This is a genomic window from Nostoc sp. LEGE 06077 (assembly GCF_015207705.1).
GTDB lineage: Bacteria > Cyanobacteriota > Cyanobacteriia > Cyanobacteriales > Nostocaceae > Nostoc_B.
Window position 1 is genome coordinate 1 of record NZ_JADEWI010000039.1, and the last position, 57,671, is coordinate 57,671.

At 40.8% G+C, this 57,671-nt stretch carries 53 protein-coding genes (1 of these 53 running past the window's edge); 21 read left to right on the top strand and 32 right to left on the bottom strand.

What is annotated here, in order from left to right; genetic code table 11:
- Positions 1 to 656: 656 nt before the first annotated feature.
- Together IQ244_RS21445 and IQ244_RS21450 are read left to right on the top strand one after the other, a co-directional pair.
- Positions 657 to 1,106 (top strand): gamma-glutamylcyclotransferase family protein, encoded by a 450-nt coding sequence (locus tag IQ244_RS21445; protein ID WP_015112474.1) that lies wholly within the window; start codon positions 657 to 659, stop codon positions 1,104 to 1,106.
- On the top strand, positions 1,103 to 1,645 hold the full coding sequence (locus tag IQ244_RS21450; protein ID WP_015112475.1) for a hypothetical protein: 543 nt from the start codon (positions 1,103 to 1,105) through the stop codon (positions 1,643 to 1,645). Before IQ244_RS21445 ends, IQ244_RS21450 begins: the two co-directional genes overlap by 4 nt.
- Positions 1,646 to 1,846: 201 nt before the next feature.
- Here the strand turns inward: IQ244_RS21450 and IQ244_RS21455 are convergent, their stop codons facing one another.
- Positions 1,847 to 2,140, bottom strand: a complete 294-nt coding sequence (locus tag IQ244_RS21455) for a YggT family protein (protein ID WP_193897841.1) — start codon at positions 2,138 to 2,140, stop codon at positions 1,847 to 1,849.
- 384 nt (positions 2,141 to 2,524) lie between these two features.
- On the opposite strand from IQ244_RS21455, the gene psbX reads away from it, so the two are divergent.
- From psbX to IQ244_RS21475, 4 genes are all read left to right on the top strand, one after another.
- Positions 2,525 to 2,644, top strand: a complete 120-nt coding sequence (psbX, locus tag IQ244_RS21460) for a photosystem II reaction center X protein (protein ID WP_015112477.1) — start codon at positions 2,525 to 2,527, stop codon at positions 2,642 to 2,644.
- A 259-nt stretch (positions 2,645 to 2,903) separates the two neighbouring features.
- Positions 2,904 to 3,818, top strand: coding sequence for a Ycf66 family protein (locus IQ244_RS21465; RefSeq protein ID WP_193897843.1), 915 nt, complete (start codon positions 2,904 to 2,906; stop codon positions 3,816 to 3,818).
- A 51-nt stretch (positions 3,819 to 3,869) separates the two neighbouring features.
- The gene (locus tag IQ244_RS21470; protein WP_193897845.1) at positions 3,870 to 4,430 is read left to right on the top strand and encodes a PD40 domain-containing protein; all 561 of its coding nucleotides are present in this window, start codon (positions 3,870 to 3,872) and stop codon (positions 4,428 to 4,430) included.
- Between the two features lie 68 nt (positions 4,431 to 4,498).
- A complete protein-coding gene (locus IQ244_RS21475; RefSeq protein ID WP_193897847.1) occupies positions 4,499 to 5,026 on the top strand; it encodes a TolB family protein in 528 nt (175 codons plus the stop codon).
- A 31-nt stretch (positions 5,027 to 5,057) separates the two neighbouring features.
- On the opposite strand, the gene IQ244_RS21480 is transcribed toward IQ244_RS21475, so the two are convergent.
- Positions 5,058 to 6,062, bottom strand: coding sequence for a succinate dehydrogenase/fumarate reductase iron-sulfur subunit (locus IQ244_RS21480; protein ID WP_193897926.1), 1,005 nt, complete (start codon positions 6,060 to 6,062; stop codon positions 5,058 to 5,060).
- 1,388 nt (positions 6,063 to 7,450) lie between these two features.
- Between IQ244_RS21480 and IQ244_RS21485 the strand changes: the two genes are divergently transcribed.
- The 4 genes from IQ244_RS21485 (at position 7,451) to IQ244_RS21500 (ending at position 10,861) form a co-directional block, all read left to right on the top strand.
- A complete protein-coding gene (locus IQ244_RS21485) occupies positions 7,451 to 7,882 on the top strand; it encodes an AbrB family transcriptional regulator (RefSeq protein WP_193897849.1) in 432 nt (143 codons plus the stop codon).
- A 185-nt stretch (positions 7,883 to 8,067) separates the two neighbouring features.
- Positions 8,068 to 8,934: a CPBP family intramembrane glutamic endopeptidase gene (locus IQ244_RS21490; RefSeq protein WP_322746091.1), complete on the top strand. Its 867-nt coding sequence runs from the start codon at positions 8,068 to 8,070 to the stop codon at positions 8,932 to 8,934.
- Positions 8,935 to 9,591: 657 nt separating this feature from the next.
- Positions 9,592 to 10,137, top strand: coding sequence for a hypothetical protein (locus IQ244_RS21495; protein WP_193897851.1), 546 nt, complete (start codon positions 9,592 to 9,594; stop codon positions 10,135 to 10,137).
- A 94-nt stretch (positions 10,138 to 10,231) separates the two neighbouring features.
- Complete coding sequence (locus IQ244_RS21500; RefSeq protein WP_228059060.1) at positions 10,232 to 10,861, top strand: L,D-transpeptidase; 630 nt, start codon at positions 10,232 to 10,234, stop codon at positions 10,859 to 10,861.
- Between the two features lie 132 nt (positions 10,862 to 10,993).
- Here IQ244_RS21500 and IQ244_RS21505 read toward each other — a convergent pair whose 3' ends face one another.
- Both IQ244_RS21505 and IQ244_RS21510 read right to left on the bottom strand, forming a co-directional pair.
- Positions 10,994 to 11,947, bottom strand: coding sequence for a heme o synthase (locus tag IQ244_RS21505; protein WP_193897853.1), 954 nt, complete (start codon positions 11,945 to 11,947; stop codon positions 10,994 to 10,996).
- 304 nt (positions 11,948 to 12,251) lie between these two features.
- Positions 12,252 to 13,235: a COX15/CtaA family protein gene (locus tag IQ244_RS21510; protein WP_193897855.1), complete on the bottom strand. Its 984-nt coding sequence runs from the start codon at positions 13,233 to 13,235 to the stop codon at positions 12,252 to 12,254.
- Positions 13,236 to 13,641: 406 nt separating this feature from the next.
- Between IQ244_RS21510 and IQ244_RS21515 the strand changes: the two genes are divergently transcribed.
- The 3 genes from IQ244_RS21515 (at position 13,642) to IQ244_RS21525 (ending at position 17,239) form a co-directional block, all read left to right on the top strand.
- Positions 13,642 to 14,748: a cytochrome c oxidase subunit II gene (locus IQ244_RS21515; protein WP_193897857.1), complete on the top strand. Its 1,107-nt coding sequence runs from the start codon at positions 13,642 to 13,644 to the stop codon at positions 14,746 to 14,748.
- Between the two features lie 32 nt (positions 14,749 to 14,780).
- On the top strand, positions 14,781 to 16,541 hold the full coding sequence (gene ctaD, locus IQ244_RS21520; protein ID WP_193897859.1) for a cytochrome c oxidase subunit I: 1,761 nt from the start codon (positions 14,781 to 14,783) through the stop codon (positions 16,539 to 16,541).
- Positions 16,542 to 16,615: 74 nt separating this feature from the next.
- On the top strand, positions 16,616 to 17,239 hold the full coding sequence (locus IQ244_RS21525; RefSeq protein ID WP_193897861.1) for a cytochrome c oxidase subunit 3: 624 nt from the start codon (positions 16,616 to 16,618) through the stop codon (positions 17,237 to 17,239).
- 235 nt (positions 17,240 to 17,474) lie between these two features.
- On the opposite strand, the gene IQ244_RS21530 is transcribed toward IQ244_RS21525, so the two are convergent.
- From IQ244_RS21530 to IQ244_RS21550, 5 genes are all read right to left on the bottom strand, one after another.
- A complete protein-coding gene (locus IQ244_RS21530; RefSeq protein WP_193897863.1) occupies positions 17,475 to 17,831 on the bottom strand; it encodes a hypothetical protein in 357 nt (118 codons plus the stop codon).
- A 281-nt stretch (positions 17,832 to 18,112) separates the two neighbouring features.
- Positions 18,113 to 20,287: a DEAD/DEAH box helicase gene (locus IQ244_RS21535; protein WP_193897864.1), complete on the bottom strand. Its 2,175-nt coding sequence runs from the start codon at positions 20,285 to 20,287 to the stop codon at positions 18,113 to 18,115.
- Positions 20,288 to 20,297: 10 nt separating this feature from the next.
- Positions 20,298 to 21,626 (bottom strand): ATP-binding protein, encoded by a 1,329-nt coding sequence (locus IQ244_RS21540; RefSeq protein ID WP_193897865.1) that lies wholly within the window; start codon positions 21,624 to 21,626, stop codon positions 20,298 to 20,300.
- Positions 21,627 to 21,682: 56 nt separating this feature from the next.
- Complete coding sequence (locus IQ244_RS21545) at positions 21,683 to 22,954, bottom strand: tellurite resistance TerB C-terminal domain-containing protein (protein WP_193897866.1); 1,272 nt, start codon at positions 22,952 to 22,954, stop codon at positions 21,683 to 21,685.
- A gap of 35 nt (positions 22,955 to 22,989) precedes the next feature.
- Positions 22,990 to 24,345, bottom strand: a complete 1,356-nt coding sequence (locus tag IQ244_RS21550) for an ATP-binding protein (protein WP_228059061.1) — start codon at positions 24,343 to 24,345, stop codon at positions 22,990 to 22,992.
- Positions 24,346 to 24,434: 89 nt separating this feature from the next.
- Here IQ244_RS21550 and IQ244_RS21555 point away from each other — a divergent pair, with 89 nt between their 5' ends.
- Positions 24,435 to 24,752 carry a TMEM14 family protein gene (locus IQ244_RS21555; protein ID WP_193897867.1) on the top strand — a complete coding sequence of 106 codons (318 nt, stop codon included), beginning with the start codon at positions 24,435 to 24,437 and terminating at the stop codon, positions 24,750 to 24,752.
- Between the two features lie 99 nt (positions 24,753 to 24,851).
- Here IQ244_RS21555 and IQ244_RS21560 read toward each other — a convergent pair whose 3' ends face one another.
- Positions 24,852 to 25,034, bottom strand: a complete 183-nt coding sequence (locus tag IQ244_RS21560) for a hypothetical protein (RefSeq protein ID WP_193897868.1) — start codon at positions 25,032 to 25,034, stop codon at positions 24,852 to 24,854.
- A gap of 832 nt (positions 25,035 to 25,866) precedes the next feature.
- Between IQ244_RS21560 and IQ244_RS21565 the strand changes: the two genes are divergently transcribed.
- The 3 genes from IQ244_RS21565 to IQ244_RS21575 all read left to right on the top strand — a co-directional run bounded on the left by IQ244_RS21565 (position 25,867) and on the right by IQ244_RS21575 (position 28,780).
- Positions 25,867 to 27,105: a phosphotransferase family protein gene (locus IQ244_RS21565; RefSeq protein ID WP_193897869.1), complete on the top strand. Its 1,239-nt coding sequence runs from the start codon at positions 25,867 to 25,869 to the stop codon at positions 27,103 to 27,105.
- Positions 27,106 to 27,163: 58 nt separating this feature from the next.
- A complete protein-coding gene (locus IQ244_RS21570) occupies positions 27,164 to 28,249 on the top strand; it encodes a T3SS effector HopA1 family protein (RefSeq protein ID WP_193897871.1) in 1,086 nt (361 codons plus the stop codon).
- Between the two features lie 84 nt (positions 28,250 to 28,333).
- Positions 28,334 to 28,780 (top strand): acyl-CoA thioesterase, encoded by a 447-nt coding sequence (locus tag IQ244_RS21575; RefSeq protein WP_193897873.1) that lies wholly within the window; start codon positions 28,334 to 28,336, stop codon positions 28,778 to 28,780.
- Positions 28,781 to 29,122: 342 nt separating this feature from the next.
- On the opposite strand, the gene IQ244_RS21580 is transcribed toward IQ244_RS21575, so the two are convergent.
- The 3 genes from IQ244_RS21580 to menA are packed head-to-tail and all read right to left on the bottom strand — an operon-like array spanning position 29,123 to position 32,566.
- Complete coding sequence (locus IQ244_RS21580; protein WP_193897875.1) at positions 29,123 to 30,529, bottom strand: 2-succinylbenzoate--CoA ligase; 1,407 nt, start codon at positions 30,527 to 30,529, stop codon at positions 29,123 to 29,125.
- Positions 30,514 to 31,629: an o-succinylbenzoate synthase gene (locus tag IQ244_RS21585; protein WP_193897877.1), complete on the bottom strand. Its 1,116-nt coding sequence runs from the start codon at positions 31,627 to 31,629 to the stop codon at positions 30,514 to 30,516. The genes IQ244_RS21580 and IQ244_RS21585 overlap by 16 nt, the downstream gene beginning before the upstream one ends.
- A gap of 37 nt (positions 31,630 to 31,666) precedes the next feature.
- Complete coding sequence (menA, locus tag IQ244_RS21590) at positions 31,667 to 32,566, bottom strand: 2-carboxy-1,4-naphthoquinone phytyltransferase (protein ID WP_193897879.1); 900 nt, start codon at positions 32,564 to 32,566, stop codon at positions 31,667 to 31,669.
- Between the two features lie 465 nt (positions 32,567 to 33,031).
- Between menA and IQ244_RS21595 the strand changes: the two genes are divergently transcribed.
- Positions 33,032 to 34,447 (top strand): isochorismate synthase, encoded by a 1,416-nt coding sequence (locus tag IQ244_RS21595; protein ID WP_193897881.1) that lies wholly within the window; start codon positions 33,032 to 33,034, stop codon positions 34,445 to 34,447.
- A 193-nt stretch (positions 34,448 to 34,640) separates the two neighbouring features.
- On the opposite strand, the gene IQ244_RS21600 is transcribed toward IQ244_RS21595, so the two are convergent.
- From IQ244_RS21600 to purE, 6 genes are all read right to left on the bottom strand, one after another.
- Positions 34,641 to 35,834, bottom strand: coding sequence for a 4-hydroxy-3-methylbut-2-enyl diphosphate reductase (locus IQ244_RS21600; RefSeq protein ID WP_193897883.1), 1,194 nt, complete (start codon positions 35,832 to 35,834; stop codon positions 34,641 to 34,643).
- 86 nt (positions 35,835 to 35,920) lie between these two features.
- On the bottom strand, positions 35,921 to 36,733 hold the full coding sequence (locus tag IQ244_RS21605; RefSeq protein ID WP_193897885.1) for an SGNH/GDSL hydrolase family protein: 813 nt from the start codon (positions 36,731 to 36,733) through the stop codon (positions 35,921 to 35,923).
- A 100-nt stretch (positions 36,734 to 36,833) separates the two neighbouring features.
- Positions 36,834 to 38,222 carry an ammonium transporter gene (locus IQ244_RS21610; protein ID WP_416209790.1) on the bottom strand — a complete coding sequence of 463 codons (1,389 nt, stop codon included), beginning with the start codon at positions 38,220 to 38,222 and terminating at the stop codon, positions 36,834 to 36,836.
- 321 nt (positions 38,223 to 38,543) lie between these two features.
- Entirely contained in the window at positions 38,544 to 38,867 is a 324-nt protein-coding gene (locus tag IQ244_RS21615) for a YnfA family protein (RefSeq protein WP_193897930.1), read from the bottom strand.
- Between the two features lie 185 nt (positions 38,868 to 39,052).
- On the bottom strand, positions 39,053 to 40,654 hold the full coding sequence (locus IQ244_RS21620) for an ammonium transporter (RefSeq protein ID WP_193897889.1): 1,602 nt from the start codon (positions 40,652 to 40,654) through the stop codon (positions 39,053 to 39,055).
- A gap of 791 nt (positions 40,655 to 41,445) precedes the next feature.
- Complete coding sequence (gene purE / locus IQ244_RS21625; RefSeq protein ID WP_193897890.1) at positions 41,446 to 41,964, bottom strand: 5-(carboxyamino)imidazole ribonucleotide mutase; 519 nt, start codon at positions 41,962 to 41,964, stop codon at positions 41,446 to 41,448.
- A gap of 78 nt (positions 41,965 to 42,042) precedes the next feature.
- On the opposite strand from purE, the gene nagA reads away from it, so the two are divergent.
- Positions 42,043 to 43,224, top strand: a complete 1,182-nt coding sequence (gene nagA / locus IQ244_RS21630; protein WP_193897892.1) for an N-acetylglucosamine-6-phosphate deacetylase — start codon at positions 42,043 to 42,045, stop codon at positions 43,222 to 43,224.
- 615 nt (positions 43,225 to 43,839) lie between these two features.
- On the opposite strand, the gene IQ244_RS21635 is transcribed toward nagA, so the two are convergent.
- Both IQ244_RS21635 and IQ244_RS21640 read right to left on the bottom strand, forming a co-directional pair.
- Positions 43,840 to 44,445 (bottom strand): hypothetical protein, encoded by a 606-nt coding sequence (locus IQ244_RS21635; protein ID WP_193897895.1) that lies wholly within the window; start codon positions 44,443 to 44,445, stop codon positions 43,840 to 43,842.
- A gap of 229 nt (positions 44,446 to 44,674) precedes the next feature.
- Positions 44,675 to 45,790, bottom strand: a complete 1,116-nt coding sequence (locus tag IQ244_RS21640; RefSeq protein WP_193897897.1) for a D-alanine--D-alanine ligase family protein — start codon at positions 45,788 to 45,790, stop codon at positions 44,675 to 44,677.
- Positions 45,791 to 46,041: 251 nt separating this feature from the next.
- On the opposite strand from IQ244_RS21640, the gene IQ244_RS21645 reads away from it, so the two are divergent.
- Complete coding sequence (locus IQ244_RS21645; RefSeq protein WP_193897899.1) at positions 46,042 to 46,890, top strand: lysophospholipid acyltransferase family protein; 849 nt, start codon at positions 46,042 to 46,044, stop codon at positions 46,888 to 46,890.
- 186 nt (positions 46,891 to 47,076) lie between these two features.
- Here IQ244_RS21645 and IQ244_RS21650 read toward each other — a convergent pair whose 3' ends face one another.
- The 4 genes from IQ244_RS21650 to IQ244_RS21665 all read right to left on the bottom strand — a co-directional run bounded on the left by IQ244_RS21650 (position 47,077) and on the right by IQ244_RS21665 (position 52,100).
- Positions 47,077 to 47,244 (bottom strand): hypothetical protein, encoded by a 168-nt coding sequence (locus tag IQ244_RS21650; protein WP_193897901.1) that lies wholly within the window; start codon positions 47,242 to 47,244, stop codon positions 47,077 to 47,079.
- 84 nt (positions 47,245 to 47,328) lie between these two features.
- A complete protein-coding gene (locus IQ244_RS21655; RefSeq protein WP_193897903.1) occupies positions 47,329 to 47,577 on the bottom strand; it encodes a hypothetical protein in 249 nt (82 codons plus the stop codon).
- A 125-nt stretch (positions 47,578 to 47,702) separates the two neighbouring features.
- Positions 47,703 to 51,773 carry a tetratricopeptide repeat protein gene (locus IQ244_RS21660; protein ID WP_193897905.1) on the bottom strand — a complete coding sequence of 1,357 codons (4,071 nt, stop codon included), beginning with the start codon at positions 51,771 to 51,773 and terminating at the stop codon, positions 47,703 to 47,705.
- Complete coding sequence (locus IQ244_RS21665) at positions 51,774 to 52,100, bottom strand: hypothetical protein (RefSeq protein ID WP_193897907.1); 327 nt, start codon at positions 52,098 to 52,100, stop codon at positions 51,774 to 51,776. It lies immediately after the preceding gene.
- 127 nt (positions 52,101 to 52,227) lie between these two features.
- Between IQ244_RS21665 and IQ244_RS21670 the strand changes: the two genes are divergently transcribed.
- Positions 52,228 to 52,512 (top strand): DUF427 domain-containing protein, encoded by a 285-nt coding sequence (locus IQ244_RS21670; RefSeq protein WP_193897910.1) that lies wholly within the window; start codon positions 52,228 to 52,230, stop codon positions 52,510 to 52,512.
- A gap of 90 nt (positions 52,513 to 52,602) precedes the next feature.
- Here IQ244_RS21670 and IQ244_RS21675 read toward each other — a convergent pair whose 3' ends face one another.
- The 7 genes from IQ244_RS21675 to IQ244_RS21705 all read right to left on the bottom strand — a co-directional run.
- Positions 52,603 to 53,442 (bottom strand): DUF4351 domain-containing protein, encoded by an 840-nt coding sequence (locus IQ244_RS21675; RefSeq protein WP_193897912.1) that lies wholly within the window; start codon positions 53,440 to 53,442, stop codon positions 52,603 to 52,605.
- Positions 53,443 to 53,462: 20 nt separating this feature from the next.
- The gene (locus tag IQ244_RS21680) at positions 53,463 to 54,065 is read right to left on the bottom strand and encodes a Uma2 family endonuclease (protein ID WP_193897914.1); all 603 of its coding nucleotides are present in this window, start codon (positions 54,063 to 54,065) and stop codon (positions 53,463 to 53,465) included.
- Positions 54,066 to 54,180: 115 nt separating this feature from the next.
- The gene (locus tag IQ244_RS21685) at positions 54,181 to 56,256 is read right to left on the bottom strand and encodes a prolyl oligopeptidase family serine peptidase (RefSeq protein ID WP_193897916.1); all 2,076 of its coding nucleotides are present in this window, start codon (positions 56,254 to 56,256) and stop codon (positions 54,181 to 54,183) included.
- Between the two features lie 321 nt (positions 56,257 to 56,577).
- A complete protein-coding gene (locus tag IQ244_RS21690; protein ID WP_193897918.1) occupies positions 56,578 to 56,907 on the bottom strand; it encodes a type II toxin-antitoxin system PemK/MazF family toxin in 330 nt (109 codons plus the stop codon).
- Complete coding sequence (locus tag IQ244_RS21695) at positions 56,891 to 57,088, bottom strand: hypothetical protein (RefSeq protein ID WP_193897920.1); 198 nt, start codon at positions 57,086 to 57,088, stop codon at positions 56,891 to 56,893. Before IQ244_RS21695 ends, IQ244_RS21690 begins: the two co-directional genes overlap by 17 nt.
- A complete protein-coding gene (locus tag IQ244_RS21700) occupies positions 57,082 to 57,237 on the bottom strand; it encodes a hypothetical protein (RefSeq protein WP_193897922.1) in 156 nt (51 codons plus the stop codon). The genes IQ244_RS21695 and IQ244_RS21700 overlap by 7 nt, the downstream gene beginning before the upstream one ends.
- Before the next feature lie 239 nt (positions 57,238 to 57,476).
- Positions 57,477 to 57,671: the final stretch of a Uma2 family endonuclease gene (locus IQ244_RS21705; protein WP_193897923.1), read on the bottom strand. 381 nt of this gene lie beyond the right edge of the window; only the last 195 of its 576 coding nucleotides appear in the window; its start codon lies beyond the right edge, outside the window — the gene reads right to left on this strand; its stop codon occupies positions 57,477 to 57,479.

Sequence of the window (57,671 nt, forward strand, 5' to 3'; positions counted from 1 at the left end):
CCGGATGCACACCACACAGCCGTTTGAATTCTTCTGGTTTGAGGTTCTTTACCTTTTCGTAGCTCATAGATGTCAAGAAAGCTCTCAGCTACTTTTCCCACGCTCATGGGACTTTTGCAAGAGGTCTAATCTTTAACAAGTAAACTCAAACTTTCTCTTAACCTTAAACCAGTACCGTAAATTAACTTAATTAAAATTTGATGTACTTCAGATAATTCTTGAAGAATTCCAAGAAATTCATCTTTTGTGAATACCGTTGGTAAAGATTTAGATTTCTTTATATTTACCGCACATACTTTTAAACCTAATCTCTTAATAATTCTTTGTAGAAAAATATCTAATCCTCTAAATAAGGATGTTATAGGGAAAAATTATTGATAATACTAAGGAATATACAAAAAAATTCTATTTAATCCTCCCGTGAAGGGTGATTATATGGAAGAATTCGGTATAATATCCAAACAAACTATTTAAGAAAAAAGTTTCCTATAGATTTAAGACAATATATAAGCTGTAATGCTTGGTATATTAGGTTTGAAAAACATTATACAGAAATTTTCCGTGTAACAAATAGTTATGCGGCTAGTTTCTGCGTTGAGGGGTTAAACAGAAGATCGGGGTAGAATAGCCAAGAAGGTAAATATTTTTCTAGAGTTATGATTAAATATTTTGCTTATGGCTCAAATTTAAACTTGGAAAGGTTGAAAAGTAGAGGGGTCACAGTATATGACTCTGAACAAGGAACCCTTGAAGACTGGAGACTGGTTTTCAATGTAATAGATGAAACTTTGATAGGTGCAGGGTTTGCAAACATTGAACCTTGTAAAGGTTGTAAAGTCGAGGGTCTAATATATTCAATCAGTGACTCATCCATAGCTAATCTAGATAAGTTTGAAGATCATCCAAGAGATTATATGAAAGATTATGTGGATGTCATAGATTGTAATGGTGAGAAGATCAAATGTTTAACTTATATTGCACAAAAAAATAGAACACAGCCCAGTCTTATGCCAACTGAAGAATATCTTAACCACATACTAAAAGGTCGAGAATGGTTCAGTGAAGTGTATTATCAGAATCTTCTAAAGGTTAAGAAGTCTCCATGAATGACCTCATAGCTTTCCTGCTAGGATTTATATCAAATTTTATAACATCTGCGCTTTTTCTAGCTTTCTTGAGAAAGATAAAACCTCAAATTTTTATCTCTGACTCAATCGCAAAAGGTAGAAGTTCAGATAACAAAGTCGAATATATGTTTAAAATTATAAACCTTACTAAGCGTGATGTAATTGATGTAAAAGCAGAACTATTTTTAATTAAGCCTTTTCAAGTAGACGGCGGATTTATACGTGAATTTTGCCATGTTTCTTTAATTACTAGTAGCTTAATGGAAATCAAAGGTATTAATAATCAAAAGAGTTTTACAGACTATGACTTTTGCTTCAAAACAAGGGATAACTTAGAAAGCAATTGGAAAAAAGGGCAATTTCTACTATTCAGAGTACAAGTCACAGACTCAGTTTCAGGATTTAAGAGAGTATTTTCCAGAGAATTTTCTAGTTTGGGGGATATAAAAGAAGGTGAGTTTGAAATAGGCAAATCTAAAGTTGTCAAGAAGCTAGTTCATAATTCTCGGAGGCAATGAGTTTTATGGTTTAATTTGAGACTTGTGTCTGATCGATGTAAAAACTTGGTTGACTCGGAGTAGCAGAAGGGGTCAGTGTTCCAGCAAAGATAAAATAGGCTTGCAACACCGGAATGCTGCTGAATATTAAATACAGAGAGCGATCGCCATCAAACATGATTAAGTTGGTGCCGGAAGTGCGATCGCATCCTCCCCTATCCCCTAACTAACATGAGACATCATCGTCAGCAGTCCTTGTTGTCCTAGCAGGATTTCTCGCACCAAGCTGAAAATTCCTACCCAAATAATTGGGGTAATATCGACTCCGCCAATGGGTGGTACTAGCTTACGTAAAGGCAGCAAAAATGGCTCTGTCGGCCAAGCTATCAGATTGAAGGGCAATTGATTCAAATTCACTTGTGGAAACCAAGTGAGAATAATGCGGAAAATAAAGAGGAATGTCATCAGTCCCAACAGCGGGCCGAGAATCCAAACGGTCAAGTTAACGCCAGTCATCGGTTTGAGCTACTATTTTTGAACAAAGAAAATTCTGTGAAGGAAGTTAGGAAGTTTTAAGCTTTGTCAAGCAATATATATATTTTATTGCAAATGCCAGTCAAGCAATTTTAGATTTTAAATTTTAGATTTTAGTATTAATAGCACGTAAGTCTCGAAAAATCCTAGTTTTGCGTCTCTAGCTTCTCAGATCTAGTTTTATAGCTATAGCCAAGTTAGTTAGGATATCGGTAAGCGATAAAACTTAGACAATAAGAGACTTTTAACTCTGTCACCTGTCACCTGTCACCTTTACCCTGCCATACCACTCATAGCAAAAGGCTTCTCAAGGAAGTACTACACTATTAGAATTATGATGAAGTGTGTAAAAAAAGGTTGAGAACAATGACACCATCTTTAGCAAATTTTCTTTGGAGTCTGGCTTGGGGTACTGCGATCGTTGTTATCCCTGCTACCGTTGGGCTAATCTTCATTAGCCAAAAAGATAAAATCCAACGTTCATAATTCTTTGGTGAGTCAGTTTGACTCTAATACCAAATTGTCTGTCAGCTATTTACCCAATTGCATTAACAGTAGCAATCTTCCTAGTGAGGACAGGGTATACTTAGCTGACAGACATCAATTTTTATTTGGCTGGCAATTGATAAATAGCTGCCAATCTTCTGAGCCAGAAGCTTTGGAGCTTAACTATATTGTGATTAATTAAAGTAGTGATTTTAATTGTGACTCGCTAACATAGATTGTGATATTGGGATAAAGAACAATGCTAAATTTTGGGCTGAACTCAGCCAGTGTTCTGGCTCAGGTCAATGTAGGGACAAACTCAGCCAGTATTCTAGGAATTTTCCTGGCTGTGGCTGGGGCAGCGCTGTATTTTTTGCGGACTGTACGCCCAGAACTTTCAAGAGATCAAGATATCTTTTTTGCAGCTGTAGGTTTACTCTGCGGCTTTATTCTCATATTCCAAGGATGGCGCTTAGACCCGATTCTGCAATTTGGGCAACTGCTTTTAGTAGGTACAACGGTGTTTTTTGCTGTAGAAAGTATTCGCCTACGCAGCATTGCTACGCAACAAGCCAAGCGCAACACCCCGATTGTAGATAGAGAACGAGAAGTCAGCGATAATTATTCCTATAAGAGGCGCAGAGACTATGAGGCTGAGGTAGAAGACGAATATGAGCCATTGCCTTATGAGGAAGAAGAGCCTCCTGTACGCCCCAGAATTCGCGGTAGCAAAGATGAACGCTCAACCCGTGATGATTATTCTGAGGAGCAACCACCCCGCCGTTCCAATCGCCGCACTAGCACTAGTAATGAACGGACAGAAACAACTGATAAAAATCGTCGGCGGACTTCTGCGCGTTCCACAAGCCGTCCGGCGGAGAGATCTGACGATGAAAGTTGGGGTTCTTCTTCTAGTAGACAGGTAGACGATTGGGAAAATCCGAGTGATGAAGTGCGAAAATCTTCTCGTCGTAGTAGTAATGGTACTCAGCGTCCAGACAGTCGGCAAGATGATGTGCCAACTAGACCCAGAAAACGCCGTCCACCAGCAGACACAACTTCTCGCCGCGAGAGTGTGGATGATGATGTAATCTCGGCAGATTATGTCCCATACAAGCCGATTGATCGATCTGATGATGAATCGGATAATTCAACTAATTTTGATGATGTATAAAACTGTTGGGATAGATGTAAGCTAGAGGCGATGTAAAAAATAACAGTTGAGGTGAATAAATTTACGCCTACCTTGTGGCTCCAAAGACCGATTCATTGGAGCCTGATTTTTGGCTTAATGAGCTTACTGGTATCTTGTGGTGCCAGTGATATTCCCCTTGGGCCTACTTCTCTGAATAGTCGTTACACGGAAGAACAACCGACGTTAAGTGGCAACGGTCGGTTTTTGGCATTTGTCTCCAATCGTAATAGTAGTCACCAATTACTGGTGTATGACTTGCAACAACAAATATTTGTGAGAACGCCGGGTTTAAACCGCTCAGAGACAATCAGTGAAAGTCCTAGCTTGAGCTACACAGGGCGTTATATTGTTTATTTAACTAGCGACCAAGGTAGACCAGTGGTAGCTCTTTACGATCGCGCTACCCAACAATCACAAGTCATGACTCCTGTCTATCGTGGCTGGGTACGAAATCCGGGTATTAGCCCTGATGGACGTTATGTTGTCTTTGAAACGGCCAGTCGTGGTCAATGGGATATTGAAGTTTTAGATCGTGGCCCTAATGTTGAATTAGATATTCCCAATGGTGCAACGGTGGATGCGCCGAATTAAAGTGTGAAGTATGAAGTATGAAATTTTGTCCTGTAGCATCTTACGGCTTGACCATTGACTATTGACCAATGACCAATCGCACCATTTTTATACCTATATTTGCTTGCTGTAGTTTACTAACTGGTTGTTTTGGCTATCCCCGGTTGGTTAGTTATCCTTTTGATCCGGGGGGACGGAGTATTAATAGTTTGGCTTCGGAATTAAATCCGCAAACTTCGGGGAGATATATTGTGTTTACTAGCGATCGCCGGGGTAGCCAAGATGTTTATATGTTTGATACTCTGACGCGTAATTTAATTGATTTACCTGGGTTAAATTCGTTAGATACCATCGCTTCTCACCCTAGCGTTTCGGAAGATGGGCGTTATGTTGTGTTTGCGGCTAGTCGCCAGGGGCGATCGGCTATTTTTGTTTATGACCGAGAAACTCGCCAATCACGTAATTTAACTAATAATCTGCAAGCGGAAGTGCGTAACCCTACGATTAGCGCTGATGGTAGTCGAATTGCTTTTGAATCAACTAATAATGGGCAGTGGGATATTTTAGTTTATGACCGCTTTGGGCGACCATTGGATATACCCCAAGACCCTAGATAAAAATTCTCACTCAGCACTTAGCACTCAGTACTCAGCACTTTTTACTTTCCTTTTGTACAGATTCAATGAGCGATCGCACTTGTTGTGTACCTTCAGATGCTTCAAAGGACAAGGGGAATTTACCTTTAACAAGCATTCTTAATCCCAGAGGTGCAAGACTAAGTAATCCTCTGAGGTCACGCAAATAATTACCAACAACTTGTAAACCAAATTGGCGTTCATCAATCCAACCACCTTCTTTGACCAACTCGACTAAAACTTTGCGGTGGCGAATTGACCGAGTGTCAGTTTTTTGTTTGTTTGAAAGAATTTCTTGTTTAATTTTGCTGATTTGTTCGAGGGGTGCGACTTCCATTGGACACACTGAATCGCAATATAAACAACGAGTACAACCCCACACTCCTTTAGTACCTTCGTTGTAATTTTCTAAGCGATTCTCTGTAGTGCTATCACGAGAATCTGCAACCATACGATACGCTTTAGCTAATGCATGAGGTCCGACAAAATCGGGATTAACTTCACGGGCATTGCATTCCGAATAACAAGCCCCGCACATGATACAGTTACCAGTTTGATCAAGAAGCGATCGCTCTTGCGGTGTTTGTAAAAATTCTCGTTCTGGGATTTGTCGCGCTGCTGTACTTACATAAGGAGCAACTGCCTCCAAATTATCCCAAAAACTGCTCATATCTACTACTAAATCTTTAATCACGGGCATATTACCCAAAGGTGCAACCGTGATTTCTAGGTGGGGATTTGTCGTATTTTTTAACGATTGTATTTGTTGTAATCTCGCAATTTCACTGCCAACGTTTTCTTTGCAAGCTAAAGCCGAACGCCCATTGATTCGCATTGCACAACTGCCACAAATAGTATTGCGACAATTTTTGCGAAATGCTAATGTGCCATCTTGCTCCCATTTAATTCGATTTAGACAGTCAAGGATTGTATTACCAGGGTCTACCTCTAGAGGGTAAGTTTGCACAACAGGCACAGAATTTTGTTGCTGCCGAATAATCTTAAAAATAACTTCCATTACCACCAACCAAAGTCTTAAAATTGCTTTACCAGCCTTAGAAATCATGAGTAAAGGCTAGTAGGTGCGAAAATTGAGCTATACTCTTGTTGCTCTTAATTCAAAGCCAAGTTTTAAAAGGCTGATGAGCAAAGAGCTACTGATTCTAATTTAAGGATAACCATTAAAATTTTAGTTGTATTAGCACCATGTCAGAGATTTATGTTAAGCTCTGAGCTTTAGTCATAAACAGGCGATCGCAGCTTACCTGTTTATGAGTTAAAAATAAAAGAGTTTTTCTGGCAGAACAACTCCATTATTATTCAATACACTTCATCTGCTTAATACATCTTTATATCAAAAAGAGTCTTATCTCAAATCTACTGGTTGGAGAAATCAGCGAAATAATTGCCAAAAGTTAATTTTTGGCTGATATAGAAGTGTTAAAGCTGATAATAAACATCTGAATCGCGGTAATTAAGTACTTGACAGATGTGCAATATATTTATTCTTCCCAAAGACAGGCACTCAAAATACCTGAGAGGATGTTTGTCTTATGAGAATAAACCTGGAGGTGAAACCTCTGGACATTTTTGTCTCTTCTCAATCTCCAACATCAAAGAATGGCACTCACTCAAAACTGCTGATCGAAATTTAGATGAATTTTTATAAAAGTGATGCAGCAATACACACCGTAGCTAACAAACCAGAATGAAAATCCTGACTGCTTATTGCCTCGTTAAGCTAAATGATTGAGATAAAAGTTTCTCTGTAAATTAAATTCAAACTTAAACAATTATTTTGCTATTATTAGTCCATGCTAGTATTTAATATAAAATTACGAAGTCACAAAACCAGTCTCAATCGTCGTATAAGCGCGATTACCACTACTTTGTTTTTTCGTAACGGAGAGACATAAAATTTTCTGTCTCTACATCTGAGACAAAAGGAATATGTCTTCAGAGCAGATTCAAATACTATGCTGTCTTAAGCTTAAGAGGAAGAATGGGTTAAAACACACAACTCAAGAGCAATAAAGGCAAGCACTGAAAGTGGAAAACCTGGAATTTCTTGGGTCTACTACTTATTTAGAGTAGAAACAACCTCATTTGTAAAGGTGGCTTAAAGTTACACCGCTACAGTAGCGCCAAAAGAGAAAATCATTTTGTTTTCAATGGCGAATCATGGTTAAAAGTGCCGTAAAATCAACAAAGTAAATGCCTGTGACAACCCTAACCTTTAATCTGTTGCAGGCAAACATAATATAGGCGCTTGTGGCTCCTCTATCAGTAGCAATTTAACCCTTCCCTAAAGTTTTGAGCATCTTTTTACGGATACTCAAAAGTTAAATACTGGCATCAGGCTACATAGTTTATCAGTTTGGAGAGAGTAAGGATAATTTGAGCGTAATGACAGAAACTGCAACTGCACCATTAACTGGAAAAGCACTGCTTGCTAAGGTAAAAGAACTTTCTAATTTACCCAGAAGAGAAAGAGCAAAACAGTGTGGCTATTACACTGTTACTAAAAATAACCAGGTGCGCGTCAATCTTACAGATTTTTATGACGCTTTATTATCGGCTAGAGGAATTCCTTTAAGTCCAGAAGCACCTAAAGATGGCCGTGGCCGCGAACCGACATATCGGGTTAGTGTTCATCAAAATGGTCAAATTGTCATTGGTGCAACTTACACTAAGGCAATGGGTTTAAAAGCTGGAGATGAATTTGAAATTAGGCTGGGATACAAGCACATTCACCTGATTCAACTAGGTGAAAGTGATAAGAAAATCTCCCCAGAGGACATTGATGAGGTAGAAGAAGACTTAGACGACGAAGAGTAAATTTGCGAATGGTAGGGAGAAGTTGAAGGTAAGTGCTGGAATACATATCCCTATTAATACAGCAAATAACTCTGTTTAAGAATTCTGTACTAATAAAACGATAGGATTACACCTGTTGCTAAAACCACAAATTTTAGTAGAGTCTTGAAGAGAAACCAAGAAATCTATTGTGTCAGTAGTCTATCGTGTTTTTTTTATTTGTTTTAGCAAATTTTTTATCGCCATCAGCCAACATTCTACTGTCATTTCTCGAAAATGCATCAGTACCAGTTGTCTTGATGGCTTTTTTCATTAGTTGGGTTGTCTGTTGGTTTCCCATAGCAGCAATATCTGCTATTATTATGGGTTGGCAACCAACAAAACCTTTGCAACCAGAGCAAAAGTTACCACTCATAGTAACACTTTACTTATTAGCTCCCCTAGTGCTTTGGGGAGTTATTTTGTTGTGTAAAAGGTCTTTTGCTGATTATGGGTTAATAGTAAATATTTCTCTACTGGGTGGCTTAGGGCTGGGTTTTGGTTTGGGATTACTCAGCCTAGGTGTGATGTTTGCTGTACAGTATTGGCTGGGTTGGTGTGATTTTGAAAAGTCTAATATTAAGTTATTACCATCTATCTTGCTACCGATTTTATTAGTAGCGTTATTGGTAGGCGGAATCGAAGAATTAGTGTTTCGCGGTTTTGTGTTCACAGAATTAGAGCGAGATTATTCAGTTTGGATAGCAGCAGCAATTTCTAGCTGTATTTTTGCGGTGCTGCATTTAGTTTGGGAGCAACAAGAGACTCTACCACAAACACCTGGACTGTGGTTAATGGGAATGATGTTAGTCATGGCGAGGATTGCCGACCAGGGTAGTTTGGGTGTAGCGTGGGGATTACATACTGCTTTAGTGTTGGCGATCGCTACTATGGATACAGCCCAACTCATAACTTACACAGGTAAAGTTTCAGAATGGTGGACTGGTAAGTACAAAAAACCCCTAGCTGGAGTTGCAGGAATTATTTGTGTTGTAGGGACTACCTTAATAATCAGGTTATTCTCTGTGTTGTGATACAACAAATTTATACTTTATTTAAGGTTATTACTGAGAAGGAAATTGCAAAGGTAACTATTTCCAGGGAGCCGCGTAAGTTTTTCTTCACGCTACTCTATTGATATCATGTCCGGCAAATTACTTGTGATATGTCCGCCACGAGTGGAACGACACGATCGCCTAGACTTTGCGATTACTTCACTACGCTAAAACTTAGACAATCAAAGACTTTTAACTCTGTCACCTCTCACCTGTCCCCTACTATAATTATTGACTGACAATTCTACTACTGCTTAACATCCAATAATTAACCATATAGTCGGTTTAAATTTATCTATAAATAATTTATTTTTTGACTCATTTATGTTATTCATTAAGATAATAATTTTATCCCTGCATAGAATATTAAAAGATATATCTAAGTAGGTAGATATTATAAATAATTTAAATAAGTTCAGCATTAAATACTATGGCTTAATTTAAGCCTAGACTAGACTTTAGACAGAAGAATCAAAAATTTAATAAAGTTAATTTTTAAATTAAATATCAACTATCAAGCTCAAAATTTTTAGTTGACATTGTTAGTTGTTATTGAAATATCCAGCAAAAATTCTCCAGATTCCACCCCATTTCTCAGTTACTTAAGAATGTTTACTTCAAAGATAAGAGGTTCTAATGATCATAAATTGCAATAAAAATTTGCTCAAAATTTTTGCTAGTCTCGTGGGAGTTGCCAGTACTGGTGCTTTAATTAATCTTCCCGGATATGCTGTGTTACCATCTACCTCTAGTAATTTGGATACTAGCCAAGTTCGCATAGATAACAAATTGTTATCTCAAACAGGACAATCTACAGATGGTTCTGACACCGGAACTCAACAATATCCCAATAACGGGACTTCGGGAACTCAACAATATCCTAATAACGGGACTTCTGGGACTCAACAATATCCTAATAACGGGACTTCTGGAACTCAACAATATCCTAATAACGGGACTTCTGGGACTCAACAGTATCCTAATAACGGGACTTCTGGAACTCAACAATATCCCAATAATGGGACTTCTGGAACTCAACAGTATCCTAATAACGGGACTTCGGGGACTCAACAGTATCCTAATAATGGGACTACTGGGACTCAACAATATCCTAATAACGGGACTTCGGGAACTACTGGAACCCAAGACAACACAGGTAGCGGTGTTAGGGCGCTATGGTAATTTAATAGCCTTCTGAGATTAGACTGACAAGCTTGTTAAGCTTGTCAGTGTTTTTGAATGATTTTAACTACTGATTATTGTTAACAAGAAATGGTTGAAAAAAGATGAAATTAATCATCAATTAATTTCGACTTCTACCGCAACAGATTTTGATAATGGAAAAAAGATTATTATAATGTTAAAGCAATCAAGTAAATTAGTTATTTTTATTTGTGGATTTGGATTGAGTTTTAATCCTTCTATATCCTTATCTTCTGAGGTGAAAAATTATTCTCATACTACAACTAGCAATTTAGTCTCTCAAACAACTAATATTAATGATTTAGTTACTCAACCTCTTCACCTACAAATCAGCCTTCGTCAGCGTCGAGTAACACTTTATCGAGGCAAAACCCAAATTAAAAGTTATCCTATAGCTGTTGGTCGTAAAGGTTGGGGAACTCCAACTGGGAATTTTCGAGTACGTACAATGTTGGAAAAACCAACCTGGATAAATTCTTTTACTGGTAAGGCTATTCCCGGAGGTGATCCTGAAAATCCTCTGGGTAATTACTGGATAGGATTTTGGACAAATGGTAAAGATTGGGTGGGCTTTCACGGCACCCCTAATGCTGATTCAGTAGGCAAAGCTGCCTCACATGGTTGTATTCGGATGTACAATCAGGATGTTAAGGAATTATTTCATCAGATCAATCTTGGGACACCAGTGACTGTGGTGCCATAGTTATTTTGCATAACTTAGTAGCTAACTAAGTTACGAAGAATTGGCGAAAAGATATACTCAGTAGTTTTTTAATATCGAAAAATGCGATCGCGTCCTGAATTTTACCAACGCGATCGCATAATTTTTCCTGCCTTAATTAAATAAGTGTAGCTGGGCAATAACAGTACTCACCAAATGATGGGTAATTGGCAAACTATCAATGACCATTGCTAAACATAACAGCATCATGTAGGAGATGGAGTAAAGAAACACATCTTTAGCTACAATGCGGTCTTCTGGCTGTTGTAATAAACACCAAGATTTACGGATAAATAATCCGCCTAAACCAGCGGCGATCGCGGCATAAACAATGCCACTAGCATGCAAGGGATAAAACAATAACAGCGTGGCAATGACTGTAATCAGGGTATAATACCAAATTTGCTTGACTGTAGCTGTCGCACCAGCAATAACTGGAAGCATGGGGATACCGACTTTAGCGTAGTCATCACGAATCATCAACGCCAGCGCCCAGAAATGAGGAGGTGTCCATAAAAAGACAATGGCAAAAATTAACCACGCCGGCCAGCTTAAGGTGTTTGTCACCGCCGCCCAACCTACCAACGCCGGAATTGCCCCAGCCGCCCCACCAATGACAATATTTTGGGTGGTGTGACGCTTGAGCCAATGGGTGTAAATCAGTATATAAAAAACGATGCCAGAAAATGCCAGACAAGCTGCCAATAAATTAGCAAACACTGTTAGTAGGGTAAAAGAAAGTACAGCCAAGGCGATCGCAAAAATCAGCGCATCTCTTGGCTGTATTCTGCCAGAAGGCATAGGACGATGGCGCGTCCGTTCCATGTCGTAATCAATATCTCTGTCATAGATACAGTTGATTGTCTGGGCGCTGGCCGCAGCCAGAGTACCACCAGTCAGAGTAACTAACAACAGTAATGGGTCTACTTGTCCCTTCGCGGCAACCCACATACTCCCCGCGGTGGTAATCAATAGCAAGGGAATAATACGAGGTTTAGTTAGCTGGTAATAGCTTTGAATTACCTGGAGGAAGGTTTCGTGGTGGCGAGAGACATTAGTCTCAATCATCTTGGTTTTATTTCCTTAATTGTCAACAATGTATGTCTAGTTTCTGTCTGGCTGTGGAGAGCGATTTGCCCAGACTACCTTTACTTGGGGGAGAATCTTGAACCTTGCCGTTTCTGTATTTGAAGCGTCAATTAAGTTGCTAGTGTTTGAGAAACTGAGGCAAAGGTGAAGACAGGGAGACTTACACCAGTTCTAGTTACTGGAGATGCGGTGAATTACTCAATGACTAATGGCTAATGTCTTATCACCATTAGTCATCAGTCATCGTAGCGATCGCATCAGTTTACCCACAAACCTGAATTATTTAGGGATTCGAGCCTTTGGCTGGGGGGTTGAGAGAATTTGTCGCCAAACCTACAGACAAACTGTTGATTTCACGATTATCCGCCCAGTCACGCAATGCGAGAACAGTAAACCCGACCAAAGTCCCAAGTAAAGCCGCACCGATAGCTTGATGCGAGACAGTCAGCGGCTCAACTTGCAGATGCAAACGAAAAGTAGCAACTCCCAACAAAATTTGTAAGCCCAACAAACCACCAGCCATATTTGCTAGTCGCCGCAAAGCTGGATGGAGGGCTGGTGTGCGCCAGGAAATTAACACTACAGCTAAGGTGGCTACAGTTGGCGGTACTAAACCAAAAATATGGCTGTACATCACGCTGCACAGTTCAGATGTGCCAAAGCATTGATGTAGCGCCCAGCGAGAGCCAACGATAGCGCCCAGTAAACTCTGCACATAAACCAACACAGCCGCAGCTAAACCAATCCAGGGTAGTTTCCCCGCATTGCCAGTTCCCTGATAGGGAGCTAGAGCCGTACCGACTACTAGTAAGGTGGTGAAAAACAACAGTGCTGTTCCCAAGTGGGCGGTAACGATGTCAAACCGCAGCAGTTCAGTAACTGTGAGTCCTCCCAAAATCCCTTGAAACACGATTAAAAACAGAGCAAAGCTCGCAGCCCAAGGCAACCAGACAGGCAAAGAACGACGGTGCCACCAAGATAAACCAGCAAGTGCGATCGCACTCACACCAATCAAGCTTGCATCCAAGCGATGAAACCACTCCAAAAACACTTGGAGATTCATTTGTTTGGCTGGTACTAGTTCCCCGTAGCATAGCGGCCAGTCTGGGCAAGCAAGTCCGGCATTCATCACACGGGTGGCAGAGCCGATAGCCATTAAAATCAAGGTGGCTATAGACATTCTCCACACCAAGCGACGAATCATTTCCTTCGGCTTTTGTTGCTCGATTGCCGCATCATTTTGTTGTTTTAGGACAAATTCGTTCATGAACGATTCCTTCTGCCGATCTTGGTAGTAGCTCTCTTTAAATTTTGAATTTTTTCGTACCAACCCATATCCACCCTAGCGTATAGCACCAAGTTTAGAGATGGGGTTTCACTTATTACTTTGAATCACTTCTGATTGTTTTAGTCTGAAGCTTTAGGTATTTTTCAAGTTGTGAGCAATAGATGATTGACAAACAATTTTCCTAACCTAAATTTTTCCTTAAATTTTTCCAGTTATAGCTATTTATCCTTGTCAGTATCTAATAAATCTCTTTTACTCAGAAATAGTAAAGTGCCTGAAAAAATTAATAAAAATTTCAGACCATTTAGCATTATGTTTAATAGCCTAGACTACCTTAGTAAGTGGGCAGCTTTGAAAAAACGTAGTCAATTAATTTAAGTAAGCCGTGAAAATTCCAAGTTCCATCTGGACATTACTGATTGGCATCGTACTAACGTTAACCAGTCTTTGGTACGGTCAAAATCACGGTCTGTTGCCGACAGCAGCCTCCGATGAAGCCATCTTAGTTGATGGTTTATTTAACTCGATGATGACTGTTTCCGTAGGTATATTTTTGATTGTTGAAGGTGTTTTAATCTACTCTGTATTTAAATACCGTCGGCGTGCTGGTGACAATGAAGACGGGCCACCAGTGGAAGGCAATGTACCTCTCGAAATCCTCTGGACGGCGATCCCCGCAATTATTGTGATTGGTATTTCTGTTTATAGCTTTGATGTGTATAACGAAATCGGTGGCTTCGATCCCCACGCTGTTCACGAAGCGCCCATAAATCAAAGTTCGATGAGAATGCCCGGAGCAGCTATTGCTGCTACTTTGAGTGATACTCCTCCCAGCACAGCACCCAATCTCAATCAAGAAAAATCTGACGCGGCGATGCAAGACCCAGCCACCGCCGCTGTGCGGAATGCTGATCAGATTCCCCAACTTCGGAATGCGCCTGGTGTTGGTAGTGTAGCTCCTACTCTTGGCTCCAGCCCTGACAAAGCAGGTAAGCCAGCCAGTTTAGCGGTTAATATTACAGGTCTGCAATATGCCTGGATTTTCACTTATCCAGATACTGGAGTCACCACAGGTGAATTGCACGTTCCCATTGGCAGAGAAGTGCAAATCAATATGACAGCCAACGATGTCATCCATGCCTTTTGGGTGCCAGAGTTCCGCTTGAAACAAGATGCGATCCCCGGTAGACAGAGCGAAATTCGCTTCACTCCCAATAAAATTGGTGATTATGCGCTAATTTGTGCTGAACTTTGTGGCCCCTACCACGGCGCGATGAGAAGCCAAGTGGTGGTGGAAAGTCAAGAAAATTTTGACAAATGGATGCAAGAGCAGCTAGTTGCAAGTCATGAAACCTTGAATAAAGCCGTTGCTGTGAATCCAGCCAACCTCACCCCAGATGAATTTCTCGCTCCTTACACTAAGGAAATGGGAATTCAGCCAGAAATCTTACATCAAGTTCACCATAGTCAGTCAACAGTGAATAGTCATTAGTGAACAGGCTGATAACTGAATAACTAACTCCTATGACACAAGCCCAAATACAAGAAACAGCCAATTTCCCGGTGCGGGTTGATGAGCCGGGAGCTAGAAAATGGCGAGATTACTTTACCTTCAACACTGACCATAAAGTGATCGGGATTCAATATCTCGTCACTTCCTTCATTTTTTATTGCATTGGCGGTGTTCTCGCTGACTTGGTGCGAACAGAACTACGCACTCCCGAAGTAGATTTTGTCAGCCCAGAAGTTTATAACAGCCTGTTTACCCTGCACGCTACAATCATGATTTTCTTGTGGATTGTACCAGCAGGTGCCGGGTTTGCCAACTATTTGATTCCCCTGATGATTGGGGCTAAGGATATGGCATTCCCTAGATTGAATGCTGTCGCTTTTTGGATGATTCCCGTTGGGGGTTTATTGCTGGTGGCTAGTTTAGCTATAGGCGATGCACCCGATGCAGGTTGGACTTCCTATCCGCCTCTCAGCTTGGTGACAGGCCAAGTAGGTGAAGGGATTTGGATTATGAGTGTGCTGTTGCTGGGTACGTCGTCGATTTTGGGGGCGATAAATTTTCTCGTCACCTTAATCAAGATGCGGACTCCAGGGATGGGAGTACATCAAATGCCTTTGTTTTGTTGGGCGATGTTTGCTACTTCCGCACTGGTTTTGATGTCTACTCCAGTCTTAGCCGCAGGTTTGATTTTGTTGGCTTTTGATTTATTGGCAGGTACAACATTTTTTAACCCGACTGGTGGCGGTGATCCCGTAGTTTACCAGCATATGTTCTGGTTTTACTCTCATCCAGCGGTTTACATCATGATTTTGCCTTTCTTCGGGGCAATTTCCGAGATTATTCCCATACATTCTCGTAAACCAATTTTCGGCTATAAAGCGATCGCCTACTCATCCCTAGCAATTAGCTTTTTGGGGCTGATAGTTTGGGCGCACCATATGTTTACCAGTGGTATTCCCGGTTGGTTGCGGATGTTCTTTATGATCACCACGATGATCATTGCTGTACCAACGGGAATTAAAATTTTCAGCTGGTTAGCAACTATGTGGGGCGGCAAAATCCAACTCAACTCAGCTATGCTGTTTGCCATTGGTTTTGTTGGCACCTTCGTGATTGGTGGTATTAGTGGTGTCATGCTGGCAGCAGTACCTTTTGATATCCACGTTCACGATACTTATTTTGTCGTGGCTCACCTCCATTACGTGTTGTTTGGTGGGAGCGTGTTGGGGATTTTTGCCGCGATATATCACTGGTTCCCGAAAATGACGGGACGGATGTTCAACGAATTTTGGGGTAAGGTTCACTTTGCATTGACAATTGTGGGTCTGAATATGACCTTCTTACCCATGCACAAGCTAGGAATGATGGGAATGAACCGCCGCGTCGCTCAGTATGACCCCAAATTTACCCTGCTGAATGAAATCTGTACCTACGGCGCGTACATACTTGCTGTTTCCACCTTTCCCTTCATCATCAATGCAATTTGGAGTTGGATGTACGGTGAAAAAGCAGGTAATAATCCTTGGCGAGCGTTGACCTTAGAGTGGATGACAACTTCCCCACCAGCAATTGAAAATTTTGATGGTTTCCCCGTATTAGCTACAGGCCCTTACGATTACGGCTTAGAAAGGGCTAATGAAGGTGTACCATTATCCGATCCCAATCCTTTATTATCGGCTGGCCCCAACTCAGTACTCCGTGCTGATCCTGATGAGCCATATCCCACCATCGAGTCTGACCTGGAACAACGCGTCTCAGGCAAAAATGACTAGGGGATTTTCAGACTTCAGACTAGCCTGCGGCAAGCCGCTGCGCGTCTACATCCTTCACACTTAAATAAAGATTCATGCAAAGTCAAACCATTGACCCAGCTAAAACCGAATTAAATCATCATCATAGTACAGCCACAGTTGCTCATCACGAAGAACATCCAGATCATCGCTTGTTTGGTTTGTTTGTCTTCTTAGTAGCTGAAGGAATGATTTTTCTCGGCTTGTTTGGAGCCTATCTCGCTTTTCGTTCGACCTTACCTGTGTGGCCTCCCGCAGGTACACCAGAATTGGAATTATTACTTCCTGGAGTCAATACTGTCAATCTAATTGCCAGCAGCTTTGTCATGCACAATGCTGATACAGCAATTAAAAAGAATGATGCGCGAGGTGCGCGGATTTGGTTAGCCATTACCGCCGCGATGGGTGCAACTTTCTTGGTAGGGCAGGTATATGAATATACTCATCTAGAATTTGGTTTAACTACCAATTTATTTGCTAGTGCGTTTTACGTGTTAACGGGTTTCCACGGATTGCACGTTACTATCGGCGTTTTAGCAATTGTGGCAGTGTTGTGGCGATCTCGCGTTCCCGGTCACTACAGTAACGAAAAACACTTCGGTATTGAAGCCGCAGAAATCTACTGGCACTTTGTAGACGTAATTTGGATAATTTTATTCGGATTACTGTATCTACTGTAGGTATTAATTAATTACCAAGTTGTTCACTCCACGCGAATAACTTAAAATTGAACCCCCCTTTGGGGGTTTTTTTATCGCAAAGTTTTGTTGTGAATTGGTATGACATTTTTATACTCAAAAAGGTGCAGCACTTACTGCACCTTTTTAATCTTGCTAGTTATTGCTATTTTTTCAAGGATTTGCTCCTCTCGATTCCCAAAGAAATACTCAATCCAAAATTTAAAATGGTCTTGTATTACTTACTTGCATTGTCATCTGCGCTGCGTTTAGCAGTATCTGGATAGACTTCACCCCATTGTTTGACAGCTTCTGCTGATTCTTTAGCAATTCTTTGAACGCGTTTACCAGGTTCATCTTCGGTTTGACGAGCTTCTCTGTTCCATTCACCTGTGGTTTTTGGTCTATCAGCCTGATCTTGATGTACTACTCTATCAAGTTCTCTGGTGACAGCTTTAGTGTTGCTACGTTCAATATTAGCGTTTGTTGTCAGGACTAAAAATCCTACTACTACTACAGCAACAAACCGCTTTACCTGAATACCATTTAGCAGAGAACTGATGCGAGAAAATGCCTGAGAAATGAAATTTATCATGGACTATACTCCATTATTTTTACGTTTTTAGAACTAATTGGTTGGCTTGAAATACAGGTTAGGAATGAAATTGAGTCAAAAACTAACCTATTTCTGAACCAATCAGCTTTATCAGAGACATATCAAGGCTATCTGTTACAAAGATAAACATTCCTCTAGCAGAAGTCAGAGCTTGCTTATAGCCAAGAGTGCATATTTAATCTAGTAAAATATGAAATTTGAATTAATTTATCGAGAAAACATCTATCTTAAGTGCGATCGCTCTCAAGTAAAATAAACTTCTATCCAGAAATTTTCCACAATGTAACTTGCTGTCGAAGTTCTTCTATATCTAAATAATCATGAGCAAAAGCCTTGCGTAATAACGAATGCGGAATGAATTCATCATATTTTTGCATTTCTGGCGCTTCGGCTGTACGCACTAAATTTTCTGCGGAAATTCTTTGGTCACATAATGAAGCAATTTCTGGTTGCAGATATTTAAACTTACCTTTACCTAATTTCAAAATCAAATAATAAGGGTTAGTTCCTCCCATACTACTAATTTCTAAAGATTCTCGACAAAAAGAATTAAGCAATCTTTCTAAGGTGCGATAAGTTACTGTCCCAACCCAAGGAAAAATACAGCATTTATTTTTCTCTAATTGCAATATATTTGATTTTGCTAATCCAGCAGACTGAACTAACTCTCTGACTACTTTTAAACGTTGTTGAGCATTTTTGTGTAAATAAATATATTCCACATCTTCTAGTAAAACCTGCCGCATTCGTCGCAAAATCTTTGTATGAATACTACCGCCACCACCACGCCAATAAACGGTGGCTTTACCATCTACTTGTTTAGCTGACACGAGCTTTTTTTTTAAGTCAACTTCTAAAACTTCCCAAGTTCGTCCAGCTAAACCAAATTGATTACCTACCGACGGTGGTGTGACGATACTGCCAATTGCTGTAGTCCCTTGCTTGACTAAATATTCTTGATTATCAGCAAAGACAGCATAAAATTGAAATTTACCTACTACCTTTTCGCCAGTCAAGCCAATAATTAATTTACCTTGCTCAGTTTGCTGAATATGATCAATATCAATTAAATAACGTAATAATAATTTGAAATCTTCTTGAGTAATTGCCGCAAACGGGGGAAATTTTAAAACTTGTTTCGCCAAATTCGCCGGAGAGATTTCCCCTGTTGCTAATAAAATACTCATTGTCTGATGATAAAGCAAACTCAAAGGATATTTAGGTGGCTTTATCGGTTCAATCCAACGTTCTTCTAAATATAGTTGAATAATGGCAATACACTGTACAAGTTGCCAGGGAATTTGCTCAGGGAGATATGCTTCTTGTGGTGGTTCATTTTCAACACAAACAAAGCGCATATCCGCGGCTTCACCTCTTCTTCCCGCACGTCCTAAACGTTGTAAAAAGCTGGCTACAGATAAGGGTGATTCTAACTGAATGACTCGCTCTAAATTCCCAATATCTATGCCTAATTCTAAGGTGAGTGTCGCCGCAGTCACAGCAGGAGTATGCGGTTCTTGCATAGCTTTTTCCGCAGCTTGGCGCAAGCTTGCTGAGATACTCCCGTGATGGACATGATAAATATCTGGTTCTGCTTGTGCTTGAGCAATTTGTCGCAAAGAAGCAATTACAGATTCAGTTTGAGTGCGGTTATTTGCAAAGATAAGGCATTTTTTATTCTTGCTGAGATTAAAAATATAATTATCATATATATCTGATGAATTAATATCATCACGAAGATAAAAATGTTCGACAGCAAGTTTAATTTGACGTTTTCCGGCTTCAATGTTGGGAGTAATTACTGGTTTGTCGGTTCCCGAACGTAGCCATTCTTCCGCCATTGAGTAATCACCAAGGGTAGCTGATAACCCAATACGCCTGGGTTGTGATTGAATTGCGTTGGCTAAACGTTGCAATTGACAAATAATCTGACAACCGCGTTCCGAACCCATAAAGGCATGAATTTCATCAATGATGACAAATTTTAAATCTCCAAATAAACGCACTAAATCATGATGTTTATTTATTAATAAACTTTCTAGAGATTCTGGAGTAATTTGGAGAATGCCTTGGGGATTTTTTAAAAGTTGATTTTTGCGACTTTGCGCCACATCACCATGCCAGTGGTAAACAGGAATATCGGCTGTTTTTAGTAAGCCATTGAGGCGTTCAAATTGGTCATTAATTAAGGCTTTAATTGGGCCGATATATAATGCACCGATGGTATTAGTAGGGTGATTATGTAATACAGTTAAAACTGGTAGAAATGCTGCTTCTGTTTTTCCCGCCGCCGTGGCTGCTGATACTAACAAGTGAGCATCAGTGTCAAAAATCACTTCACAAGCGGCGATTTGCACTGGTCGTAATTCAGTCCAGTTGTGATGGTAGATATATTCTTGAATGAAGGGTGCAAGTCGGTTAAAGGCATTAGTCATATTTAATTAATTACAAACTAAATTCTGCTGCACCATCTTCATCGATAGCTACATTTTTACCAACGACTATAGGCTTGAATTGAGAACTTTGAATTAATTCACTGAATGCTATTTTTGGATTTTGATGCAGGATATTCAGAACGCTGATAAAGTCTCGGATGATTTCGCCGGGTGTGAGTAAGGCTTCTGCACCTAGGCGGCTAACGATTTCTTGTAAGAATTCTTGTAAGTTGCGATCGCTCAACGTTTTATCATAGCCATAGTGAGTTACATGAATGTCTTTCAGGCGTTGTAACAGAGTTAAAATTTCAGCTTCACTCAATGGGTTTAAGCGAATAACTGGCCCTAAAAACTCCTGGACATTGGCTTGGGTAGCAAAGCGGCTTTCTTTTGTGCGTCTACGCCAAGCTTGATCAGCAAAAAGTCCACGATTTTGGTCTTCTAAAAACTTAGTTGTGCCACCGATAAAAATACCCAGATGCTCGGCTTTGCATTGCATGGTATCATTAAACATTGTCAGCAGTCTGTTGTAGTTTTTCTCGCGGGTGACAGTTGTCGAGATTTGATACAAATTTACCGCTTCATCTAACAAAATTAATAAACCTTTATAGCCAATCTCGGCCACAAATTTAGCGAATAATTTGATGTAGTCATACCAGCTTTCATCATCAATAATTACCCGCACTCCTAAAGCAGCCCTCGCTTCAATTTTGGTGCTGAATTCTCCGCGCAACCAACGCAAAGCTGCATTTTTTAAATTATCGTCATCTAACCGATAACCGCGCCAATAGGCAATAATGACGTTACCAAAATCAAAGCCATGAACTAAGTCTTCAATATACTGCACGACTTCTCGAATTTTAGCTTCAACTTGGTCATCAAAACCTTCATCGTTCGGCCGCATATTAGTTTCTTTGGCAACTTCTTGTTGGATTTTGTTAATCCAGCCTTCTAAAATTGAAACTAACGCACCGCCATCAGGACGGGTTTTTGTAGAAAGGTGACTCATTAATTCTCGGTAAGTTGCCAAACCTTCATTATTGCTTCCAGCGAGGCGACGTTCGGATGATAAATCAGCATCGGCTACTACAAAACTTTGTTCCATCGCTCGGTTGCGAATCATTTGGAGGAGAAAGCTTTTACCTGAACCATAGTTACCAATAATAAAGCGAAATGCGGCTACACCTTCGGCAATGTCATCTAGATTTTGTATCAGGCTTTTAAGTTCTTGTTCTCGACCAACTGCTATATGTTCAACTCCTAGTCTTGGTACTACTCCCGCACCTAGGGAATTAATTAAAGCAGTGGAAATTTTCTTCGAGATTTTGAGCTTTGCCATGTACTTCACTAGATTTTATATTTCACGCAATAATAATTTTACGATAACAAGTAATATTAATTTGATGAGGCTTGCCTACTCATGAGGTCTTCGTACATAGCAATCATTTTGCGGACATTGTTCAGGTGTTCTTGATAAACTTCGGGAATATCTTCTCCAGGCTCAATGATTAATTCGCCAATAGTATCATTTGCGCGGTCATTAATCGAATCAATTAATAGATTTGGCATGGTAATGTTTGCTTCCGCAATTTGTTTAATCGCCGCTTTGGTGTTATCTGCTTGTAATATCGCTTTTAATACTTCTATTTCATGACCTGGTAATTTTTCTAATAAATTAGTCCATTCTTCCGGTAAATCTTCACTTACATCTTCTGAAGATGCGATTAAGTCGGCAAAGGGAAATAAATCAGTTTCATCTTCTGAGGGTAGATTTACAGGTATATAGTCTAAATTAAGTGTTTCTGTTTGTTGGAGTAATTCCCAAACTTGGTTTTGTAATAAATCTCGTTCTGCTTGTAATATTGAAACCTGATCATGTAGCTGTTGTAGTTCTGATTGTTTATCTAACGTTTGCTGATTTAAACTATTCAGGGTACTAATGATGTCGTTTCTTTCAGTTATGGTATCGGCTAATAATTTATTTTGCTGAGAGACAACAATTTCTAGCTCTTGAATTTGAATTCTGAGTTCATACATTTTCTCCTCTAGCTGAGGCTTGAGTCTACCTAGTAAGGTTAAATTATTCTCCAGTTCTTGTTTGTCTTGTCGCAGTTGATCAATTTGAGTTTGTAACTGGACAATTTCTGCATGAGAAACATTACTGTGTAATTCTAAGCGACGTTTTTCCGCTGTGAGGTTAGAGCAAGTGTGACTCAATTCTGTATTTGTTTGCTCTAAAGTTTGAATTGTATTTTTTAAGTTATTAGTTTCAGTTTCTAATTGTTTTTTCTGCCCAGCAAAATTACTCAATTCTCGATGCAGACTATCTCTTTGGTTGCGAGATTCTGCAATTTGATTTTGAAGTTTTTGTGTCTCGCCATATAATAAGCTGCGATGTTCTTCTATTTGTTTGATTTCTCGATAAATGCGATTTTTTAAAGCTTCTTGCTCTTTAATTCGTTTACGCAAGGTCACTAACACTAACATTTCATGATGTCTACGGCGTTTATCAACAAATAATGCTGCGGCATAAGTAGCAAGTACAGTAATTATGCCTGTAATGAAAGCTTGACTAAAATTCCAGTTGGGAACCAGACTAAGCCCAAAACTGACACTAAAGGCAACTACACCTAAAAGAAATCGATTGCTGACCATTACTGCTTGCATATTGCTGGGTTTTAGTGTTAATCCGTAATGCGTACTTAAGATTGGGGCTGAGGATCAGAATTAAGATTAGTTGTACTAAAGAGAGATATATCTGCTTTTAAAAAATCAATAAATTGCCGTGCTGTGCGTCCAGAACGACCGTTATGACGTGTTGCCCACTGTAATGCTTGATATTCTAAATCTTCTGGGCTGAGATTAATTTTTGCTTGTACGGCTAAATGGCGAATAATTGTTAAATAAGTCTGTTGATTTGCTGGTTCAAAGGTTAAGGTCAAACCAAAGCGATCGCTAAATGATAACTTCTCTTGCATGGTATCCCAAGCATGGATTTCTTCGTGATCTTTGGGGGTGGGTCTATCGGCGAAATATTCCCGAATCAGGTGGCGACGGTTAGAGGTAGCGTAGACAACTACATTTTGTGGCCGCGCGGTTAAATTTCCTTCTAAAACTACCTTAAGGGCTTTAAACGCATCGTCATCTTCCTCAAAGGAGAGGTCATCAACAAAGATGATAAATTTTTGGGGTAAACCGCGTAACTGTTCGACAATGTTGGGTAAATCTTGCAAGTCAGATTTGCCTACTTCTAGTACACGTAGTTGACGTTCCCCATACTCATTTAATAAGGCTTTGACTAAAGAAGATTTACCGGAACCGCGACTACCATAAAGTAATACGTGCAATGCTGTTTCGCCGCATAATAAAAACTCTGTATTTTTCAGCAACGCATCACGCTGCCATTCATAACCTACCAGGGTACTTAACTTAATTGGATCAGGATAGGAAATACCGACAAACTCCCCACTTTGCCAACGCAAGGCGCGATACTCAGCAAATAAACCTGCGCCAAATTTTTGATAATAAGCAGCTAATTCTGCGACAGCATCAGCCCAATGTTCCCAGTCTGGCAAATACAGGTTTGTGTTGCTGCTGAAATGACTGTGTTCTTGATACCAAACTACAGGCGAAACTGGCAAATGAGCAACAGTCTGCACCCACTCACTTAGACAAGCCGTGCTGCATTCATAAAGACTTTGTAATATTTGTAAATCATGTTGAACTGCTGCAACTAAAGCCGGAGGTAACTCATGAAAGTCTTTTTGTTGCGCCAGTCGGCTAAAGGGATTTTCACAAATGAGAATTTGCGAAATTAAATAGTCTTCCCAATTTTGATTGCGTGCTGCTAAGGCGTGGAAGTAATTGCCGTAAGCTTGGAGACAACCCCTAGCGTCGGCATCAGTGTAACGTATTGCTTGCAACAGATCCAGAAAGGCGATCGCGGCTTCGCTCTGGAGGACAGATTGGTAGAGTAAAAGAGATGCTGCTTGACGTTGGAGAAATTGAATCTGGGCTAATGACGAATTACTTGCCGTTGCCATCGCTGGAATATCCATCAATCAACTGGGTGATATAGCTAAAAATAGCTATGGTAAATTGTCTGCCGACCTTGCCTGTAAAGTCAAAATCTACATAGGTTGTAACAATGAATTTAGGTGTAATTGCTGCTTTTGCCTACGGTATCTTAGCAATTGTCGGTGGAATTATGGGCTATGTTCAGGCGCGTAGTCAGGTTTCACTCCTTAGTGGTGGTTTTAGCGGTTTTTTACTGATTCTATTTGCTTACTGGCAACTCCAAGGACAACCTTGGGGTTTGACTCTAGCCGCTGGTGTGACTGGGGTTTTAGTGGTTGTGTTTGCTGTACGATTTGCCAAGACACGCAAGTTTATGCCGGCGGGATTAATGATTGTGTTGGGGGCGCTGGCGCTGGTTTTGATGGTGCATCAATTAGTAGTCGGGTAAGGCTACCGTTACAAGTCAAGTTAAGTGGTGAAGGTTGTCTTTTGTCATTGGTCTGATTTAGAGAGATATTTAAGTGTTGTAACCAAGTTCTGCTGATTCTCACCAAATCACTGAACGATGGTTTTCTTTCGCTAACTCTCCGTAAGTATAGGTAATAGTACATTTGTATTGTTTTACTGTTGTGGCGATCGCTAGGCAATTAGACAGCGTTGGTAAAAAATCTTGCCTGCTACGGAAGTCACAGCATAAATTATTAATATTCGACCGCAAAAAATTCAGCATCCTTTTGGCAAAACATCCGGTTTTGTTTATTTAGTAATGATAAATAAAGATAATATTGTCTGTAATTTTGACAGTTTTGGGTACAGTTAAGAGTTTACCCATCCAGCAACCGGGGTTTGTGCGTTCATCTCGCGTTGATAACGCAATACACTATGTATATAGCATTTTTAGTCTCATTTCAGGCTGAATCAAAATCCTGATTGAGTTTTGCATCCTCATGTTTATGTAACATCCATCTTCAGACAGTTAGTTTTAGGTAAATACTCAATTATTACCGTGTATCTATGAGTCATTCCAGTCATTAATTACTGTTATCTAATAATTGTTAGATAATTATGAGGCAATGTTTTTTATGCTACTAAATACTTGAATTACCATCTAGATTAACTCAATTAATAAGTGGTCAATATCTAGCATAAAAAACCATAAACCTTGCCAATCAAGGCTTTATGCTCAACATATTGTTGTTGGAATTAATCAAGTTCTAGTCAGGTAAAATTAGTATTAGGTAATTTTAATTACTTTTTAAGTTTAGCTGAGATAGGAAACTATGAATGCTGTAAATAAAAGTATCCACAAGTCTAGTATTTTCCCTAAAAGCAGCTCGTGATTTTAAAGTTTTGATAGTAATCTTGAGTAATATTTAAAGCAAAAATAAAGGTAATCATGCCATTTTGGCAGTCCTAAATATCAGAAATAAGATATTAGTGGAGTAGAAAGAATAATTGATATTTAGATACTTATTGCCATCTACTTAAAGTCCACAAGTAACAATAATCCTGAAATTAAGTAATTGATTATCTCAGCACTTTTACGAAGTAGGAAATCAAATATGTTATTACAACTATCTTCTCAAAATGTTATTCAGTATCTGCAAGCATCAGGGCTGTGTAGCTTAGAAGATGGCAATTCCCACTTGTCTGATGTGCCAGGAAGTAGCAAAAAGAATTTCAATTTACTAGTAAGTCTGGGAAATCAGCGCCAATTACTAGTTAAACAAGAACATCGTCAGGAAAATGACGGAAATCTCCATGAATTTTTTAATGAGTGGCTATTTCACCAGTTACTCAAACAGTTTCCCGTTTTAGGTAATATTGCAGCGATCGCATCATTAGTAGTACATTATGACGAGGAAAACTCTATCCTTGTCCGCAATTATTTAAGTGAATATTTGGAATTAGGTAACTTTTATCAACATAGCCATAGCTTCCCCACAGAAATCGCCACTGCTATTGGTACAACAATTGCAGCCTTACACCGTGCGACTTTCCAGCGCCGAGAATATCGTGATTTCATGGCGACAGCGCCAGCGGGAGAATATCGCTATAACTTTTACAACCCAGCACAAGGTGTAGAATCACTGACTCCTGATATTTTTGGTGCAGTGCCGAAATCAGCATTGCAATTTTATACTTTTTATCAGCGCTATGAGAGTTTAGAATATGCGATCGCAGATTTAGCTTGTGAATGGAAGCCTTGCTGTTTAACTCACAACGATTTGAAGTTGCACAACATTTTGCTGCATTCTCGTTGGGACAAGCTAGATAATTGCTTAGTACGCCTCATAGACTGGGAAGCTTGCGCCTGGGGAGATCCAGTTTATGATTTAGGTACTTTAATCGCCAGCTATTTAAGAATTTGGCTTGCTAGTTTAGTCATCGATCCCATGCTGGAGTTAGAAGAATCTTTGCAGTTAGCAATGATACCACTAGCTGCAATTCAACCTTCACTACTAACTTTAATTCAAGCTTACCTTAATGCTTTTCCCGCTATTTTAGAACACCGCCCAGACTTTGTAGAGCGAGTGATTCAGTTTGCGGGACTCGGACTAATTCACCAAATTCAAGACAAAATTAAGCATCAACAAGACTTCGATAATACTGATATGTGTGCGCTACAAGTAGCGCAAAATCTCCTCACTATCCCAGAGAAATCGGTACCGACTGTTTTTGGTGTTACTGCATCAGAGATTATTGAACCAATGGCTAAACAGCATCAACTTACCCAACCACAAAAATCACCAAAATTGGTTCCTCTATACTACGAAAAAACTCGTCTACGTGGTTGTTAAAAGATTGTCATCGTCTTTCTTATCTTCCGTTCCTTGTCCTCTTCATCTCTCTCCAGCCATGCTAGACACTTCTACCAATCCTTTGTTAAATTCTCTATGCGATATTGCTCGCAATATCCAGATTGAATCTAACTTTTCCATTCACCATCCTGATTATCAAACTTTTGCATTACCAGCGAAAGTAGCGGATAGATTTCAGCAAAATTCTGTGGCGTTACAGCAAAAATATCTCACGTTGCTACTGCGTAATTTTCTTTATGGGATTTATTACAACGGTTCTCTGCAAAATGTTTTAGCTGTTAATGGTGATACACCTAATTGTGTACCACAGCCAAATTTAGCGAATAATCCTCATTTGGGTATTGACTGGGAATTTTACGCCCAACTGCACAAAAGTAACCACGGAAAAGGATATTTTGACCATAGTTGGCAAGTGCTACGACATGAGCCTGATGGTAGTATGGCAGTGACGAAATGTGGTTTAACGTTATATATTGAGCCAGATTGTCATCTGAAACCTCAGAGTAAATCTGCTAAACCGGGTGAGTCGGTATCTATTTGGATGCCGAAAAATCATCTCCAAAATGGCTGTTATGTAGCTGTAAGTGATGTGGGACAAGAACAGCAGAGTGTAGATGCGGAATTGGGAACAGGAAGAATCTATTTCAATATTACGGCAGATGGGGCGATCGCTCTCATGGATAGCCTGACCCAGCAACTCAACAAAGCTGCCCTTCCCTTTACCTTTCAAGTGCTTTACAATCCTAGAGCCTACGGACGCTACGACTCAGGCTTACTTTATTTTGAACGGGAAGACTACCCAGCAATTCACCAAATTCTTCAGGCTGTTTACGCCGAACATCAAACACATTTTCAACCAGAGATCCCTTTGTTCACTAAGTATTTAGCCCCAGGACTAAGTTTAGCCGAAGAACCCATTCAAAAATTCGCGACTCAAGAAAGTTTTGGGATGAACCGTTGCCAAATTGTTGCCCATGCTTTATTAGAAGTATGGCAAAAAGGTAAAGATGCAATGGAGGAGCGAATGAAGTCAATTGAAAAACACTTTGCCATACATTCAGTTGACTTGCAACGCCCTTATCTAAACCCTCATTCGGAAGATATATATTACCCCTTAAATTGATAACTAGCGTGATTGGAGTGAGATAATTTGAGATGGCAGGCTAAGAGCTTGCCATTTTGTTTTTTAATTTTTAATTATACAAAAATGTCTTTTATTTATAAACGTACTGTGCGCTTTGTAGATACCGATGCTGCGGGTGTAGTTTATTTCGCCAATGTTTTGAGCATTTGTCATGAAGCTTATGAAGCATCTCTTGAAGCAGCGGGAATAAATATCAAAGCTTTTTTTACTAAGCCTTCTGTAGCTTTTCCCATTGTTCATGTCAATGTTGATTTTTTCCGTCCAATGTATTGCGGTGATGAGTTAAATGTGAGCTTAATTCCGCAAAAGTTAAGTGCAGATAAGTTTGAGATTGCTTACGAAATCAGCATTACAGAGGTATTAGTTACTAAGGCAATTACTCGCCATGTTTGTATTGATGTGAATAGTCGAAGTAAGCAAGAATTATCTGATGAGATTATGCAGTGGCTGGAAACGAACCGCAGAGACGCAGAGGGCGCGGAGAGGCGGAAATCTAGAGAGGTGATGTGAGGTTAAATTGTTACAATATCAGGGGACAGGTGACTGAGTTAAAAGTCTTTTATTGTCTAATTTTTATCGCTTACCGATGTCTTAACTAGCTTGGTTACAGCTATAACATTACCTCATTTATCGAGAACTTTAACTCATTAGTGCCGAACGAGGGAAGGTTTCTTATAAACGCTACCTCATCCATAAAGAACCTTAACTCATTGGTGACAAGTGACGTAATGTTTCTTATAAACGCTACCTCATCCATAGAGAACCTTAACTCATTGGTGACGAACAACGTAAGGTTTTTTATTAACGCTACCTCATTTGTAACGAACGAGTTAATTGTCAGGGCGTAAGGCATTATTTTAGTGTTGCCTGTTCTCTGTGATTTTGCAAAAAATCTGCGGCTATTTGTTGTAGTGCTTGACGATTAACTTTACCTTGGGCGTTACGGGGTAAATTATCAAGGCAAATCCAATATTTAGGAATTTTAAATTTACTGAGTTTATCTTGCAGTAGAGTTTTAATTTCTAGAATAGAAATATTAGCATCTAGAGGAATATATATAGCTGTTAATGCTTGTCCCCAATATTTATCAGGTACACCAATTACACAAACATCGGCAATCATTTGCGTTGCGCGGATAGCTGCTTCTATTTCCCCTGGGTAAACGTTTTCGCCACCAGTAATAATTTTGTCGCTATCACGTCCGATAATATTTAGATAACCTTGTTCATCTAAATATCCTAAATCATCTACGTGGAAATAATCTTGATTTTTCCCAGGATGAGGATAGTAGCCAAGAGCTAAAGATTTAGCTTGAATAGTAATATTACCAATTTGATGAGGTGGCAAAACTTCGCCTTGTTGATTGCGAATTGTCACCTGGGCATGGGGTAAAATTTGTCCACTGTTAATTTTACCTTGCAGAAAGTCATCAGGTTTGAGGGTAGCAATTTGCGAGGCGGTTTCTGTCATACCATAGGTTGGTGCTAACTTAATGTTGTGAAATCGGGCTTTTTCTAATAGTTCTGGCCAAGCTGGTGCGCCTCCTAACATTATTGTTTGAAATTGGGCTAACCATTGGGTTAATTCGGCATTTTGTAAAAGGCGTTGTAGTTGAGTCGGTACTAAAGAAAGGAAAAATTCTGTTGGCTGAATTGTAGGTGGTTGACTTAATTCTAGAGACTTGAATAGTAAGATAACGAGTTTACCGCCTGTTGTGAAAGAACGCATAAATTGCATTAATCCACTGACGTGATATAGAGGTAATACACAAAAAGAATTCACTTGGGTTAACTGGAAATATTCTGTAAATCCTTGCACGGATGAGGTGAGGGTTTCCCAAGTATGGATAGCAAATTTAATTTTGCCTGATGAACCACCTGTGGGAATCATTATTAGTGCTGAGTGCTGGGTGATGGGTAATGAGTGCTGAGTGCTGGGTGCTAAGTGGGTAATAGAATCTATTCCCCAAATGATATCCGGTTGGACTAATGCAAATACTTGTTCCCATTCTTGTGTTCCCCAGTCGGGGTTGCAGAGAAAAACTGGACAATTGGCTGCACAAGCGGCGAGAAAGCTGGCTAAAAATTTGACTGATTCGGGTTCAGCCAGAATAATTTTTGGTGGTGTATCACGCTGTTTTAATATTTCTGTGAGTTCTAAATATAGTTGTTTAGCTATTACTAAAAATTGATGGCTGTTGTCGGCAATTAACCAATCATTTTGAGTTAAATTTTGCAGATAAGTTAAAGGTTGTTCCATAGATTTTCAGGACTTGTTACTTCTGCTTGGACAAAAAAATGATCAACGCCAAAACCAACTGCTCTGTTTTTGCGAGATAATTCTGCTGCTAGGTTAAGTGCAGCTTGTTTACCAATAACTGTCTCAAAGACTGAGGAAAATACAGCATCAATTTGATGTTGTTGACAAAAGTGTCGCAGTTTTGATGGTGAACCGACGATTCCGGGTTTGATGACGAAAATTCCTCGCCAGCCTTGTTGATAACAACTGATGATTTGGGGGAGTGTGGCGACGGATTCATCTAAAGCGATCGCAGTCTTGTAAAATCTACTTAACTCCAACATCGCCGCTAATTCTTCCACAGGTAAGGGTTGTTCGAGAAATTCGATTTCTATAGGTAATTCACCCTGAATATTGTCGCAAGTCTCTAGCCATAATTTCGCTTCTGTATAACTGAGTCCGCCGTTAGCATCTAGGCGCAATTTGGCTGAGGCGGGTAAGCTACGAGTTAGGTTATCAAATATTGCTAGTTCTTTGGCGATCGCATCTACGCCAATTTTCCATTTAAATGTGCGATATCCTCTTTCCCACAGCGTTTCCCATTGTTGTAAAGCCACCTCCCCCGCAGGAAGTAACCCACTGTAAACCAGCTTTTCTTGATTTCCTGAACTAGGTTTTCCAGTTTCCCCCATTTCTAAGGGGGGATTAAGGGGGGTAATTCGACTTGTGTGTACACCGTCGCCTAATGCTGATTCAAACCCAAATTGACAAGCGGGTAAATCATCGGGAATGGCAAAAATCGTCTCCGGTGTAATTTCTTGGGGTAGTTGGTGACAAAAATCTAAAGCTTTTTCTAAAGTTTCGGAACCAAACCAACTAATAGGCGCAATTTCTCCCCAGCCAATTTTCCCTGCTTCATCCACAAGACGCAAAATAATACCTTCGCGGGTATCCCAAACACCGTGATGAGTAATCAGTGGCTTGGTAAATCTCCGTTGATAAGGACGAAACTCAAAAAGTGTTGAGTGCTGAGTGCTGAGTGCTGTTAGCGGTAGCGGGGCGTTTAGCCCGTGCTGAGTATTGAGTGTTGAGTATTGAGTTACAAATTTATTTGCGTTCATCGGCGGTAATTATTTATTTCGTACCTTTTGCGCCTCATCAACCGATGAAAAATCCTACACCCAATAACAAACAACTCCAGAAATGCACAGCTACGGCGATGAATTTACAGTTGCTAACTTTTTCTGGCTGGTTGTGATTTTGTTGGACATGGCGACATAATTTGATGGCGTAGGGTAAACTCAGCCAACTCAACAATGTCCAGACTGGGAAGATTCCCAAAATCACAAACAACAAGGAAAAAGGATAGATACCAGCGGTGAACCAAATTAAAACTTTTGCACCGTTAGCTGTACCTAAACGCACAATGGGCGATCGCTTCCCGGCGGCTATGTCATCCTTAACTTGGTGAAAGTGTGAACAAAACAAAATTAAGCTGGTGACAATCCCGACAATCACTGAAGCGGCAAAACTGGCGATCGACCAAGTTTGCGTTTGGCTGTAATATACCGTTGGCACTAATAACGGCCCAAAGGCAAAGAAGCAGAGAATTTCGCCTAATCCTTGGTATCCTAGCCGGAAGGGCGGCCCTTGATATATATATCCCAAAGCACAAGCCACCAAAACCATAATGATCACAGTTGGGTCTTGTTGCCAAGTGGCGATCGCGAGTATTCCTAACAACCCAGCCACCAGACACAGATTTGCTAACCAAAATATTAGCGATTTCTTCCCAGTTAAATTCACGAGAGAATGATGTTTATTCTGATCAATTCCTGTTTCAGAATCAAAGACATCATTACTTAAGTTCTCCCATACCAGAATTAATATTGCCGCTACTAAAAAAGTTAAAAATACTGTTGTATTCAAATTCTTGGTTTCGGCAAAAGCAATTGCTGTTCCTATCCATACAGGCATAATTGCCACACTGTACATTGGCGGTTTAATTGCCGCCATCCACAGCTTACGTTTAGAATGTGAAATTTGCTTGGTAGTCATTAGTTAACATTCATTAAATTACCCACGGTTTACCAAAATACAATTCAGGAATCGGTTGTCAGAATTCAGGATAAATTCTGGATGATTTAGGGAATGAATAAGCGGATTTAAAACCTACACAAAACCTTAAGATTAGTAATTTACAATTAGTAACGGGTTTGAATTCCTCACTAACTGAATTATGACTCCTGAATTCCGACTTCTGAATTCTTCTTTAATTATTTTACTCAGCACTTAGCACTTATTACTCAGCACTTTTTTGGGCTGTTTAACCCTTCCTTAGTAAAACTTATTTTTTGGTTGCAGGTTGAAACTGAGTATAGCTTGTCAGCGTTTGGTAATACCCTAAACAAAGAAAACTATACTCTGGTGAAATGTCTACGGAATATGTTACCTGTAGAAATAGACCATGATTAATTACACTTTAGGAAGATAACTTAAAAAAAATTTACTATTATTAGATCCATGACAGTTTCACCATGTCGTAACAACTTCTTTGTAACGCACAAAGACATATACCAATTTCTGTTAGCAGTTCAAGAAAATTGCCTCAACAATAATTGTCGGCAAATTGTGAGTATTTCCCTAGAACTTGACTGGGTTGATCCTTTAGTTGTATTGGATAAACTAGCGCAAGCAAATGAAATAAATTTTTACTTTGAGAACAGAGGTAAAGGAGAGGCAATCGCGGCGATTGATGCTGTCGCAAAATTGCAAATTGATGGGCAAGACCGTTTTAATCAAGCAGAATATTTTATCAAAAATTGTCTAAAAAATATAATTAACTTTGGTGATCCGCACGAACCTTTTACCAGCCCCCGTTTTTTTTGTTACTTTAGTTTTTTTAACCAAAACATTCAAGCTGATTATCCCTTTCCCTCAGCGACGATATTTCTACCCCGTTGGCAAATAGCTGTCAAAAATCAGCGTTGCATCTTAGTCTCAAACATATTAATAACAGCTAACACCAATTTAGAAAAAATCTGGCATAATTTATGGCACAAAATCGAACTTATTAATTCTTTAGAATATTTCTCGCCCAAACTTGATTTTTTATCAACAAACTTTAGTAAGCAATCGGTAACGCAGGGTACAGAATTTAAGCGTTCTGTAGTCTCTGCTTTAGAAAAAATCCAGGCTAGTCATTTAAGCAAGATTGTGCTGGCTGATGCCTTAGATGTTCGCGCAAATCATCAGTTTAATTTATATAAATCATTAGATAATCTGAGACAAATCCATCCTAATTGTTATGTTTTTTCCACAAGTAATGGTAAAGGACAAAACTTTATTGGAGCAAGTCCTGAAAGATTAATTTGTATTCAGAATCAACAGTTAATCACCGATGCTTTAGCTGGTTCTGCACCACGGGGTAAAACACCAGCCGAAGACGCTGCAAATGCGAATCGGTTACTCAACAGTGAAAAAGAACAACATGAACATTCATTGGTGATTGACTTCATTACTCAACGCCTATCACAACTCGGTTTATCACCCCAAATATTACCGCCACGTTTGCGACAGCTATCGAATATCCAACATTTATGGACACCTATTAGCGCCATAGTTCCCGCCAATGTCCACCCCTTAAAAATTGTCTCCCAACTGCATCCGACACCAGCCGTTGCTGGCGCGGCGCGAGATGTGGCTTGTGCAGAAATTCGGCGTTACGAAAGCTTTGAGAGGGGTTTGTACGCTGCGCCTCTAGGTTGGATAGACTCGCAAGGTAACTGCGAATTTATTGTAGGTATTCGTTCGGCATTAATTGATGGCGATCGCGCTAGACTTTACGCAGGTGCAGGTATTGTCGCCGGTTCTGACCCTGATAAAGAATTTGCGGAAGTACAACTGAAACTTCAGGCCTTATTGAAAGCTTTAGTTTAAAAGCGGTGAAATTTCTTCAAGTCTCCCTTAAAAAGGGGGATTTAGGGGGATCTGATGATGTGTGTGTACACGTTAGCCTGCAAAGAGAGAGGTCACAACAGTGCTACATTCAACCGAGAACCGCTATATAGATACCTTTATCCCATATAGGAAGAGGTATTCATAACCCATACACCCCTAAACCCCTTACACCCTAAGCTGTGAGGCTAAAAATCTTTTCAATGATGTCTTCGACGACTTTATCAGGTGTGGATGCACCAGAAGTTACACCGACGACGATTTTACCTGGTGGTAGCCAATTTTCGGCGATCGCTAATTCTCCATTTAATTGGCGATGTTCAATAGCGCTACCAGATTTAATCCGTTGGACAGCATCAATATGATATGAAGGAATACCCTTTTCAAAAGCAATTTGTTGCAATTGGGTCGTATTTGATGAGTTAAACCCACCAATCACCACCATTAAATCTAAATCATGGTGTACTAATTCCAACATCGCATCTTGCCGTTCTTGGGTAGCATCACAGATAGTATTGAAGCTTTGAAAATGCTGATTTAACTCAGCCGGGCCATACTTCTGCATCATCGTTCGTTCAAACAGCTTACCAATTTGCTCGGTTTCACCTTTTAGCATGGTGGTTTGGTTAGCAATACCAACTCGTTCTAAATCTCGGTCTGGGTCAAACCCAAGAGAACAAGCTTTGGCAAATTTTTGTAAAAATTCTTCTCGATTACCACCGTGAAGAATGTAGTCAGCAACGTATTGTGCTTCTTTTAAATTCAGAACAATTAAATATTTACCTGCAAAAGAACTTGTCGCAACGGTTTCCTCGTGCTTATATTTACCGTGAATAATTGAGGTGCAATCGATTTTTTTATGCTTTTCCACGGTATTCCAAACTTTGGAGACCCAAGGACAAGTGGTATCGACAATTTTGCAGCCTTTATCGTGTAATATTTGCATTTCTTGAACGCTGGCTCCAAATGCAGGTAGGATCACTACATCATTGGTTTCCACAACAGAAAAGTCCTTTTTACCTGTGTCTACAGGAATAAATTTGACTTCCATCTCTTGCATTCGTTGATTTACAGAAGGATTGTGGATAATTTCGTTAGTAATCCAAATCTGTTCTGTGGGGAAGTGCTGACGAGTTTCATAAGCCATAGCTACAGCACGTTCTACACCCCAGCAAAACCCAAAAGCTTGGGCTAGGCGAATGGTAACATCGCCCCGTTGCAAAATGTAATTGCGATCGCGGATTTCTTGAATCAAACTGCTTTGATATTCAGATTGCAACTGGGTTGTGACTTCTGCTTGATGACCAAACCCTTTGCGATTGTAATTTTCTGAATGTTGGAGTGTACGTTTAAAAGCTTTTGTATCCATATTTAATTCTATGATGTCTCCTCTTTCTGATTTTCGCCCGTGGAGACACAATTTAAGTTAAAAGTAAAAAGTAAAAAGGCAAAAGATTAAGTTCCTGATTGAGTATAAATCTGCAATGCAGTACGCCAAACCAGATAGCCAGCGGAACTGAGGTGTAAACCATCAGTCGAGAGTTCAGGACGGAGATTACCTTGTTGATTTGCAAATAAAGAATATAAATCGAGATATTTTGCGCCGCGTCTAGCGGCTATGCGTTGTAATTGTTGATTCAACTGGCGAATGCGACTGTTAGGAAGCAGCAGGAGTTTATCTCGTCCTTCCCAGGTTGCTTCTTCTGCACCGTGTGGCAAAATTGACTGGACAACGACTTGCGCTGTGGGATGCGCTTTGCGGAGGTATCTGATAATTTGTCGCTGATTCTCTAAAATGACTTCATCACTTTCTCCACGGATGAGGTCATTAATGCCAATCATCACAAAAATTATCTCTGGTTTGGTACTATCAAATATCTCTAATCTTTTTAAGAGTCCAGTGCTGTTTTCACCAGAAATTGCTTGATTCAGCCAATATCTATTTTCTGGTAACAATTCTGTGGGAAACCACAGGCTGATAGAATCTCCCGCGAGGATACTTAAATGCTCAGGATTTTTCTCGGTAGCAGCTTGAGCTTCTTGTTTAAGAACATCCAACCACTGTTGATAATTGAGTTGATAATGGCGGCCTAACTCTGGTGCGATAGTTTGGGATGCGTTAACTGACTGTTGTGAAGGCAAACTATTAAAAACAGCGGTCAATCTCTGCCGTTGTAAAATCAGCAGGATGACCGCCAACATGAGTATGCCGTTGGTAGCCAACGATAACAATGCCCAAATGGGGAAGGTTTTTGCAGAAGTGGTCACGACTAGCGAAATTTACTGATAATTTGACTCAAATTTTATCCGCTAGTTAGCAAAAGTCACTAAAAAAGTTCTGAGTGTTGATTTTGGAGTACTCAGCACTTTAATTGACAGGCCGATCGCCACCAAATTCCGAGTTGTAACCTTCTTCCCCGTGTTCGTTGATATCCAAACCTTGAATCTCGGCTTCTTCTTTAACTCGCAGACCAATGGTAGCATCGATAAATTTGAGAATTAGAAAAGTACCAACTGCGGCGATCGCATAAGCAACCAAAATTGCTACTAGTTCTACTCCTAGCTCACCAAAGTTACCATGCAACACTCCGTTTTTCCCGCCGCCATTAACTTGGGTTGTGGCAAATACTGCGGTTAAGATTGCCCCAACTGTGCCACCAACACCATGTACGGGATAGGTATCTAAGGCATCGTCGATTTGGAGTTTGTGTTTGAAACTCACTGCATAGAAGCAGACAAAAGAGGTAATAAAACCAATTAAAATTGCGGCTATTGGAGTCACAAATCCTGCGGCTGGGGTAATTCCTACCAAACCAGCAACCGCCCCTGTCGCCGCGCCTACAGCAGTGGGTTTACCCCGTAGCGTTGCTTCTAAAATCAGCCACATCAAAGCCGCCGCCGCCGCCGCAGTATTGGTAGCCACAAAGGCAGTAGTCGCTATGTTAGTGGTTAAATCACCAGAAGTTCCACTAGCCACAGATAAAGCACTACCCGCATTAAAGCCAAACCAACCAAACCACAATAAGCCAGCACCTAACAAAATAAAAGGCACGTTGTGGGGTGGACTGAGACGATCAGGGTGAGTTTTGCGAGGGCCGAGAACGATCGCAGCCACTAACGCCGAAACCCCAGAACTAATATGTACGACTGTCCCACCAGCAAAGTCGAGAGCGCCTAAACCACCGTATAAGCCGAGGAATCCACCTTTGGCCCAGACCATGTGAGCGAGGGGGCTATAAATAAAGGTTGACCACAGTAAGACAAATAAACTGTAGGCGCGGAAACTCATCCGTTCGGCGATCGCACCGGAAATCAATGCTGGGGTGATAATGGCAAACATGGCTTGATAAATCATGTATGCCTGATGGGGTATTGTCCCGGCATAAGAAACGACTTCTGGCGGATCAGAACCTTGGAGATAATTAGTTGTTTCTAGACCGACACCATTTAATCCCACCCACTGTAAACCACCGATAATGGGGTTCCCTGGTGCAAAAGCCAAGCTATAGCCCCACAACACCCAGGTAACGCCAACAATGGCCATCAACACAAAGCTCATCATCAAAGTGTTGAGGATGTTGCGCGATCGCACGAATCCACCATAAAAGAACGCTAATCCTGGTGTCATCAACAAAACTAGTGCTGATGATACCAGCATAAATGCTGTATCTCCTGTATCAGCCGTAGGTGGAGCCGCTGCTGATGTTTGGGCAAAAGCATTGCCCATGAACGGCCATCCTACAAATAATAGGGTCATAGCCGCGATCGTCAAAACTTTCTTCAACACTTGTTTTTGTCCCCTTCTACTGGAACTCAAGATTTTTTGTATACTAAAATACATTTCATTCTTTTTTGCAACTTATTTTTGTCTCTAAAGATACTCAATCAGATTGATTCCCCAAAGATTAACAAAAATATAATCCTTGTGATAGTTGCTAACATATTAATTAATGTGTATTCGCAATTTTTTGGAATTTTTGTTCAAGTAATTACATTCTCTTGGGGAATGTAAAACTTTTGTATATGAGTTAGCACTTTTAAGAAGGAATCAACAGAAAAATCACAAGCGAGATTGCACTTAATTTCGAGGTGCAAACATGATAATTAGAACACTAAGCAATGCTAAAAAAATACCAATCAAGTCGTAATTATCAGGTGTGACTTTATCCACTTGCCAACCCCAAAGCATTGCCATAACGATAAACACGCCACCATAAGCTGCGTACACTCTCCCAAAATCCGCAGGTTGAAAAGTAGAAATTACACCATAAAGAACTAAACTAATTCCACCCAAAATTCCTAACCAAAATGACTGATCTTGTCTCAACCACAACCAGATCAGATAACATCCTCCTAGTTCCAATAAACCAGCCCAGACAAAATAAATTAGGGACTTGATCATCATAAAAAAGCGACAGTGTTAAATTTAAATTTTTTCGTTTTTCACAAAAGCTATTGCATAACAAAATCTCTATCAAATTGCTTGCAAAGGGATGGCGCATATTTCATAAAAAAACCGCTCTCTACATTAAAAATGAATGTGTAGAGGCGGATATTGATCAGCAATAAAACTAGAGATGTACCAGTTTACAAGGTACTTGGTACATCACCACCTGATGACATTCCTCCAGAACTAGTCCCTTCAGAAAATCCACCAGGACTAGCTTCTTTGAGAAATCCACTATAAGCTTCCATACCGTGTTCACCAATATCCAAACCTTCTAATTCTTCTTCTCTGGTGACTCTGATTCCCAAAGTCGCCTTTAGTGCTAACCAGAAGATGCTGCTGAGAAGAACAGTTATCCCTCCAACTGCCAGAATACCGACGATTTGGGGAATTAATGTCCCAAAACCACCACCGAAAAATAAACCATGTGGGCCGACTGGTTTACCAGCTAAGTCAACTAGCCAAGGATAGCCACCAGGGCCGACAGAAAATAAACCAACAGCTAAAGTACCCCAAATACCGCAAACGAGGTGAACTGAGGTAGCACCTACTGGGTCATCAATACCGATTTTGTCAAAAAATGGCACAGCGAAAACAACTAAAACGCCAGCAACCAAACCAATGATTATGGAACTTGGAATGTTGACATAAGCACAAGAGGCTGTAATACCTACCAAGCCAGCCAAAATACCGTTAATAATCATGGACAAGTCTGGTTTACCTAAGTACAACCAAGCGACAGCTGTGGCAGCAATACCACCAACTGCACCTGCCATGTTAGTTGTTAAAGCAATGTGAGTAATGGCATTTGGGTCGGCGGCCATTACAGAACCGGGGTTGAAACCAAACCAGCCCAACCACAAAATCAAGCAACCTAAAGTGGCAATACTCATGTTGTGACCAGGGAGAGCCACAGCTTGTTTATCTTGATATTTGCCAATCCGTGGCCCAAGAAATGCAGCCCCCATCAACGCAGCCCAACCACCAACGGAGTGAACTACTGTAGAACCAGCAAAATCCCAAAAGCCCATATCTGCCAACCAACCAGCACCCCAAATCCAGTGTCCGGTAATAGGATAGGCAATACCTACAAGTAAGACGCTGAAAATTAAGAAATCAACAAACTTAATCCGTTCGGCTACTGCACCAGACACAATTGTGGCTGCGGTTCCCGCAAACACTAACTGGAATAAGAACTTGGCAGCTAACGGAACGCCTGTCCAACTGAGTGCGCTAAAAACTCCTTGATAAGCATCTCCGATCGCAGGGCTATTATCCGCTCCCGATAGGAACAAGCCGCTGAGTCCGATGAAGTCATTACCATCGCCAAACATTAAACCAAAGCCGATCGCCCAAAATGCTACGGTCGATAGGGCAAATACAATCAAGTTCTTGGAGAGAACGTTAACGGCGTTCTTTTGGCGACAAAACCCGGTTTCTAACATACAAAAACCGGCGTTCATGAAAAACACTAAAAAGGCAGCGATCGCTACCCATAATGTATCAATAGCAATTTTCAGTTCTGCTGTTGTCGGGCCTGCCGGTGCAGGAGTTTGAGCAACGGCTACATAACCCCAACCCAATACAATTAGACAAGCCAACGGTAAGCAAGCTTGCCAACTGGGAGAAAGTCGCTTAATTGCTAAATTTAATCGCTTGAGTGTTGAGTTAAATTGTGTGCTTTTAGCGTAATTTCTGGCAGATAATCGCCTAATTTTTGTTTTTGATTTCTTTCTCTGCATGAGTTTGAACATCATCCTCCAAACCATCCTGAATGGAAAAACATCTAGAGCAAAAAAACTAACGTTTTAAGTTAAATAAAGTGGTTTTTGATATTTATTTTTAAACCACTTATTTCCACGCCAGAAAGCCAAATAGCCTAAGTAGGAGTTTAGAAAATTCACTAAACTCTTGTAAATATTTTTTGCTGTTACCCTTAAGAAATTATTATGTATTATCCGAAACAGTCAAGTCTCCTTCACTTAATCTTTAATCTTGGAATTATCGTACTTGATGCGCTTAACTGCTGGCAATTGTCAATACAATGCTGGTAAAAAATCAAGCAGGCCGTGACACATCAGTTGCACAATACATTTAGACTGCTGCAAGTTTGCTACTGTGAACTTACAAAAAATTCCCTGACAGGAATTATTCAAGTAGTTTCTGTTGTAAATATTGGTGAATTCACAAATAAATTTGATTGATTCTCTATTTATCAAAACCGCAATTCTGTATCTTTAGATACTGTTTTTTGATGACTTTTTTTTTCGTACTCTGAAAGTGATGAGAGTAAAAAACTACATCCTTTACAGGGAATGGATTTATCCTTATTGGTAAACAAAATTAAAAAATAATATTAAATTTTTATAAAAAAAATTACCCAACTGTTACTTAATTTCTTTAGTCACCATCATTACTAAGCCCCGTAGGGGCGGGTGTAGGGAAAAAAGACTAACCTTAATGAATTAAATACAAGGGTGGAAAAGTCTGCACCACTCTTATATTTCTGCCCTCTCACACCCTTTATCTGTGGTTAAAGTTCCTCTTCTAAATATTGTTCATAGCCTAACTGGTCTAATTTTGCTTGCTTTGCCATCACCAATTCCGCTAGAGATTGGCGATATTGTTGAACTTTGGCGAGTAAATCTGGTTGGTGAGTAGCCAGAATTTGCACAGCTAACAGCCCAGCATTCTTCGCGTTACCAATGGCTACCGTTGCCACTGGGATACCTGCTGGCATTTGCACAATAGAATATAAAGAATCAACACCTTGTAAATTCCGGGTGGCTACAGGTACACCAATTACAGGTAAGGGCGTGAGTGAGGCTACCATTCCAGGGAGATGAGCCGCACCACCAGCACCAGCGATAATTACCTTAATGCCCCTTTGATGGGCTGTTTGGGTATATTGCACCATCCGTTCTGGAGTACGATGGGCAGAAATGATCGCCACTTCTGCTTCTACACCAAACTCTGCACAAACGGCGATCGCATCTTTCATGGTGGGCAAATCAGAATCGCTGCCCATGATAATACCGACAAGGGGAGACATAGAATTTTAGATTTTTGATTAGAGGCTAATTGCTAGAATTACAATCGGGCTAGACTCAGTTACTTTCAGTCCAAAGTAATGACCCAAGCAACACAAAACCCCATCGCTTCAAATGTAGATATTATCAATGCGCGTGTACCTGGTTATCAAGATTTACAGATGCTCTTAGTTAACCACGAAGGTGTGATTGAGCAAATCTTGCCAATGGGTACGGTATTTAAACGAGTTCCTCACCCCGATTTACAAATATGGGATGTAGCTGGTGACTGGATTTCGTTAGGTGGTGTTGATTTACAGATTAACGGGGCGCTAGGTTTGGCATTTCCAGAACTAACAGCAGAAAATACCTATATGCTGCCAAAAATATCCCAATATTTGTGGGATGTTGGGGTTGATGCTTATGTACCAACATTAGTGACTACTTCGGTAGAAAATTTTCAGCGATCGCTTGCCATTATTGCTGATTTTGCCTCTCGCCCAACATCTGGGGCAAAAATTCTCGGTGTGCATCTGGAAGGGCCATTTTTGAATTATGGGAAACGTGGCGCACATCCGGCGGAATATCTCTTACCTCTGACAATTGAGGAAGTTAAACGGGTGTTGGGTGATTATGCCTCGATTGTCAAAATTATTACCCTCGCCCCAGAGTTAGACTCTAACAGCGAAGTCATAGCATATTTGCGTACTTTAGGCATCACTGTTAGTTTAGGACATTCTCAAGCAACGGCTGACCAAGCCCAAGAGGCTTTTGATTTGGGTGCAACAATGGTAACTCATGCCTTCAACGCCATGCCACCTTTACACCACCGCGAACCGGGATTGTTAGGCGCAGCAATTACCAATCCCAATGTAATATGTGGTTTTATCGCTGATGGACAACACGTTGCACCGACAATGCTCAAAATTCTCTTACGGACAACGCAGGAATTATTCTTAGTCAGCGATGCCCTAGCACCCTTGGGGCTTCCTGATGGTGTATATCCTTGGGATAGCCGACATATTGATGTTCAACAAGGTACCGCTAGACTGCTAGATGGCACATTAACAGGCACGACTCTGCCCTTATTAGTGGGAGTGCAGAACTTGGTGAAGTGGGGAATTTGTGATGTCGAAAGAGCGATCGCTCTAGCTACGAATGCACCCAGGAAAGCCATGAATTTACCTGTCATTTCTCCAGGACAAAGCGCTAATTTATTACGTTGGCAATGGAATGAAATCACCAAAGAACTCACTTGGCAGCGATTATTAGGTGATAGGTGATAGGTGATAGGTTACAGGTTACAGGGTTCATTTCTGACTCCTGACTCCTGAATTCTTGGTGCATAAAAAAAGAGTGGGAGTAGGCATACCAATCGCCTAATTCTCCCACTCAACATTTGCTACTGTAGAGTCCAGGAATATGTAAAAACATTGCCTTTTTATTTAGGGGGCTAAGTTGTGCGAAAATGGCAACACATATACATATTTAATCCCGGTTGTAGCAAATGTAAAGCCTGATTAATTAATAAATTTTTCTCAAATTAATTATCTAAATTTGGATATTAAATCCCTAGAATCATCAACAATTAATTCGGTGTTTGAGTTGCTAGGTAGCCCCTGATAACAAACCCTTGAAGTCGTTTATCTTTGATAAATTTAACTCAGTTAATTTGAGTTGTGTTGCCATTTTGGCAGGTTTTTCTAGCAGGAAGCAGAAGGCGAAAATAGTAGTATTCTTAGCATTCCATCTGGCAAAATGCCCTAATTTATTTGACTAGAGCTATCTGCACAATCAAAAATTGTTGGACTATGATTTTGCTACTAATAAGGGTACAGCAGTGCTGTACCCCCAGAGTTCAAAGGTTGTATTTCAAAAACTTTTGTATTACGGCAATATTAATACTTTTGTAAAAGCGCTGGCAAAGAGTTTTCTTTGCGAATATCCATCAAGTCGGCTAGTGATTCTTTGCCTTTATCTAGGCGATATTTGCTTGCTGGCGGTAGAACTTCAACCAAAGTTTTGCTTTTGACCGAAAGTGGTTGTAATGGTACAAACACTGGCAGATTTTGGGATGTTTGTGAGAGTGATTTTAAGGCTTTTTGACGGCTGTAGAAAGGTTTTGCAGTTTTTTGCGGCTGGGTTGGGTTACACAACCGCAAAATGACATAGCAACCACTACCACAACTGAGTGCGATCGCCATTACCAGCCATAAAGGTGTGGGATTGCTATGTTCAGTTGTAATTGGCGCTTCGATGATCACTGGCATTGCTTCTGGCTCTGCCTGTTTTGCACTGTCAACATGACTGAGGCTGTAAAATGCCACAGCAGATGTCCCCAGAATTATTGTAAAAACTCCACTTAAGAACACCAGCGGATGCTTTAGCAGTAGAGGTATCAGAGTGTTTGAGCGACCTGTTGAACTCAATTTAGTATTTTTTAGTTCTAGATTGGGTTCTATCAGTTGGGTTGGCTCATGGTTGACATTTTGACTATTTTCCATGATCAATTTGAGATTTATACCCGTTCAGACCCATGATTGTACTTAAGAAGCAAGTTATCAAGTATCCATAGCCAGATTTTGGCATAAAGCTGCTCTTATATAAATCATTAGCGACTAAATCTCACCTTTTCTTCAAAAATCAATACTTCTAAGAATTTATCCCCAAACTAATATTTACAATTTGCTCACTCAAATCAACCTTCAGAACTCAACCTTCAGAACTCAACACTCAGCACTCAGCACTCTTTACAGAATGTCTTTCTAAAGCTAGTTGTATTAATCTATCCACCAATTCAGGAAAAGCTACGCCGCTATGAGACCAAAGTTGAGGATACATGCTAGTAGCAGTAAAACCAGGTAAGGTATTGATTTCGTTAATTAAGATTTCCCCGGTTGCTTCTACATAGAAAAAATCCACCCTGGCTAATCCTGCTGCATCAACTGCGGCAAAGGCTTGTACAGCCATATCTTGAATTTGACGGCTGATATTATCTGGTAAAGGCGCGGGAATTAATAAATCGGCTCTACCTTGGGTATATTTAGTTTCGTAGTCGTAAAAATCGCTGTCAAAGGTAATTTCACCAACAACTGAGGCTTGGGGTTGGTCGTTACCTAATACGGCACATTCTACTTCTCTAGCGACAACTCCCGCCTCAACAATGATGCGGCGGTCGTAGCTGGCGGCTTGGTCGAGTGCAGTTTCTAATTCTGAGCGCGATCGCACTTTGGCGATACCTACTGATGAACCTAAGTTAGCAGGTTTGACAAAACAGGGATAGCCCAATGTGGCTTCAATTTCATCACACAGCTTGGGGAATACGCAGGGATTTGACCAAACTTGCGCTCTTGTTAACGCTTTATATTTAACTTGAGCTAATCCAGCTTGCTCAAATGCCATTTTCATAGCTATTTTATCCATCCCCAGTGCTGAACCTAACACCCCAGAACCAACAAAGGGAACTTGCATTAAAGTCAGCAAACCTTGAATTGTCCCATCTTCCCCGTTGGGGCCGTGGAGAATGGGAAACCAGACATCCACTTCTGCAACTTGGGAAGGAGATTGCCAACGTTCTAGTGTTTGCTTTTGGGAATTGGTGAGTTGATTTTCCTCTGGGTTAGGAGCATTTTCGGACTCTAGCAAAGGTTTACCAGAACCTAATACTTGTTGTGGTTCATCTCCTGCTAACCAACGTCCATCTTTTTGAATGTAAAAAGGTAGGATTTCGTACTTATTAGCATTTTGCTCTGCACTTAAGGCTTTAGCGATCGCCCTTGCTGAACTAATCGACACTTCATGTTCTCCAGAACGTCCGCCAAACAGCAATCCCACCCTGAGCTTAGTCATTTTCGGTACCTCTACACTCCTATCGCAGATAGCGTATCACAACCTGCTGGAGTTGCTATATTTTCCTTTAGCTCACAAAGATTCTGCGATTAAAGATGAGCCAAAATTGATCCATATTTAGGTATGTTTGTTTTATAACCACAAAAAAAGCCTCTTCAAAGGGAACAGGGAACAGTGGGTAAATTTCCTATTACCTATTGCCTGTTTAAAAGGCTTGGCCCGACTTTTATAAATACTGTTAAGATTTCTGAATGTTACAAAAGCAACATACCTTGGAAAAAAAACTCGGTTGGTCTTTGGATGAGCGAGATCCCAAGTTCATCAAATCCATGATGCCTTTATTGGGCTTGTTATATCGTTATTATTTTCGGGTGCAAACTAGCGGTTGGCATCACATCTCACCTCAACAAAAAGTTTTGTTTGTGGGTTCTCATAATGGCGGACTCGCAGCCCCCGATATGGCAATGATGATGTACGACTGGTTTCAACGTTTTGGCGTGGAACAACCAATATATGGTTTAATGCACCCAAGAGTTTGGGAAGTTACACCACCGCTGGCACAACTGGCTGCCAAAATGGGAGCTATCATCGCTCATCCCAAAATGGCCTACTCGGCTTTACGTTCCGGTGCGAGTGTGTTGGTTTATCCAGGTGGTGCAGAAGATGTCTTTCGACCTTATTATTTAAAAAATCAAATATATTTTGCTGGCAGACGAGGATTTATTAAGTTGGCACTGCGGGAAAACGTGCCGATTGTGCCTGTGATTTCTACGGGGGCGCATGATACTTTAATTGTCTTGGCGGATATTTACAAAATTGTCAATCAACTCCATGAATGGGGAATGCCTTGGTTGTTGAATATTGATCCTGTAGTATTTCCGATTTATCTAGGTTTGCCTTGGGGATTAGCAATTGGCCCACTTCCGAATATTCCCTTCCCTGTATCTATGCACACACAGGTTTGTCCCCCAATTGTATTTGAACGCTATGGCAGAGAAGCCGCAAGCGATCGCTATTATGTCGATGAATGCTACAACTTGGTTGTGAGTAAGATGCAATATCAGTTAGATCAGCTAGTCTTACTCAATGAAAAATCTTGATTAACGTTTACCCAGTTGCAACTATGCAAAGACTTGCGCTGCTGTGAGATGGATGGAATTTCCTCGACAAACTTATCCTAACTAATTACGTAGCTTGGCGATCGCTCGGCGTAGATCCTGATTCTCTCACCTAAATTGCTGTGACATACTCTCTTTTTTAACACCACTCTCCACAGCTTGCTTCTCTTACGAGACGCTACCGCGAACCCCAGGGTACCTCTCCCCGAAACCGCTACGGTGTAAACACAAGTCAAAAATTTTCATGTTCAACCACATCCCGCCTAGGACTAAAGTTCCAGGCTGATAGCCAAAGTCCACAAAGCGTGGACTGGAAGAAATTTTTAGTTGAGTCATCTTCAGATGACTTGCGCTATGAGACTCGGAATTCATTCCGAGGCGGGACAGATGTACTACTCATTAATAGAGTTCAAAGCCTGATTAATGAAGTTCAAAGACTCGCCCACGAGTATTAAACACTCTCGCATGAGTATAAAAGACTCGCCCACAAGTATAAAAGACTCGCCCACAAGTATCAAACACTCTCCCGCGAGTATAAAAGACTCTCCCGCGAGTATCAAACACTCGCCCACGAGTATCAAACACTCTCGCGTGAGTATCAAAGACTCGCCGACGAATATCAAACACTCTCCCGCGAGTATCAAAGACTCGTTCACGAGTATCAAACACTCTCCCGCGAATATAAAACACTCATTCACGAGTATCAAACACTCATTACAGCAACTTTCATTTACTCAAACCACACTCTCACCTTCCTCTCTGCGCCTTTGCGCCTTTGCGTGAGACAAAAACCTTCAGGAATTACCCATCACCCTATCAAGACTCGCCCGCACACCTTCAGCATCCGGTGACTGTAATCGCTGCAAAATCTCTAAAGCTGGTTGCAAATAGGATATCGCTTTAGTATATTCACCCTGCTGTTCTGCCAAATGTCCTAACCACCACAGAGTCATTGCTTTGCCTCGGACATCACCAATGCGTTCTTTTATTTCCAAAGACTGATTGTAAAGTGCGATCGCTTGCTCCACTTCCCCTTTGTTGGCGTAGATGCTTGCTAGATTATGCAACGTCGCCGCTTTGCCTTGGACATCACCAATACGTTCCTTGATTTCCAAAGACTGATTGAAAAGTGCGATCGCTTCATCTACATCCCCTTCGTTGGCGTAGATCATCCCCAGAGAGTGCAACGTCACCGCTTTGATTTGGACATTTCCAATGCGTTCAGTGATTTCCAAAGACTGATTGAAAAGTGCGATCGCTTCATCCACTTCCCCTTTGTTCGCGTAGATATTTGCTATATTATGCAACGTTAGTGCTTTCCAATAGGCATCACCAATACGTTCAAAAACTTCCAAGCACTGATTGTAGAGTGCGATCGCTTCATCCACTTCTCCTTTGTTGGCGTAGATTATTCCCAGTTGGTGCAACGTTGCCGCTTTGCCTTGGACGTTACCAATGCGTTCTTTTATTTCCAAAGACTGATTGTAGAGTGCGATCGCTTGCTCCACTTCTCCTTTATTGGCGTAGATACGTCCCAGTTCGTGTAACGTCGCCGCTTTGCTTTGGACATCTCCAATGCGTTGTGTTATTTCCAAAGACTGATTGTAGAGTGTGATCGCTTGCTCGACTTCCCCTTTGTCGGCGTAGATACGTCCCAGTTCGTGCAACGTTGCCGCTTTTCCTTGGACATCTCCAATGCGTTGAGTTATTTCCAAAGACTGATTGTAGAGTGCGATCGCTTTCTCCACTTCTCCTTTGTTGGCGTAGATATCTGCCATTTCGTGCAACGTTGCCGCTTTTCCTTGGACATCTCCAATGCGTTGAGTTATTTCCAAAGACTGATTGTAGAGTGCGATCGCTTCATCTACTTCCCCTTTGTTGGCGTAGATACGTCCCAGTTGGTGCAACGTCGCCGCTTTGCCGTGGACATCACCAATCCGTTGTTTTATTTCCAAAGACTGATTGTAGAGTGCGATCGCTTCATCCACTTCCCCTTTGTTGGCGTAGATATATCCCAGATTGTGCAACGTCACCGCTTTGCCTTGGACGTTACCAATGCGTTCAAATATTTCCAAAGACTGATTGTAGAGTGCGATCGCTTCATCCACTTCCCCTTTGTTGACGTAGATACCTGCCAGCTGGTGCAACGTCGCCGCTTTGCCTTGGACATCACCAATGCGTTCTTTTATTTCCAAAGACTGATTGTAGAGTGCGATCGCTTCATCCACTTCCCCTTTCTTGGCGTAAAGAATTCCCAGTTCGTGCAACGTCACCGCTTTGCCTTGGACATTTCTAATACGTTGAGTTATTTCCAAAGACTGATTGTAGAGTGCGATCGCTTCATCCACTTCCCCTTTGTCGGCTTTTAGTGTCCCTAAATGATGATAAATTGATGCTAATTCTCGTTCATCTTCTGCCGGACAAAGATTTAAAGCTTGTTGGTAATAGTTTAATGCTTGATCAACCTCACCTATTTTGTGTTCACAAACAGCAATTTCTTTAAGAACACTATGATTTTTAGTAATTTCTAAGGTTGATTTGCACAGATGTATTGCTTCCCGAAATCGGCTTTGATACAAAAAGCGGTTTGCCAATGAACTAGCTATTTTCGCAGCAATTTCTTCGTCCTTCCCCAACAACGCCAAGCGATGAATTTCTAACTTTTGTGCTTCCGTAGAACTTTCCGCCTCTTCCCACCACAAGCGATACAAAATTTGTGCAGCTTGTTTATACAACTCTTCACCCTTGGGGTTTTCTGGAAACTCTAGCAACGGTGACAAAATCCGGGGAACACGATACAACCTCTCTGTGTTGTTAGTGAGGGTAACTTCCAACAAACCCAAAATTTCAGCGCGTTGAATATGACTTTCCCAACTTGAGATATCCTCACAAATCGGGGAAATAGCAGCTAGAGGAACAGGTAACTCATACACCAACAACTTCCCCAGCATTTGACGCAAAGCTGGAGTTTGCTGCTTCAGCAATTCCTGTGCCAAAATATCCTCACGAAATTCCTTTTCCTTATCTGCCATCTTTTGCAGAATCATCTCAACTCCCCTCTCCGCTTCCGGCGACTTCGGGGAATTTTGCAAAATCTTATCTAACCATTCCAACAGCCGAGGATTTCCATCTGCTGCTTGTTTGGCACGTTCGGGCAAATCTGGCTGAAATTGCCAACTGCCATTAAACGAATCCAGACGATTATACTTTTTAATTAAATCTGCCCCACCCAAAGCACCCAGAGGTTCGCGGTACAGACGATGATTCAGTTCCGACAATGTGAAATTGTAGCGACAGGTAATAATTACTTTGTGGGGAAGTTGGGAATTTTGCATCGCCTTCAGCAACGCCAGCAGTACATCCACAACTTGTGGTTGCAACACATAAACCCCATTTCGTAAATCCAAATTCGCCTCAAAGTCATCCAGCACAAAGGCAAAGCGCTGTTCTTTGGTATTCAGTCCTTCAGTGAAAAACTTGGTGAGGCGCTGCATCAAGGGTAACTTGCCATTGAGAATATCATGCCCCCGTTCCGAGGTACATTGTTCAGCAAGGGTTTTGAGCAATTTATCCTCATCCAGTTGCCGAAAGTTCACCAGCCTGTGATAGCCAACCATTCTTTCCAGAAGTCGTGCCGTCACAGTACTCTTACCCACACCCCCCAGTCCGTGAATTAGTACCCCTAATGAAGTGCGAATTGCTTTGAGACAACGTTGCAAAGTCCGCCGTCTGCCAACAAACTCAGAGGGTTTCGCCACCCGCACCTGTTGGGTATCGGGATCTAAAAACAGATCATAAGCAGGTTCCGGCGCAGAGAGTGGCACATCTCTCGACACTTCCACCAACGCACCGGGACATTCTCCCTGGACATATAACCGCAATAAATGCCAGTCACGCACATTCTGTTTAAACAACTGCTGGTAAGTGCTAGCGAGTGCTTCAGCTAATTCATATCCGGCTGCCAATTTCCCGTAGAGATGCGCGGCGGCGGCTGTAGCTGTCCGATCTTCCACAGGCCGCCCCCAACTTAAAACCGCCCTAGCGCCTTGTTCAATAAGTGCCTCAGCCATAGAAGGGACAGCCCCTTTATCTGCTGCTTGCCCAGTCCGACACCCAGATAAAAACACCAACTTAGGAAAGCGAAACCGAAAGACTTCCGCCAGTTCTGAGGCTGTGGTTTCGTGGCGTTCCCCAACTTCCGTCTCAGTGATAAAGTAAGGCGTGTAAGGTGCTTCATCTTTAATAGAGGCGTGTCCTGTGAGGTGAAACACATCAAAGTCATTAAAATAGCGACTCCACACCTTACCCAACTCGCTAACGCAACCGCTTTCTTCTACCCGCAAATCTACAGCAAAATCTCGCGTATCAGCCAGAATTCTCGCTTCTTCCTGTTCAAACTCTAACTTTGGTTGCACATCTTCCGGGTCGGTTGCCATAAACAATACTCGCAATTGTCGTGCTTCCACAGAAAACGGTTCCGTTTCTTTCTCAATCCAGCGCAGAGGTAACACCACTGGATTAACCCGCTTTACCAAAAAATCCTCACCATCATGCAGCACTTCCCAAGGTAGATGCGCCAGTTTTTTATCAGTATCAATGGCAATTACCAACCCCTCACCGCGACAGTTAGCAATTCCCCGACTCAACCACCGTCCATCCCCATCCAACCAAAAAAATAACTGCTTACCCATTCCTGGTAAATTGGGCAGCAGTTTATAATAATCGCGATCGCCTTGCTTAAGGAAATCAGCGATTTCTGCTAATTTTAGACGACGTGATTCATAGTGCTTTATTTCAGGTAGCCAATACCTGAGTTCAACTGTTTCCTGTGTAGTTTCCCGGAGTTGAATGCGGATAGTTTGCACTTATTTGCTGATAGATTTGAGGATTTCCGTGATTTCCTCTATAGTAGCGTCTGCGAGTAAAATCCTGTTTCCAGTATCAGGGTCAAGAATTACCACATCAAATTGCTTATCTGGATGAGATTTATGCCATTCTTGATACCATTTGCGGATTTGTTCAGCTAAAGCCGCCACACCACCCACGATGCCAACAATGGTAGCTATAGCTGCTAAAGTTCCCTCTTTTGTCTCCGGTACTTCATAACTCCCCGATATCCCAGGAATCTCTAGTAAAGCCTCGGCGGCGGCTGGCGCACCTTCACCCTCAATACCAATTTGAATTTCTGCCATTAGTAATCTTTACCACACGCAATCAAATCATACATCCCACAAATATATATCAGTCACCAACTCAAATGTGCTGATTTCCTGGGAAGTGTCAGAATGTTAAGTGTAAACTTTCATCAGTCACGCACTTATGCCGAAAGCAACTTGGAACGGCGCAACTCTAGCCGAAAGCAACGATACTGTAGTTGTGGAAGGTAATCATTATTTCCCTCCCGACGCAATTAACAAACAATATTTTCAAGACAGCAGCACCCATACAACTTGTCCGTGGAAAGGTTTAGCTAGTTACTACAGCATCGAAGTTGATGGACAAGTCAACAAAGATGCAGCTTGGTATTATCCCAGCGCCAAGGAAAAAGCGAAAAATATTGAAGGGTACATCGCTTTCTGGAAAGGCGTAAAAGTCGAAGCTTAATTTGATCTGCTTCCGGCTTATTTGCTGAAACTTTTGATTAACCGAGTTTTAGTAAATAAGCCTCTTTTTTTATGAATAATTAGCGTCGTGCTACTCTAATGTATTGAACCAAGCTTCTAAATCTGCAATTCCCTGAAAATCTAACAATGCTTCTCCCAGATTTTCTAATTCTTCTACGGAGAGCATTTCAATTTTGCTTATCAGTGGTAGAGTTAGTTGTCCCACACGACGAGTGAGTAGACGAAAAATGAGCGATCGCGCTTCTGCTAGTCGCCAGCGTTGTTCCCCACGTTGTTCTCCTTCAGCAAGAATTTCTTGATAAATCACTGATTCGCGCATCATATCCTCCCGAAACAATTGTCGAATCAAGTCTTTTTTGTATTTTAACCCCGCGAAGATTTGGGTATAGGCAGAGATTTCTGGTTTTTGTTGTGGCTGAAGTTGATTGACTCGTTCCAATACTTGTTGCAATAAGGCTTGAGGTTGGGAAGTAGCGGCTAGTGGTGCTAAAGGTAATAAAGCCGCATTATTGAGTAATATTTCAGAGTTTTCCTCCCATAAGCGAATTACCCGATATTCATGACGGGTGTTTTCGACATGGAAGACAGTTTCAATTACTGTGTCTGGTGCGGGAGGAAGTAATAATACAACAACTTGCGTGATTGGTAGACGATATAACCGATAAAACCTTACCCAATAATCAAGCATCCGCAACGGTAGAGGTGGATTTGATTCGAGTTTAGTTTGAAATTCCAGGTGAAGAATGCGTTCTTCTAGTTGTAGAAATGTAACGTAATCAGCACGTATTGGTTCAATACTCAATTCGGTTTTGAGGACAGTGGCGGCTGTTTGCGGTGTACCTAATACCCAACTAGCAAAGGTGGCGGGATGTTTTTCAGATAGGAGTTTGCAGAGGTTGTCAAAGGACATGAATCATCAGCATTCTTTTTTTAGATTATTTCACTTTCCGGCTCAACAAGCTCAAAATTCACTTTGTTATATAAATCTTGTAGGGAAATTTCCAAAGGTACAGATGCAAAGGCGATCGCATTATCTTCCTCATCATACTCACGCAGATTCCATTGTTTCTTCCCAATCTTAGAAAAATGCTCTACATGAATTCGATATTGGTCGATTAACAGATATTCTTGAAACGTGGGAATTGTGCGATACGCCGCAAACTTATCCTCATAATCGTAATTTCTAGTGGATTTTGACAGCACCTCCACAATAATTTGCGGGTTAGTAATAATATCTTGGCGATTGTTAAAAAATTCTGGTTCCCCTGCGATAATCATCACATCAGGGTATGTATAAATCCGTTTTTGTGATATCCACCACAGACGGACATCACTCACAAAAACTTCGTAATTTTGCTGTCTAAATGCAAAATTTAACGCAGAACCAAGGTTAAGTGAGATTCGAGCGTGATTAATTGTTCCACCCGCCATTGGAATTATTTGTCCATCAATATATTCACTTTTATATTCAGCCGCTTCCTCTAACTGTAAATATTCCTCTGGGGTGTAGTATTGCTGTTGTGTAACCTGCATAGCTTTTACCCATATCTATTCAACAGTGTAACTTGGTTATCTCACAAAAAAGGTGCGTTCCGCGATCGCCTGAACACACCCAAAATACTCCGCGTTACTCCGCGCACCTCTGCGTTTAAATCTTAATATCCAAAACCCTTACCAAAAAAGCCCACTTATCCGCAGCTTCTTCAATTATCTTAGTTGTCGGCTTACCCGCACCATGTCCAGCCTTCGTCTCAATTCTAATTAACACAGGTGCATCACCTTGATGGGCTGCTTGCAAAGCCGCCGCAAATTTGAAACTATGGGCAGGTACAACGCGATCATCATGATCTGCTGTAGTAATTAAAGTGGCGGGATAAGCTGTGTTTGCTTTCAAGTTATGCAACGGTGAATAAGCATAAAGAGTTTTGAAATCTTCCGCATTATCTGGCGAACCATATTCCGCAGTCCAAGCCCAGCCAATAGTAAACTTGTGAAAGCGCAACATATCCATCACGCCGACTGCTGGTAAAGCCGCACCAAATAAATCAGGACGCTGTGTCATACAAGCACCCACCAATAAACCGCCGTTACTACCACCTGCGATCGCTAGTTTGCCAGTTTTTGTATACTTATTGGCAATTAACCACTCAGCCGCCGCAATAAAATCATCAAACACATTTTGTTTTTTCTCTTTCATCCCGGCTTGATGCCATTCTTCACCATATTCACCACCACCGCGCAGATTTGGCATAGCATAAACACCACCCATCTCCATCCACACCAGCATACTCACAGAAAAAGTCGGCGTTAGGGAAATATTAAACCCACCATAGGCATAGAGATAAGTCGGATTATTCCCATCTAACTTAATGCCTTTTTTGTGAGTAATAAACATGGGTATTTTCGTGCCGTCTTTACTTGCATAAAATACCTGCTTTGTTTCATAATCATCAGGGTTAAAGTCTACTTTGGGTTGGCGAAAAAGTTCACTTTTGCCTGTTAATAAGTTGTAACGATAAATTGTGCCTGGTGTTGTAAAACTAGTGAAACTATAAAAAGTTTCCGTATCATGGCGTTTACCCCCAAATCCCCCCACTGAACCCACTCCGGGTAATTCTACCTCGCGCACCAATGCACCTTTGAGGTCAAAAATTTTAATTTGCGATCGCGCATCTTGCAAATAATCAGCCACAAACTGATTATTGAGGATATTCACACTTTCTAAAGTTGCTTCACTTTGGGGGATAATTTCTCGCCATGCTGACTTGGCAGGTTTTTTTGTATCAATGGCAATCACTTTACCCCGTGGGGCATCTAAATCGGTGCGAAAATAAAAGACACTATCATCATGTTCAATAAAGCTATAGTCTGCCTCAAACTCGCTAATAAGTTCTACAACTTCAGCCTGGGGATTTGCTAAGTCTTTATAGAAAACTAAATTCCGGGAATCAGTACCTAACCAAACTGAAATAATTAAATAGCGTCCATCTTCAGTGACACCACCACCAAATCCCCATTCTTTCTTATCAGGACGTTGATAAATTAAAATATCTTCAGATTGGGGTGTGCCTAATTTATGGTAATAAAGCTTTTGATAATAGTTGACATCTTCTAGTTTTGTTTGATCATTTGGCTCATTGTAACGACTGTAAAAAAAGCCTTGATTGTCAGTTGTCCAAGATGCACCGGAAAATTTAATCCAATTCAAATGGTCTGATAAATCTTTACCTGTTTCCACATCGCGGACTTTCCACTCTTGCCAATCAGAACCAGAAGTAGAAATACCATAAGCTAAAAGTTTACCATTATCACTCACAGATAAACCAGAAAGCGCAACGGTGCCATCTTCAGAAAGTTTATTCGGGTCAAGTAAAACTTGCGGTTCACCATCAAGGGTTTTTAATGTATATAATACGCTTTGATTTTGCAGTCCGTCATTTTTGAAATAAAAATAGCGAGTCTCCGCAACACCTTCCTTAAAGGGGATAGCATATTTTTCGTAATCCCAAAGTTTAGTTAAACGTTGTTTAATTTTGTCTCTAGCTGGAATTTCACCTAAAAAACCAAACGTAATTTTATTTTGAGCCGTAATCCAAGCTTTCGTTTCTGCTGAATCGGGATTTTCTAACCAACGGTAAGGATCTGCAACTAAAGTTCCGTGGTAATCATCCACTTGTTCACCTTTAAAAGTAGCTGGATAGGTAAAGTGTTTTGCTGTTGACATAGTTGGGGATAAAATTCTTCTCTGTTCATGGTAATCAGAATTCCCCGAATTGTGGTATCTGGAGAATGCCAAACGTAGTACTCCAGGATGCACAACACAGTAATATAAAAAAATTGTTGTTAAAAAAATTACAAAAAATCGTACTATGTTAGCAAGCAACTTTGTCATAGAGATAGATAACTCTGATACAGCAACCACTGTAGCTTCTTTGCCGCCCCTTTAGCGCGATCGCATATTCTCTACATTCCCAAACAGCGATCGGCTGATTAAAATATTCAATTCTCAGTTTTGAGATATTGCCATAAATAATGGTATTTTGTATTACAGTCCCAACCAACCTTTTAAGGATTGCTCTAACAATTTAGCATCAGCATCAGCTAACTTGCCGATTACTTTTACAACCAAGCTTTTATGGACTGTATATAATCCTCTTTTAACTGCTGTTGCTACATTTAGACCTACTGCTTTCCATTCAGACAACACAAACTCGCCTTCTAATAATGATTCAGTTTTGCTTGTCAAAGGCGTAATAAAAATATCTTGAGAAATGTGTTGCGTACTGACTACAACAGCAGGTCTAACTTTTGAAGTTGACAAATCTGAGAAGGGATACTGAACTAAAATGATGTCATGTTTATAGTAGTTGAGCATAGACATCATCCTCATTATTATCCCAAACTGCATCTAGTGATTTTTGACTAGCTTGAAGCCAAAATTCATTTTCATCATCAGGAAGCAACGTCACTAGCACTTTTGTTCCTTCTGGTAATTCCGCAGATTCCAGCAGTTCTATCTTTCCTTGTCTCACGGTAGCCCAAAGTGTTTTTAGCATATTCTTTTTTCTAATATAGGGCTTGCTGATTCTATGATGATACAGTCAAGAATCGCCTGTTGGTCATAATGAGCGATCGCACCTCTCCACATTACCAAAGCGATCGCCTGTTTTTCCAGATGAGTGATCGCACCTCTCCATAGTCCCAAACGCGATCACTCGTCTTCAACAGAGTAAAATACACTTTATTTTCAGTATTCGATTCTCCAGCCTACGAATGCGAATTGCTGTTGGTGAAATAACAGTAAAAGCTCCCAGTAATTCAGAGTGGTGTTGATTAATGGCATTAGCAATAATCTCTATAATTCCAATATACTTATTCCCTTGGGTGTAATACTTATAGTGTTTTATTATTTTTTTATTAGTGTGTAACCTATTTGTTATTTAGTTACCAAATCGCTTCTAAATTCAACACAAAACCATTCAATACATCTTCCCCTGATAACGTCGCAGGCGAGTTCAACACCTCAACCTCTTGACCTTGCCGATAAATTTCTACTTGCCGGGATTTGCGATTAATTAACAAACCTAAACGCACACCATTATCTAAATATTCTCTCATCTTTTCTTGAGTTGCTTTCAA

Bases quoted from the DNA above. Each gene is read 5' to 3' on its own strand.
- IQ244_RS21600 (WP_193897883.1), bottom strand. From the start codon at position 35,834: ATGGATACAAAAGCTTTTAAACGTACACTCCAACATTCAGAAAATTAC.
- IQ244_RS21615 (WP_193897930.1), bottom strand. From the start codon at position 38,867: ATGATCAAGTCCCTAATTTATTTTGTCTGGGCTGGTTTATTGGAACTA.
- IQ244_RS21485 (WP_193897849.1), top strand. From the start codon at position 7,451: ATGACAGAAACTGCAACTGCACCATTAACTGGAAAAGCACTGCTTGCT.
- IQ244_RS21565 (WP_193897869.1), top strand. From the start codon at position 25,867: ATGTTATTACAACTATCTTCTCAAAATGTTATTCAGTATCTGCAAGCA.
- IQ244_RS21550 (WP_228059061.1), bottom strand. From the start codon at position 24,345: ATGGATATTCCAGCGATGGCAACGGCAAGTAATTCGTCATTAGCCCAG.
- IQ244_RS21495 (WP_193897851.1), top strand. From the start codon at position 9,592: ATGATCATAAATTGCAATAAAAATTTGCTCAAAATTTTTGCTAGTCTC.
- IQ244_RS21575 (WP_193897873.1), top strand. From the start codon at position 28,334: ATGTCTTTTATTTATAAACGTACTGTGCGCTTTGTAGATACCGATGCT.
- IQ244_RS21595 (WP_193897881.1), top strand. From the start codon at position 33,032: ATGACAGTTTCACCATGTCGTAACAACTTCTTTGTAACGCACAAAGAC.
- IQ244_RS21685 (WP_193897916.1), bottom strand. From the start codon at position 56,256: ATGTCAACAGCAAAACACTTTACCTATCCAGCTACTTTTAAAGGTGAA.
- IQ244_RS21570 (WP_193897871.1), top strand. From the start codon at position 27,164: ATGCTAGACACTTCTACCAATCCTTTGTTAAATTCTCTATGCGATATT.
- IQ244_RS21675 (WP_193897912.1), bottom strand. From the start codon at position 53,442: ATGTCCTTTGACAACCTCTGCAAACTCCTATCTGAAAAACATCCCGCC.
- nagA (WP_193897892.1), top strand. From the start codon at position 42,043: ATGACCCAAGCAACACAAAACCCCATCGCTTCAAATGTAGATATTATC.
- IQ244_RS21690 (WP_193897918.1), bottom strand. From the start codon at position 56,907: ATGCTCAACTACTATAAACATGACATCATTTTAGTTCAGTATCCCTTC.
- IQ244_RS21610 (WP_416209790.1), bottom strand. From the start codon at position 38,222: ATGACCCTATTATTTGTAGGATGGCCGTTCATGGGCAATGCTTTTGCC.
- psbX (WP_015112477.1), top strand. From the start codon at position 2,525: ATGACACCATCTTTAGCAAATTTTCTTTGGAGTCTGGCTTGGGGTACT.
- IQ244_RS21645 (WP_193897899.1), top strand. From the start codon at position 46,042: ATGTTACAAAAGCAACATACCTTGGAAAAAAAACTCGGTTGGTCTTTG.
- IQ244_RS21455 (WP_193897841.1), bottom strand. From the start codon at position 2,140: ATGACTGGCGTTAACTTGACCGTTTGGATTCTCGGCCCGCTGTTGGGA.
- IQ244_RS21585 (WP_193897877.1), bottom strand. From the start codon at position 31,629: ATGAACGCAAATAAATTTGTAACTCAATACTCAACACTCAATACTCAG.
- IQ244_RS21540 (WP_193897865.1), bottom strand. From the start codon at position 21,626: ATGGCAAAGCTCAAAATCTCGAAGAAAATTTCCACTGCTTTAATTAAT.
- IQ244_RS21475 (WP_193897847.1), top strand. From the start codon at position 4,499: ATGACCAATCGCACCATTTTTATACCTATATTTGCTTGCTGTAGTTTA.
- IQ244_RS21465 (WP_193897843.1), top strand. From the start codon at position 2,904: ATGCTAAATTTTGGGCTGAACTCAGCCAGTGTTCTGGCTCAGGTCAAT.
- menA (WP_193897879.1), bottom strand. From the start codon at position 32,566: ATGACTACCAAGCAAATTTCACATTCTAAACGTAAGCTGTGGATGGCG.
- IQ244_RS21580 (WP_193897875.1), bottom strand. From the start codon at position 30,529: ATGGAACAACCTTTAACTTATCTGCAAAATTTAACTCAAAATGATTGG.
- purE (WP_193897890.1), bottom strand. From the start codon at position 41,964: ATGTCTCCCCTTGTCGGTATTATCATGGGCAGCGATTCTGATTTGCCC.
- IQ244_RS21535 (WP_193897864.1), bottom strand. From the start codon at position 20,287: ATGACTAATGCCTTTAACCGACTTGCACCCTTCATTCAAGAATATATC.
- IQ244_RS21545 (WP_193897866.1), bottom strand. From the start codon at position 22,954: ATGCAAGCAGTAATGGTCAGCAATCGATTTCTTTTAGGTGTAGTTGCC.
- IQ244_RS21480 (WP_193897926.1), bottom strand. From the start codon at position 6,062: ATGGAAGTTATTTTTAAGATTATTCGGCAGCAACAAAATTCTGTGCCT.
- IQ244_RS21635 (WP_193897895.1), bottom strand. From the start codon at position 44,445: ATGGAAAATAGTCAAAATGTCAACCATGAGCCAACCCAACTGATAGAA.
- IQ244_RS21450 (WP_015112475.1), top strand. From the start codon at position 1,103: ATGAATGACCTCATAGCTTTCCTGCTAGGATTTATATCAAATTTTATA.
- IQ244_RS21505 (WP_193897853.1), bottom strand. From the start codon at position 11,947: ATGATTGAGACTAATGTCTCTCGCCACCACGAAACCTTCCTCCAGGTA.
- IQ244_RS21695 (WP_193897920.1), bottom strand. From the start codon at position 57,088: ATGCTAAAAACACTTTGGGCTACCGTGAGACAAGGAAAGATAGAACTG.
- ctaD (WP_193897859.1), top strand. From the start codon at position 14,781: ATGACACAAGCCCAAATACAAGAAACAGCCAATTTCCCGGTGCGGGTT.
- IQ244_RS21680 (WP_193897914.1), bottom strand. From the start codon at position 54,065: ATGCAGGTTACACAACAGCAATACTACACCCCAGAGGAATATTTACAG.
- IQ244_RS21650 (WP_193897901.1), bottom strand. From the start codon at position 47,244: ATGACTCAACTAAAAATTTCTTCCAGTCCACGCTTTGTGGACTTTGGC.
- IQ244_RS21620 (WP_193897889.1), bottom strand. From the start codon at position 40,654: ATGCAGAGAAAGAAATCAAAAACAAAAATTAGGCGATTATCTGCCAGA.
- IQ244_RS21555 (WP_193897867.1), top strand. From the start codon at position 24,435: ATGAATTTAGGTGTAATTGCTGCTTTTGCCTACGGTATCTTAGCAATT.
- IQ244_RS21510 (WP_193897855.1), bottom strand. From the start codon at position 13,235: ATGAACGAATTTGTCCTAAAACAACAAAATGATGCGGCAATCGAGCAA.
- IQ244_RS21530 (WP_193897863.1), bottom strand. From the start codon at position 17,831: ATGATAAATTTCATTTCTCAGGCATTTTCTCGCATCAGTTCTCTGCTA.
- IQ244_RS21665 (WP_193897907.1), bottom strand. From the start codon at position 52,100: ATGGCAGAAATTCAAATTGGTATTGAGGGTGAAGGTGCGCCAGCCGCC.
- IQ244_RS21525 (WP_193897861.1), top strand. From the start codon at position 16,616: ATGCAAAGTCAAACCATTGACCCAGCTAAAACCGAATTAAATCATCAT.
- IQ244_RS21670 (WP_193897910.1), top strand. From the start codon at position 52,228: ATGCCGAAAGCAACTTGGAACGGCGCAACTCTAGCCGAAAGCAACGAT.
- IQ244_RS21640 (WP_193897897.1), bottom strand. From the start codon at position 45,790: ATGACTAAGCTCAGGGTGGGATTGCTGTTTGGCGGACGTTCTGGAGAA.
- IQ244_RS21560 (WP_193897868.1), bottom strand. From the start codon at position 25,034: ATGCTGAATTTTTTGCGGTCGAATATTAATAATTTATGCTGTGACTTC.
- IQ244_RS21445 (WP_015112474.1), top strand. From the start codon at position 657: ATGATTAAATATTTTGCTTATGGCTCAAATTTAAACTTGGAAAGGTTG.